At 48.4% G+C, this 41840-nt stretch carries 41 protein-coding genes and 1 pseudogene; 32 read left to right on the plus strand and 10 right to left on the minus strand.

Annotated features, from left to right (window positions below):
• Positions 1–67: 67 nt before the first annotated feature.
• Positions 68–238: a hypothetical protein gene (locus tag AC3WTP_RS22035; RefSeq protein WP_492396777.1), complete on the minus strand. Its 171-nt coding sequence runs from the start codon at positions 236–238 to the stop codon at positions 68–70.
• 770 nt (positions 239–1008) lie between these two features.
• On the opposite strand from AC3WTP_RS22035, the gene AC3WTP_RS22040 reads away from it, so the two are divergent.
• The 3 genes from AC3WTP_RS22040 to coaD all read left to right on the plus strand — a co-directional run bounded on the left by AC3WTP_RS22040 (position 1009) and on the right by coaD (position 2875).
• On the plus strand, positions 1009–1593 hold the full coding sequence (locus AC3WTP_RS22040; RefSeq protein WP_492396778.1) for an NAD(P)H-dependent oxidoreductase: 585 nt from the start codon (positions 1009–1011) through the stop codon (positions 1591–1593).
• A gap of 177 nt (positions 1594–1770) precedes the next feature.
• A complete protein-coding gene (rsmD, locus tag AC3WTP_RS22045; RefSeq protein WP_492396779.1) occupies positions 1771–2379 on the plus strand; it encodes a 16S rRNA (guanine(966)-N(2))-methyltransferase RsmD in 609 nt (202 codons plus the stop codon).
• On the plus strand, positions 2363–2875 hold the full coding sequence (gene coaD / locus AC3WTP_RS22050) for a pantetheine-phosphate adenylyltransferase (protein ID WP_492396780.1): 513 nt from the start codon (positions 2363–2365) through the stop codon (positions 2873–2875). Before rsmD ends, coaD begins: the two co-directional genes overlap by 17 nt.
• A 33-nt stretch (positions 2876–2908) precedes the next feature.
• Here the strand turns inward: coaD and AC3WTP_RS22055 are convergent, their stop codons facing one another.
• Positions 2909–4207 carry a nucleoside recognition domain-containing protein gene (locus tag AC3WTP_RS22055; protein ID WP_492396781.1) on the minus strand — a complete coding sequence of 433 codons (1299 nt, stop codon included), beginning with the start codon at positions 4205–4207 and terminating at the stop codon, positions 2909–2911.
• A gap of 124 nt (positions 4208–4331) precedes the next feature.
• Here AC3WTP_RS22055 and AC3WTP_RS22060 point away from each other — a divergent pair, with 124 nt between their 5' ends.
• Positions 4332–5387 (plus strand): YlbL family protein, encoded by a 1056-nt coding sequence (locus AC3WTP_RS22060; protein WP_492396782.1) that lies wholly within the window; start codon positions 4332–4334, stop codon positions 5385–5387.
• A gap of 49 nt (positions 5388–5436) precedes the next feature.
• Here AC3WTP_RS22060 and AC3WTP_RS22065 read toward each other — a convergent pair whose 3' ends face one another.
• On the minus strand, positions 5437–6696 hold the full coding sequence (locus AC3WTP_RS22065; protein ID WP_492396783.1) for a nucleotidyltransferase: 1260 nt from the start codon (positions 6694–6696) through the stop codon (positions 5437–5439).
• Positions 6697–6887: 191 nt separating this feature from the next.
• Here AC3WTP_RS22065 and AC3WTP_RS22070 point away from each other — a divergent pair, with 191 nt between their 5' ends.
• The 15 genes from AC3WTP_RS22070 (at position 6888) to AC3WTP_RS22140 (ending at position 24777) form a co-directional block, all read left to right on the plus strand.
• Positions 6888–7397 carry a YceD family protein gene (locus AC3WTP_RS22070; protein ID WP_492396784.1) on the plus strand — a complete coding sequence of 170 codons (510 nt, stop codon included), beginning with the start codon at positions 6888–6890 and terminating at the stop codon, positions 7395–7397.
• 59 nt (positions 7398–7456) lie between these two features.
• Positions 7457–7630, plus strand: coding sequence for a 50S ribosomal protein L32 (rpmF, locus tag AC3WTP_RS22075; RefSeq protein WP_492396785.1), 174 nt, complete (start codon positions 7457–7459; stop codon positions 7628–7630).
• Between the two features lie 1836 nt (positions 7631–9466).
• Positions 9467–10051: a transcription factor FapR gene (gene fapR, locus AC3WTP_RS22080; RefSeq protein ID WP_492396786.1), complete on the plus strand. Its 585-nt coding sequence runs from the start codon at positions 9467–9469 to the stop codon at positions 10049–10051.
• A 52-nt stretch (positions 10052–10103) separates the two neighbouring features.
• A complete protein-coding gene (gene plsX / locus AC3WTP_RS22085; protein ID WP_492396787.1) occupies positions 10104–11099 on the plus strand; it encodes a phosphate acyltransferase PlsX in 996 nt (331 codons plus the stop codon).
• A 33-nt stretch (positions 11100–11132) separates the two neighbouring features.
• The gene (locus AC3WTP_RS22090) at positions 11133–12119 is read left to right on the plus strand and encodes a beta-ketoacyl-ACP synthase III (RefSeq protein WP_492396788.1); all 987 of its coding nucleotides are present in this window, start codon (positions 11133–11135) and stop codon (positions 12117–12119) included.
• 124 nt (positions 12120–12243) lie between these two features.
• Positions 12244–13170, plus strand: a complete 927-nt coding sequence (fabD, locus tag AC3WTP_RS22095; RefSeq protein ID WP_492396789.1) for an ACP S-malonyltransferase — start codon at positions 12244–12246, stop codon at positions 13168–13170.
• Between the two features lie 133 nt (positions 13171–13303).
• Entirely contained in the window at positions 13304–14050 is a 747-nt protein-coding gene (fabG, locus tag AC3WTP_RS22100) for a 3-oxoacyl-[acyl-carrier-protein] reductase (RefSeq protein ID WP_492396790.1), read from the plus strand.
• 106 nt (positions 14051–14156) lie between these two features.
• The gene (gene acpP / locus AC3WTP_RS22105; protein WP_458568302.1) at positions 14157–14393 is read left to right on the plus strand and encodes an acyl carrier protein; all 237 of its coding nucleotides are present in this window, start codon (positions 14157–14159) and stop codon (positions 14391–14393) included.
• Between the two features lie 146 nt (positions 14394–14539).
• A complete protein-coding gene (gene fabF, locus AC3WTP_RS22110) occupies positions 14540–15778 on the plus strand; it encodes a beta-ketoacyl-ACP synthase II (RefSeq protein ID WP_492396791.1) in 1239 nt (412 codons plus the stop codon).
• A 12-nt stretch (positions 15779–15790) separates the two neighbouring features.
• Positions 15791–16489, plus strand: a complete 699-nt coding sequence (rnc, locus tag AC3WTP_RS22115) for a ribonuclease III (RefSeq protein WP_492396792.1) — start codon at positions 15791–15793, stop codon at positions 16487–16489.
• 186 nt (positions 16490–16675) lie between these two features.
• Positions 16676–20248 (plus strand): chromosome segregation protein SMC, encoded by a 3573-nt coding sequence (smc, locus tag AC3WTP_RS22120; protein WP_492396793.1) that lies wholly within the window; start codon positions 16676–16678, stop codon positions 20246–20248.
• A gap of 15 nt (positions 20249–20263) precedes the next feature.
• Positions 20264–21265 (plus strand): signal recognition particle-docking protein FtsY, encoded by a 1002-nt coding sequence (gene ftsY / locus AC3WTP_RS22125; RefSeq protein WP_492396794.1) that lies wholly within the window; start codon positions 20264–20266, stop codon positions 21263–21265.
• 193 nt (positions 21266–21458) lie between these two features.
• Positions 21459–22757 (plus strand): serpin family protein, encoded by a 1299-nt coding sequence (locus AC3WTP_RS22130; RefSeq protein WP_492396795.1) that lies wholly within the window; start codon positions 21459–21461, stop codon positions 22755–22757.
• A 249-nt stretch (positions 22758–23006) separates the two neighbouring features.
• Positions 23007–23927 (plus strand): ABC transporter ATP-binding protein, encoded by a 921-nt coding sequence (locus AC3WTP_RS22135; RefSeq protein ID WP_492396796.1) that lies wholly within the window; start codon positions 23007–23009, stop codon positions 23925–23927.
• A complete protein-coding gene (locus AC3WTP_RS22140) occupies positions 23920–24777 on the plus strand; it encodes an ABC transporter permease (RefSeq protein ID WP_492396797.1) in 858 nt (285 codons plus the stop codon). The genes AC3WTP_RS22135 and AC3WTP_RS22140 overlap by 8 nt, the downstream gene beginning before the upstream one ends.
• 118 nt (positions 24778–24895) lie before the next feature.
• On the opposite strand, the gene AC3WTP_RS22145 is transcribed toward AC3WTP_RS22140, so the two are convergent.
• Positions 24896–26131: an MFS transporter gene (locus AC3WTP_RS22145; protein WP_492396798.1), complete on the minus strand. Its 1236-nt coding sequence runs from the start codon at positions 26129–26131 to the stop codon at positions 24896–24898.
• A gap of 33 nt (positions 26132–26164) precedes the next feature.
• A complete protein-coding gene (locus AC3WTP_RS22150) occupies positions 26165–26860 on the minus strand; it encodes a FadR/GntR family transcriptional regulator (RefSeq protein ID WP_492396799.1) in 696 nt (231 codons plus the stop codon).
• Positions 26861–27040: 180 nt separating this feature from the next.
• Here AC3WTP_RS22150 and AC3WTP_RS22155 point away from each other — a divergent pair, with 180 nt between their 5' ends.
• The 10 genes from AC3WTP_RS22155 to AC3WTP_RS22200 all read left to right on the plus strand — a co-directional run bounded on the left by AC3WTP_RS22155 (position 27041) and on the right by AC3WTP_RS22200 (position 34781).
• A complete protein-coding gene (locus AC3WTP_RS22155; RefSeq protein ID WP_492396800.1) occupies positions 27041–28456 on the plus strand; it encodes an FAD-binding oxidoreductase in 1416 nt (471 codons plus the stop codon).
• The gene (locus tag AC3WTP_RS22160) at positions 28453–29850 is read left to right on the plus strand and encodes a (Fe-S)-binding protein (protein WP_492396801.1); all 1398 of its coding nucleotides are present in this window, start codon (positions 28453–28455) and stop codon (positions 29848–29850) included. The genes AC3WTP_RS22155 and AC3WTP_RS22160 overlap by 4 nt, the downstream gene beginning before the upstream one ends.
• A gap of 113 nt (positions 29851–29963) precedes the next feature.
• A complete protein-coding gene (trhA, locus tag AC3WTP_RS22165; protein WP_492396802.1) occupies positions 29964–30605 on the plus strand; it encodes a PAQR family membrane homeostasis protein TrhA in 642 nt (213 codons plus the stop codon).
• A 225-nt stretch (positions 30606–30830) separates the two neighbouring features.
• Positions 30831–31187, plus strand: coding sequence for a putative DNA-binding protein (locus AC3WTP_RS22170; protein ID WP_492396803.1), 357 nt, complete (start codon positions 30831–30833; stop codon positions 31185–31187).
• Between the two features lie 22 nt (positions 31188–31209).
• Positions 31210–32580: a signal recognition particle protein gene (ffh, locus tag AC3WTP_RS22175; protein ID WP_492396804.1), complete on the plus strand. Its 1371-nt coding sequence runs from the start codon at positions 31210–31212 to the stop codon at positions 32578–32580.
• A gap of 40 nt (positions 32581–32620) precedes the next feature.
• Positions 32621–32893 carry a 30S ribosomal protein S16 gene (gene rpsP, locus AC3WTP_RS22180; RefSeq protein ID WP_458568287.1) on the plus strand — a complete coding sequence of 91 codons (273 nt, stop codon included), beginning with the start codon at positions 32621–32623 and terminating at the stop codon, positions 32891–32893.
• Between the two features lie 23 nt (positions 32894–32916).
• Positions 32917–33147, plus strand: coding sequence for a KH domain-containing protein (locus AC3WTP_RS22185; RefSeq protein WP_458568286.1), 231 nt, complete (start codon positions 32917–32919; stop codon positions 33145–33147).
• An 82-nt stretch (positions 33148–33229) separates the two neighbouring features.
• On the plus strand, positions 33230–33748 hold the full coding sequence (gene rimM / locus AC3WTP_RS22190) for a ribosome maturation factor RimM (protein ID WP_492396805.1): 519 nt from the start codon (positions 33230–33232) through the stop codon (positions 33746–33748).
• Positions 33748–34503, plus strand: coding sequence for a tRNA (guanosine(37)-N1)-methyltransferase TrmD (gene trmD / locus AC3WTP_RS22195; protein WP_492396806.1), 756 nt, complete (start codon positions 33748–33750; stop codon positions 34501–34503). The genes rimM and trmD overlap by 1 nt, the downstream gene beginning before the upstream one ends.
• 77 nt (positions 34504–34580) lie before the next feature.
• Entirely contained in the window at positions 34581–34781 is a 201-nt protein-coding gene (locus AC3WTP_RS22200; protein ID WP_492396807.1) for a hypothetical protein, read from the plus strand.
• A gap of 473 nt (positions 34782–35254) precedes the next feature.
• Here AC3WTP_RS22200 and AC3WTP_RS22205 read toward each other — a convergent pair whose 3' ends face one another.
• The 5 genes and pseudogenes from AC3WTP_RS22205 to AC3WTP_RS22225 all read right to left on the minus strand — a co-directional run bounded on the left by AC3WTP_RS22205 (position 35255) and on the right by AC3WTP_RS22225 (position 39416).
• Positions 35255–35620, minus strand: coding sequence for a transposase (locus tag AC3WTP_RS22205; protein ID WP_492396808.1), 366 nt, complete (start codon positions 35618–35620; stop codon positions 35255–35257).
• Positions 35621–35938 carry a hypothetical protein gene (locus AC3WTP_RS22210; protein WP_492396814.1) on the minus strand — a complete coding sequence of 106 codons (318 nt, stop codon included), beginning with the start codon at positions 35936–35938 and terminating at the stop codon, positions 35621–35623.
• Positions 35939–35974: 36 nt separating this feature from the next.
• Positions 35975–36157 (minus strand): annotated as a pseudogene (locus AC3WTP_RS22215) (transposase family protein); the annotation flags it as partial.
• A 518-nt stretch (positions 36158–36675) separates the two neighbouring features.
• Complete coding sequence (locus AC3WTP_RS22220; protein WP_492396809.1) at positions 36676–37953, minus strand: alpha-L-fucosidase; 1278 nt, start codon at positions 37951–37953, stop codon at positions 36676–36678.
• A 164-nt stretch (positions 37954–38117) separates the two neighbouring features.
• Complete coding sequence (locus tag AC3WTP_RS22225; RefSeq protein ID WP_492396810.1) at positions 38118–39416, minus strand: alpha-glucosidase/alpha-galactosidase; 1299 nt, start codon at positions 39414–39416, stop codon at positions 38118–38120.
• Positions 39417–39710: 294 nt separating this feature from the next.
• On the opposite strand from AC3WTP_RS22225, the gene rplS reads away from it, so the two are divergent.
• From rplS to ylqF, 3 genes are all read left to right on the plus strand, one after another.
• Positions 39711–40052 (plus strand): 50S ribosomal protein L19, encoded by a 342-nt coding sequence (rplS, locus tag AC3WTP_RS22230; RefSeq protein WP_492396811.1) that lies wholly within the window; start codon positions 39711–39713, stop codon positions 40050–40052.
• Between the two features lie 127 nt (positions 40053–40179).
• The gene (gene lepB, locus AC3WTP_RS22235; protein WP_492396813.1) at positions 40180–40809 is read left to right on the plus strand and encodes a signal peptidase I; all 630 of its coding nucleotides are present in this window, start codon (positions 40180–40182) and stop codon (positions 40807–40809) included.
• Between the two features lie 40 nt (positions 40810–40849).
• Entirely contained in the window at positions 40850–41731 is an 882-nt protein-coding gene (gene ylqF, locus AC3WTP_RS22240) for a ribosome biogenesis GTPase YlqF (RefSeq protein WP_492396812.1), read from the plus strand.
• Positions 41732–41840 lie beyond the last annotated feature (109 nt).

Below are 41840 nucleotides of genomic sequence, written 5' to 3' on the forward strand. Positions count from 1 at the left end.
CCATGAACCGCCGTATACCGAACGGTACGTACGGTGGTGTAAGAGGACGGGGGCTAGTCGCCCCCTCCTACTCGATTTTGTCTTGGCTCTTCTTAGATGCTATATAGAACGCGAGAATAATTAACGGGATTGCAATAATCATTGGAATATGGATCGTTCCGCCAATTAAAAAGGCCAGAAACATAAGTACAACGATTCCGATGATGATGTATAGACACCCTCTGCCGAATGTTTCCACACGTATCACTCCCTCATAGGTAATGTATTATATATCCATATACATATGACGAGAGTCGCGCAATAAAGTTACGATGAGTGAATTTGATAAGGGGATAGATGACATATTTGTAATTTGATAATAATGGAAGGCTGATTTATGATTTGTCTGAAATATCGATAAATATGATGACCCAGGGGTGATCAACATCAGTTTAGAGCTAGCGTCTGCTAAATATGTCTTTTAACATTCATTTGAGTATTATCCCAATTGCTCAGTTATCAATAGCATTTTGCAAAATCTTCAATTAATAGTCTGTCTTTTCGTCAATATTGAATTTGATAGTCTAGATATGACAGGTGCTCAGTTCTTGGATTACGCGGAAATGAAGTGGAAATTGTTACTCGCTTGTGGAATTGAATAGGGGGTATTTGGCGAACGACTAAAACCTTGATAAACAAGGCTTTTTCAAACATAAATTGAGCGCCATATCGCTATGGCGCTCTCATGGGAGAGGAGAAACCGGACGAAGAGCTTATGGGGAAACGTAAGTCTTCTCCGCGGTTGTCTACGACATTTCTTAATGCCGATAATTTAAGGATTGCCCGATTGATGCAAAATATACTTAGGTGCTCGAAAAATGTTTATTTTGTCAAAGCTCAACTCATGTAGTGTACCTTTACCAAGGTATTGTCAGTTTACGGCCCGTGCATTCTAAGATCAGGTGTGTCCCAAGCGAGCATGCCGGAATGAATAAAGCTTAGATCACGCGCGCGAGGAGCTGACTATTTATGAAAATAGCTGTTATTAATACTCATCCGAACCCGGACAGTTTTACGTATGCCGTGCGAGAAGCAGTGGAATCCACTTTGCAGGAGCATGGTCACGATATCCAGCTTCGGGATTTGTACACATTAATGTTTAATCCGGTGCTGACTGTTGAAGATTTTGCGGCGTCAAAGTCTGGAAATGTTCCGGAGGATGTTAGGGTGGAACAAGAATATGTCAAATGGGCGGACTGCTTGATTATCATTTATCCACTGTGGTGGGGAACATTGCCGGCACTGTTGAAGGGATATATTGATCGCGTATTTTCGTATGGCTTCGCTTACAGCATGGATGGAGAAGGAATCAAGAAGCTGCTGAGCGGCAAGAAAGCGATTCTGTTTACCATGATGGGCAATTCGGAGGAGCATTACCGCGAGGTCAAGATGTTTGAGGCTATGAAAAAGACGGTGGATGAGGGGATATTTGAATTTGTGGGAATTGATGTGTTGGAGCATAAGTATTTCCCCTCTGTAACGACTGTGGATGATGAAACGCGCAAGAAGATGCTGGAAGAAGCGAAGGCAATTGTAGCCAAGCTTGGCTCATAAACAGCATTATGCATCTAGAGGGCTGAATCACGGGGTTCAGTCCTTTTTCTGTATCTGAAACGGCATGGAGTTACGTCTCAACAATCGCGTGAAAATGTGTTACGATAAACGACGAAGCTAGGGGCAAATGAATGCCAACAGAGTGATAAGACAGTTAAATAGAAATGTGGTGTGTAAGTGAGAGTTATATCTGGAACAGCTAGGGGGCGCTCGTTGAAGCCTGTACCTGGAATGGGGACAAGACCTACAACGGATAAAGTAAAAGAAGCGCTGTTTAGCATGATTGGACCATTTTTTGAGGGCGGTAATGTTCTGGACTTATTTGCAGGTACTGGAGGACTAGGTATCGAAGCGTTAAGCCGCGGGATGGATCGAGCCGTGTTCATCGATATGGATCCGAAAGCAATTGAAGTCATCAAACATAACGTGCAGGTGACCCAGTTTGTGAAACAAGCTGAAATATATCGCAATGATGCGAAGCGTGCCATTAAGGCGCTGGCTAAGCGAGGGACGAGCTTCGCGTTGATCTTCTTGGACCCGCCTTATCGATTTACGGACGCGGATGAGCTTATCTTGGATATGCATGAGAAAGGACTTGTGCATAAGAATGCAACCATTGTGATTGAGCATGATGCAGGGCATTCCTATCCGGAACAGATCGGCGCATATAAGATGTGGAAGCGATCGGAATATGGAGAAACAGTACTGACTATTTATCAAATGGATGATTCAACAGACGCTCAACATGAATTGAAGGAGGACACTGATTATGCAAACCACTCCTAACAAAGGCCCGCGCATTGCCGTTTACCCGGGGAGCTTCGACCCTGTTACACGCGGGCATCTGGATATTATTGAGCGCGCATCGAAGCAATTTGACATTGTCATTGTTGCAATCCTAAACAACATAAGCAAAAATCCTCTGTTCACGGTTGAGGAGCGCAAGCAGTTGGTTGCGGAAGTGACACGAGATCTGGGCAATGTGCAAGTGGACAGCTTCCGAGATCTGACCGTCAATTACATGGATCAGAAGGAGGCGCACGTCATTGTGAGAGGGGTGCGCTCTGTTACGGATTTCGAATATGAGCTGCAGCTTGCGAGCACGAACCAGAAGCTGAATCCTCGAGTCGAGACGATCTTTATGATGACGAATCCGAAGTATTCGTTCTTGAGCTCGAGCATGGTAAAGGAAATCGCGCGTTTCGGCGGACCTGTGAGCGAATTTGTCTCCCCTGAGGTGGAAGAGGCGCTGCGCAAAAAATACAACGCATATACAGATTAATTCGATAAACAGCATCCGAACGGTTCGCTCTCGTTATCGAGATCGGATGAGGTGTGTCCATATCGCTATTAATGCGCTCGAGATGCAGAGTACGAAGAGCATTAGGGTCGCGACGATCAGCAAAGGCATGAACTGGTACCAGCCTGTAGGTATAGTTGAGATCCAGTCAAATATACTGTGCCATATGGAAGCGGGCGGCATCGTTTGTTCTATAGGCTGCAGGAGCACTGGCTGCGCGGTTTGTTTGCCTGAAAACCAATTGTGAAACGGCTCCCAGCATACATAGGTCAGCAGGAATGCAGAGATGGCATGCACCATACGGGATAACAGAAAATGCGAGAAACGCAGATCGCTGTTCTTCATAAGGCTGTGAACCTGCAGATGCGCGCTGATGCCGCTCCAGCCAAGCACCGCACTAACGAGCGCAGCTTGAAACACAGGTGAAGCGAACACTGCCGTTCCTATCGTAAAGGCGCCTAGATTAACTTCCAGCAGGCCGTTCAACAGATAAGAGCCGAACTGATGAGGTATGGCAAGTCTCGATACTTGAATGATGACAGAGAAGATCATGATGTACCCGCCGATCATCATAAGGGTTTGAACGGCGGATGAGACTGATTCGCCGAGCAGCTTGCCCAGCGGGCGCCCGTCGGCGCGATGCGCGTGTTCCATCGCATCGACAATTCTGCGCGCAAGCGAGGTCGATTTGCCGGGCTGCTCTGAGTCGTTAACTGAACGTCTGCCGCTGACTGCATCCGCATGAATCGCATCAGCCTCGTTCGGCTGTGCGGTCCATCGCAGGATGAAGGCAGTCAGAAGCGCAGACAACCAGTGAACGATAGCGATTAACAGCCCGGTATCTGCTTGCTGCATGAAGCCGACGCCGATGACGGCGATCATGAATACGGGGCTGCTGGCATGTGTTAATCCGAGCAGCCGATTTCCCTCGCTGAGGCTAAGCTGACGCTGCTGACGGAGCTTAACGACCGCTTCGGCACCCGCTGGATAACCGGCGGTCCAGCCGACGGCCCAAGCCCAACCGCTTACGCCGGGGAGACGAAACAGCAAGCGCATGACAGGGTTGAGCAGAACGCCAAGACCATGTACCCAGCCATACGCAAGCAACAGCTCAGACAGCACAAGGAAAGGAAGAAGCGCAGGGAAAATGATGTTCCACCATACTTTTAATCCCTGTAAGGAAGCGCGAAATGCGGCATCTGGATAGGACACAATACATATGATAAGCAGCACAGCAAGGCTGCCCGCAGCAATCGTATACAGCTTCGATGCGGCAGGAGCGCTGCGCTGATCATGGTGCAGCATAGGGGGCATAGGTTCACCTCGTGTTTCGGATTAAACGGCTATAAGCAGCCTGCACGTCCATATTTATACATGTTTACGTGCAGCGGACGGGCTTTATACCAACAGAACCTATTATTGGAGGAGGCGGTCAGTAATGGCAGATATACATTCAGGACAGCGATCTTCCAATCGCAGTCCATGGTATGCGTGGAGATGGTTGGCGGCAGGGATGATAGCGGTATACCTGCTCGTTTTTATGCCGATGCCATTTGTCATATATACCGCAGGCAGTGCGGAAGCAGTTAAACCGATGGTGGATGTACCTGGCGGCGATCAGCAGGAGGATGGCGTATTCATGATGACGACTGTCAGAAGAATGAATGCGAATCTATTCATGCTCGGTTGGAATATGTTTAATGACGATGCGGAGTATTCAAGGAAAGAAGATGCGCTGCAGGGTCGTACGGAGGAAGAATATCAGACAGAGCAAGTATTCAACATGATGGGATCGCAGAGCAATGCGATGCTTGCGGCTTATAACAAACTGAATATCCCATACCAGATCGTAACAGAAGGCATTTATGTGATTCGTAACATTCCGGAAGTTGCTAAAAATGAATTTCAGACCAATGATCGTGTCGTTTCTGTCGAAGGACATCCAATCAAGAAGATCACGGATCTGACAGATCTAATTAAAACCTACAAGGCTGGAGACACGTTGAAGGCGGTAGTTGAGCGTAACGGGGAAATGGTCGATGTGAGCGCAACGCTCGTCACCTTTACTTCATCAGCTGATCCGACTAAGAAGCAAACAGGCTTCGGTACGGTTTATGGCGAGAAGAAGGAAGTTGTGCCTGATGATGCTTCCAAGAAGATTACTTTCAAGGAAAGCGATGTCGGAGGGCCGTCGGCAGGGCTCATGTTTACCCTAGAGCTTATTAACCAGCTGACACCGGGAGATCTGACCCGGGGGCAGCGGATCGCGGGTACGGGCGTTATAAGCCCGGATGGCACGGTTGGGGTTATTGGCGGCGTCCAACACAAGGTAGTCGCCGCTGATCGCGAAGGCGCGGTGATGTTCCTCGTGCCAGAGGGCAACTATGCTGAAGCGAAAGAGAAGGTAGACAAGATGGATACCGAGATGAAGCTCGTGCCTGTAGCAACGCTCGACGACGCCTTGAAGGCGCTCGAGACGTTGGATAAGAAGTAGCAGCGCAAAGCCCCCTGTCCATATTCAAGCGGACAGGGGGCTTTGTGCATCACGTGCGCGGCCGTCGCGGCGGCTCGTAGAAGTCGCGGAATGCGGCGCGACCGTCGCGCTTCGCGAAGGCTGTCGCGTACACCGCGGTTGCGCGCGCATCCGCGGCGAGTCCATTCGCGCCGCCAAGGCCTGCATTCTCCCGAGTCATCCGTTGGATGATCGGGAGTGATGCAGCCTTCCTCATGCGCTTAAGCAGCGTCTGACCGCGTTCGGAGAAGCCGAGCACGCGTATGTATGACGGCCCTGCGGCAAGCGCGTCAGGCCCGAAGTCTGTCTTGCGATGCCCGAGCAGGATGTGCGTCAGCATTCGCTGAAGCTTAGTGCGCGTATAGCGCTTCGTCTTCAGCGCTTCTAGCAGCAGCTCTGGCTCGAAACGAGCGAGCTCCGGCAGCGTCTTCAGCACCCGGTACTCCAGCCCCTCGGTAACTTCCAGCATCTGCTCCAACTCTCTGGGATTCAGCACAGACAGCTGGTAGAACAGCTGCGACGTGTAATCACGCCAGCTCACTGGGGGTCTGCCACAAGCGGCAAGCTGCTGCAGAATCTGCAGGGAGCTGTCTGGCAGATAAGCAGCCGCGTGCGCGACGCCATCGCTGAACACGAGTCGGCGAATGGCTGTAGCGCTTGCGATGCTGCTGTCGTTCACACTCTCGTCGTGATAGCCTGCCTTTACGCGCGTAATCGTGTGCGGCTCGATTCGGCTGCCGAGGCGGCTTAGCGCCATCATGTAGTGGAGGCCGAGCGAATTGTTCGGCTCGGCAATCCACTGTTGCGCCCCAGGCTCGGCGCCAAGCGCTTCAGCGGCCTGCGCATATGCCTTCGGGTAGCTGTTGCCTGCCTTAAGGCTTGCCTGCAGCAGCGAGGCGAAGGCATCAGGCTCGTCCGTCAAGCGAGCGGCGGCCTCCCGCAGCGGCGCGATGCTGCCCAGCTCGCTGCCGAAGCAGAGCGCGTCGACCACGCCGGTAGCCTCAAGCGTCGCCACTCCGCCGAATCCAAACCATTCGGCAGGCTGCACGGCATAAGCGACTGGCAGCTCCAGCACGAGGTCGACGCCCAGCGCCAGCGCCATGTCTGCGCGCGACCATTTATCGCAGACGGCAGGCTCGCCGCGCTGCAGAAAATGACCGCTCATGACGGCGACCACGGCTTCTGCCCCCGTCACTCGCTTCGACTCCTGCACATGGTACACATGGCCGTTGTGCATGGGATTGTATTCGACAATGACGCCGACAGTTTGCATGAATTTCATCCTTTCCATTGACCATATGGACAATTATTAGGGTATACTAATTGCAGGTGCTTGTTTTTATATGCTATTCATCATATCATGAAGAGCATGTCGCCAAAAGTGGCTTTATAATGCCCGTTTTCCGAAACTGTCAAACAAAATTGGTTGACAAAGCATAAGCCTAATAGCTATAATTAATTTTGTTTGTTTGGGGTGATCACATGAAGGTTATTATTAGAGACGTCACTAAAGGACAAGATATGCGAATTCAAGAATCGTTCCGCGCCGATGAGATCGTGCGTGGCCAAAACGACATTCGCGAGATCGGACCCATTGAAGTCGACTTAACAGCTACAGCAGAAAGCGAAGATCAGATTGGTGTTCGCGGGAAGCTTAGAACAGTGATTAGCGCAGTTTGCTCACGCTGTTTGACGCCTCATTCCGAAACTCTTGTTATTCCGTTTGATGAACATTATCGACTGACGGAATCATCTGGACTTCCTGCAGATGATGTGGACGATGTCACATACGTGACAGACGAAAACGTCGATCTGAAGCCATATGTGGAGGAAGCGGTCATCGTTCATTTGCCTTATGCGCCACTCTGTAAAGAGGATTGCAAAGGACTCTGCCCAACCTGCGGTGTGAACCGCAATGAGACAGAGTGCGGTTGCTCGAATGAACGGATTGATCCGAGACTGGCAGGATTGATGGACTTTTTTAAGAAGTAACTTGAGAACCAGCCATCGTTAGATTTAGCAGTACGTAATTTATGTAAGGAGGTGGGAACATGGCAGTACCTCAAAGAAGAACGTCCAAAACACGTCGCGATAAGCGCCGTACTCACTTTAAATTAGAGGTTCCAGGCATGATCAAGTGCGAGCAATGCGGAGAGTTGAAGCTTTCGCATCATGTATGCAAGGTTTGTGGAACATACAAAGCTAGAGAGATCATCAAGCAATAATCGTATACTTATGGATGCGTTCATTCCACATGATTCGGCGTCCAATACGGAGAAGTAGTACCTCATCCTCGGATGGGGTACTATTTTTTTGCTGCTTGGTGAAAATGAAGATCATGATCTGACGCACAAGAGTCTCTCTTAGTCGTTATCTATCCATTATCCCTAAGCCTCAGGGTAAAGGGTACAGCTGTCGTTTGCCTATTATCCCCAAGTCTCAGGATTAGCGGTTCTGAGTGGATGGGATAATGGTGAAACACTGTGAGAGAGGTATAGTTGGACTGCGACTTTATGGATCAGCGAAATTGGAACATTGAGATTCTAACGGAAGTGCAGACGCGGCATTTCTAAACAAATGTGTACTATGCTACGTTCAAGCGACAATTTCCTCTAATAGCTGTCTTTTGCCTATTATCCCTTAGCCTCAGGATCAGAGGGGGAACTGAGTACAAGGGATAATAGTGTAACGCCTGACGCTAACTTGCTTCTGTCCGATAGGATCAGGGTAACTGAGTGCTGGGGATAATGGCGGAATGTATCTCAATAGGTGCATATGGCAACAAGTCGCTGTTCATGTATGTTACGGGTAATTTGCATGGAGCAATAGCCAAGCTCAGTAAAACGATATAGTTTTCATCGTTTGGTGGTTGATTTGGACTATCTGACCGGATGAAACGGACACAGAAGCCTCTATTTTGTGATTATGAGGCATTTTTTGAGTTTTGTGGACACAGAAGCCGTTATTTGTGAGAAAATTAGCGTTTACTAGCTGATTTTGATAAAATAGCGGCTCTACGGTCCACCAACATGGCGAAATAGAGGTTCTGGCTGCAAATAAAGGCTCGTGTGTCCGCTACTGAATCAAGCAAGGTATTGCCAAGGTTGAAGTGTGTAATTGGAGGTAATGTGTTTCTATGACGGCTGTTGAGCTTGGAATGAAGCATGATTTGCTACAAACTACTACTACCACTAATAGCTGTCATTTGCCTATTATCCCTAAGTCTCAGGATTAGAGGGGAACTGAGTACAAGGGATAATAGTGTAACGCCTGACGCTAATTTGCTTCTGCCCTATAGGGCTTATAGGATCAGGGTAACTGAGTGCTGGGGATAATGGCGGAATGTATCTCAATAGGTGCATATAGCAACAACTTACTATTCTTGTATGTTACGGGTAATGTGCATGGAGCAAATTGCCAAGCTCAGTAAAACGATATTGCTTTCACCGTTTGGTGGTTGATTTGGATTATCTAACCGGATGAAACGGACACAGAAGCCTCTATTTTGTGATAATGAGGCTTTTTTTGAATTATATGGACACAGAAGCCGTTATTTGTGACAAAATTAGCGTTTACTAGCTGATTTTGATCAAATAGCGGCTCTACGGTCCGCGAACATGGCGAAATAGAGGTTATGGCTGCAAATAGCGGCTTGTGTGTCCGCAGCTGATTCAGCGAAATCATTTCATTGCCAAGGTATAGCGTGTGTAATAGGCGGTAAAGTGTTTCTAGTTCGATTGATTAGTTTCTGTTGCAGGAAATGTGGGAGTGTACCTTGATTGGTCAGGCTTTTCAGATAATAAAGCATATAGGATCCAGCCGAAATAGCTACCGAAAACCAGGGTGAATTCGCATGTGGAGCAGATGTGTGAAACTGGTGCTTTTCTTTATTGGCATTTTTCTATATACTAGTTTAGTACCAGGTTCTAAAAAGAGAATAAAGCTGGACGGGTCTCGACGCGAGCACCTAGCCGATCAGCTTGTATATATTGCTTGTGGGGATTGCTGGGCTTGATGGATTGCTGGCAGGTACCTGCGGCACGCAGTAAGGGGTGTGGGACATGGAACGGCTACCGAAACGGCAACGTCAGCAGCAGTTGATGAAGGTTATTGAAGATAATCCATTTATAACGGACCAGGAATTGACTCGAATGCTTCGTGTCAGCATTCAGACGATACGCTTGGATCGGATGGAACTCGGTATTCCAGAACTCAGAGAGCGGTTGAAACTGATGGCAGAACGCTCATACGATCAAGTGCGCTCGCTGCCGCTGCATGAGGTTATTGGTGATGTTATTGATTTGCAATTAGATAAGAGCGGAATATCGATATTCGAAATTGGGGAAGAGCATGTGTTCTCCAGAACGCAGATTGCGCGGGGACACCATCTGTTTGCGCAGGCAAACTCGCTGGCAGTGGCTGTCATCAATGATGAAATTGCTTTGACCGCCTCCGCTGATATTCGCTTTATCCGCTCAGTTCATAAAGGTGAGAAATGTATTGCCAAAGCTTATGTGCGCTCTATATCGGGCGAACGAAGCAAGGCTAAGGTAGAAGTATTCAGTTATGTTGGTGAGGAACTTGTGTTTCAAGGGCATTTTATCATATTTCGCTCGACTACAGATGGAACGGGCAGCGATCGCTGAATCATGAAGCTTCAGCATAGAGCGGATGGTTCCAACAGAGGAGGAAGTAAGCATGAAGATCGTCATTGATGCAATGGGCGGAGACCACGCTCCTAAGTGCAATGTGGAAGGCGCAATCGAAGCGGCAAATAATTGGAAAGACATTGAGCTGATTCTTGTGGGCGATGAAGCGCAGATTCAACCTTTGATGCAGGGAGCTCCAAGCAATATTCGAATCGTTCATACGGAAGAACGAATCGAAGCGGATGATGAGCCTGTCAAGGCGGTACGCCGCAAGAAGGGTGCCTCGATGGTTATGGCGGGTCGTATGGTACGAGAGCAGGAAGCGGACTGCATGATATCTGCCGGAAATACAGGTGCGCTTATGACAACGGGACTGCTCGTTGTGGGACGTATGGAAGGTGTTGAGCGGCCTGCGCTTGCGCCTATCATTCCTTCGATTGACGGCAAGGGCGTGCTTGCGCTGGATCTAGGCGCTAACATGGACGCTAAGCCAGAGCATCTGTTGCAGTATGCGATGATGGGCAGCATATATCGGGAGAAGGTTCACGGTATTACAAAACCGAGAGTAGGTCTCCTGAATGTCGGCTCCGAGGCGATGAAGGGCAATGAGTTGACGAAAGGTGCATTTCCATTGCTGGAAAAAGCTCCGATCAATTTCGTTGGCAACGTAGAATCTCGAGATATTCTGGAAAGTCCTTGTGACGTGCTCGTCTGCGATGGATTCTCCGGCAACGTGATGCTGAAGACGCTCGAAGGAACGGCTGGTTCATTGTTCGGTATATTGAAGAAGGAGTTTACAAGTTCATTTATCAATAAACTCGCTGCTGCAATCTTGAAGCCGAGCTTGAAACGATTGAAGAACATGATGGATTATAAGGAAGTTGGCGGGGCTCCGCTGCTTGGATTGAACGGTCTTGTGATTAAGGCTCATGGATCGTCTGACAAGCGAGCTATATTCAACGCTGTCCGCCAAGCGCGAACAGCGCTGCAGAATGATCTGACCAATACAATCTCAGCTGAGATTCAGGCACATAAACAAGCATAATACGTTATATTACAGTGAAAAGAGTGATACGTAATGAGTTTTCGTCCAGTAGGAATAATCGGTACAGGGAAGTACGTGCCTGAACGTATATTGACGAATGCCGAATTGTCAGAAATGGTTGACACAAGCGATGAATGGATTGTAACCATGACAGGCATGAAGGAACGGCGTATCGCTGGCGAGCATGAGGCGACATCCGATCTAGCCTATGAGGCTGCGGTCAAGGCGTTGGAATCGGCAGGAATTACAGCGGAGCAGCTTGATTTGATCGTTGTCTGCACAGTGACACCGGATACGATGTTTCCTTCCACCGCTTGCATCGTTCAAGAGCGTCTTGGAGCAAGCCGAGCGGCAGCATTTGACCTGTCAGCGGCTTGCGCAGGATTCATATATGGTTTAGCGACAGCTTCGAATTTTATTAAGACTGGCATCTACCAGCATGCCCTTGTTATTGGCGCTGAGTGCTTGTCACGCATCACAGATTATACGGACCGCAACACATGCATTCTGTTCGGTGACGGAGCAGGCGCAGCTGTGCTTGGCCCAGTGGAAGAAGGCAGAGGCTTTATGTCGTTCGAGCTGGGCGCTGACGGCACTGGCAAAGATCTGCTTAAGCTCGAAGCGGGTGGTTCTCGTAAACCAGCATCGGTTGAGACGGTTGAAAATAAGCTGCACAGTATCTATATGAATGGCCGTGAAGTATTTAAATTCGCCGTTCGCATCATGGGGAATGCCGCTGAGGAGGCGCTGTCGAAGGCAGGTAAGACGAAGGAAGACATCGACCTGTTTATTCCTCATCAGGCGAATGCTCGAATTATTAAGTCGGCGATTGATCGTTTGAATCTCCCTGAGGAAAAATGCATTATTAATCTGCCGAAGTACGCGAATACTTCAGCAGCGTCGATTCCGATCGCGCTGGCTGAGGCGGCAGAAGAAGGACGCCTCAACCAAGGCGACACCGTTGTGCTTGTCGGCTTCGGCGGCGGCTTGACATGGGGAGCGTGCGTCTTCGGCTGGTAGGCCGGAGACGAGCGGTTACATAGAAGAATGGGATCTGAAAGTGTCATTTCCTTATAACTGGACGATACTAATAAGCAAGGATGCAATCGTAAAAGATGGTAGATAGATCGAAGGAGTGGATACGATGGGCAAGGTAGCCTTTGTCTTTCCTGGCCAAGGTGCACAGGCTGTCGGCATGGGACGAGATGTGTATGAATCGGTTCCTGCAGCGCGTGAAGTGTTTGAGCAAGCGAATCGGATGCTTGACTTCGCACTGACGGATCTGATCTTTAATGGGCCGGATGACATGCTGAAGCAGACGGCAAACACGCAGCCAGCGCTACTGACAACCAGCTATGCTCTGTATAAGGCATTTGCGGAGAAAGGCGTTACGCCGGATTATGTGGCTGGACATAGCTTAGGCGAGTACAGCGCGCTCGTCGTCGCGGGAGTGATGACATTCAAAGACGCGGTCGCGATTGTACGCAAGCGCGGTGAATTTATGGAGCAAGCGGTGCCGAATGGCGAAGGCGCGATGGCGGCAGTGCTTGGCGCGGATCGCGATCAGCTGGGCGCGCTATGCGACGACATAACAGCCTATACAGCGCCTGTCGAGATGGCGAATGTCAACGCTCCCGGCCAGATTGTCGTGAGCGGTTCAGCAGCTGGTGTGCAGGCTGTCGTAGAACGCGGCAAGGAAGCTGGAGCGAAGCGCGTCATTCCGCTCGAGGTCAGTGGTCCATTCCACTCAACGCTTATGAAGCCCGCAGCAGAGCGTTTGAACATCGCGTTAAGCGAAACGGATGTGGAAGATGCTGCGATACCAGTGGTCGCGAATGTGTCGGCTCGTGCCGAGCAATCGGGTGAGCGCCTGCGCGAGATGCTGGTGGAGCAAGTGTTTTCACCCGTGCTGTGGGAGGACAGTGTTCGTTACATGATCGAGCAAGGTGTCGATACGTTTATTGAGATTGGATCCGGCACCGTATTAGCCGGCTTGATCAAGAAGATTGATCGTTCGGTTAAGGTTGTATCCATCAATAGCTTAGAGGCTGTTCAGTCTTACGAAGCTTAATGCTTCGCAATAGATAATTGCAGTAAATAAGCACGGGCATACCCCGTTGCGGCGTATGCCCGTATGTGAAGTAAACGGAGTCAAGGATTGCTATGCATGGATCTATTGATTCCACTGGAAGGAGGAAATAGGATTGTCTAAAGTCGAAGGCAAGGTAGCGCTTGTAACTGGCGCTTCCCGTGGAATTGGCCGCGCTATTGCTCTCTCTCTAGCTGAAGCGGGCGCTGATGTCATCGTCAATTATGCCGGCAGTGCTGGTGCTGCGGCAGAAACCGTCGCTGCCATTCAAGCGATGGGACGTCAAGCGGTCGCTGTTCAAGCGAATGTGGGCAAGGCGGATGAAGCGGAGCAGCTTGTTAAAGCGGCGCTGGAACAATTTGGCAAGATTGATATTCTGGTGAATAATGCTGGTATTACAAGAGATAATTTAATTATGCGCATGAAAGAAGAAGAGTTTGATCAGGTTATCGAGACGAACTTGAAAGGCGTGTTCAATTGCCTGAAAGCTGTCACGCGACCTATGATGAAGCAGCGTTCTGGCCGCATAATCAACATTTCCTCTGTAGTAGGCGCGCTTGGCAACCCTGGACAGGCTAATTACGTTGCTGCTAAGGCAGGCGTTATCGGCTTGACGAAGGCTGCTGCTCGTGAGTTGGCATCACGGGGTATTACTGTCAATGCAGTTGCCCCAGGATTTATCGAGACAGACATGACAGACGTACTGTCTGACAGTACGAAGGAGCAGTTGCTGGCAGGCATTCCGCTCGCCCGGCTCGGACGTCCGGAAGATATCGCCAAAGCTGTGCTCTTCTTGGCATCGGACGATGCTTCCTACATGACCGGACAGACGATCCACGTCGATGGCGGCATGTATATGTAAAGCTACTACTCCTATGAATCCATAGGTGTTGAGCATTTTTTGTTAGCCGTTTCATATGGCAATTTAGTATGTTTTCTCGTATAATACCAAAGAGGAGGTGAACCGGATGTCTGCTGAAGTATTTGAACGCGTAAAGCGTATCGTCATAGAGCGCCTTGGCGTTGATGAAGCTGAAGTTACTCTCGAAGCATCTTTCAAGGATGATCTAGGCGCTGATTCCCTCGATGTGGTGGAATTGGTGATGGAACTAGAAGATGAGTTTGATATGGAAATCTCTGATGAAGATGCAGAGAAGATTACATCTGTTGGAGAAGTAGTCAACTACATACAATCTCATAAGTAAGATTGTTAAGTCCCGTTCTAAGTTAACGGGACTTCTCCTCATTAATCGATGTTATCAACATATGACCTATTGAGATGATACACATGCCATGCATGTGTTGGACTATAGAGTATTGGAACAGAAATAGTTTAAAGAGGTGATGTTGTTTGAAGAATAGGGTTGTAGTGACCGGAATGGGCGTTGTAACAGCTCTCGGTTCAGACCTGAATACGTTCTGGAACCATCTGATGGAAGGCAAATCAGGGGTTTCTCGTATCGAATCTTTCGATACGACGGACTATACAACGCAGATTGCGGCTTCGATCAAGGACTTCAATCCCGAAGCCTATATGGATAAGAAGGAAACCCGCCGCATGGACCGCTTCGTTCAATTCGCGGTTGCTGCTTCTAAGTTGGCAGTTGCAGATGCGAAGCTGAACATTCAAGAAGAGGAAGATCCAGAACGTGTCGGTGTTATTATCGGCTCCGGTATCGGTGGGTTGGGCACTTGGGAAGAACAGCATACTACGCTCCTGCAGAAGGGCGCTAAACGAGTAAGCCCGTTCTTTATCCCTATGATGATTGCTAATATGGGTTCTGGACAAGTCTCGATGACTCTTGGCGCAAAGGGGCCTAATACTTCGCCAGTGTCAGCTTGTGCGACGGGAACGCATTCGATCGGCGACGCCTTTAAAGTCATTCAACGCGGCGATGCGGACGTTATGATATGCGGCGGCTCTGAAGCAACGATCCAGCCGTTAGGAATGGCTGGATTCTGCTCTATGCGCGCGATGTCGACGCGCAATGATGAGCCGGAACGTGCAAGCCGTCCGTTCGACGTTGACCGCGATGGCTTCGTTATGGGTGAAGGCGCTGGCGTATTGGTGTTGGAATCGCTAGAGCACGCGCTTAATCGCGGCGCGCATATATACGCTGAGGTCGCAGGCTACGGCATGAGCGCGGATGCGCATCATATTACAGAGCCGGATCCAACTGGAGCGGCGTCCTGCATGAAGCGTGCTATCAAAGATGCTGGCATGAACCCAGAGGAAGTGCAGTACATCAATGCACACGGAACTTCGACGCCTGTTGGCGATAAGTCGGAGACCAAAGCTATTAAGATGGCACTTGGCGATCACGCTTATAAAGTTGCCGTTAGTTCTACTAAGTCAATGACAGGACATTTGCTTGGCGCTGCAGGCGGCGTAGAGGCAGTTATCTGCGGACTTACACTTCAAAATGGAGTGATTCCGCCGACGATCAATGTGGATCAGCAGGATCCAGAATGTGATCTGGATGTTGTGCCGAACGTAGCCCGCAAAGCGGATGTTAATGTCGTCATGTCTAATTCATTCGGATTTGGCGGTCATAACGCCACAATCATTATGAAGAAATTCGAAGCATAAGGGGTCAAACAGTTGAGTGCAGATATGAAGCAGTTACAACAGAAACTGAACATTTCCTTTAAGAATCGTCAGTTGTTGAAACAGGCATTCACGCACGCTTCGTATGTGAACGAACATCGTTTCGGGCATCACCAAGATAACGAAAGATTAGAGTTTCTTGGTGATGCCGTGTTGGAGCTGACAGTCTCGGAATTTCTATTCGAGCGCTGCCCAACACGGCCGGAAGGTGAACTGACTAAGATGCGTGCATCGATCGTCTGTGAGCCTTCTCTCGTCAATTTTGCGAATCATCTTCAATTTGGACAGTACGTATTGCTGGGAAAAGGCGAAGAATTAACAGGTGGCCGAACTCGGCCAGCCTTGCTAGCGGATGTGTTTGAATCATTCATCGGCGCGCTGTATCTGGATCAGGGCTTGGATATAGTCCGTGAATTCCTGCAGCGGTTCGTCTTTCCATATATCTCGTTGGATGGCAAGCTGCAGACGAATGATTACAAAACTCAGCTGCAGGAGCTGACTCAACATCATAATTTAGGCGTACTGGAATATCGCATTGTCGAGGAGCGTGGACCAGCGCACGAGCGCGAGTTCGTTTCTGAAGTGTTTATGGGTGATGTATGTCTAGGTCGTGGATTAGGCCGATCTAAGAAAGAAGCGGAGCAGCAAGCAGCGGCAATAGCTCTTGAACAAGTAGTCATACCGAAATTATAAAGTACTGAGGCCGGCGCGCGAGCTGTCGGCCGGTTTCGCAGAAAGAGCAAAGAGCAGCGCGTGCGAGACGAGCGGCTGATTTTTGCTCTTTCTTTGTCCGAATGGCATCCAGCCAGAATAGTTGCAGCACATCGTCTGCCACGGATGGCGATGAGTCGTACTAGAACATGAGGTGAATGGGAGAAAATGTTCTTAAAGCGGTTGGAATTGGCAGGCTTCAAATCGTTCGCCGATCGGACAGAATTGGAGTTTGTACAAGGTATTACAGGTGTCGTTGGTCCGAACGGCAGTGGTAAGAGTAACATTTCAGACTCCATCCGCTGGGTACTGGGCGAGCAAAGCGCCAAGTCGTTACGAGGCGGCAAGATGGAGGATATTATATTTGCAGGCAGTGACTCGCGCAAGGCGGTCAATTATGGCGAGGTTTCCTTAACGCTCGATAATAGTGACCAAGCGCTGCCTCTTGATTATAACGAAGTAACCGTGACGCGACGTGTTCATCGGAGCGGAGACAGTGAATATTTTATTAATAAGCAGTCATGCCGTCTTCGTGATATTACAGAGCTGTTCATGGATACGGGAATCGGCAAAGAGGCCTATTCGATAATTGGACAAGGCCGAATCGAGGAAATCTTGAGTACGCGGTCTGAAGATCGCCGTGGCATATTTGAAGAAGCGTCTGGTATCGTCAAATACAAGTCCAGAAAGCGCGAGGCTTCGAAGAAGCTTGAAGATACCGAGCATAATCTGCTGCGCATCCATGATCTTGTCACAGAATTGGAAGACCAGATTAGCCCGCTTCGAGAGCAATCCGAGAAGGCTCGTCATTATAAGCAGCTGCGTGAATGGCTGAAGACAAAGGAAATCGCGGTATATGTTCATCAGATCGAACAGCTGCATGAGCAGTGGCAGCAGGCCAATGATAAGCTTGCTAAACTGAAAGAGCGTGAACTAAGCTTGTCTGCTGTTGTTAGCGAGCATGACGCGAAGCTGGAGGTTCATCGTGTTGAGCTCCGCAAGCTCGAGGAAGAGCTTGAGAAATACCAAGCGACACTGCTTCATTACAGTGAAGAGTATGAGAAATGCGAGGGACAGGGCGAAGTGCTGCGTGAACGCAAGCGGAACCTGACTGCGAATGAGCAGCAGCTTCAGCAAGCGATCGAGACTACGTCCGAACGCATGAAGTCGAAGCAGCTTGAAGTGCAAGGCGTACGCGATAAGCGTCTTGCTGTTGAAGTAGAGCTGAACGAAGTTAACCGTCTTATTCAGGCGGAGCAGGAGCGGTTAGTCGGCGTTGCTGGCGGAGCAAGCTCTGACGCTGAGGAATCGCTTAAGGGTCAGATGCTGGAGATCTTAAACCAGATGGCGCAGCAGCGCAACGACATCCGTTACTATGAACAGCAGAAAGAGACGTTAACGAAGCGCTTAGATAAGATGAACGCGGCGCGAGCGAAGCGTGAAGCAGAGCGCTCCGACGTGCGCAAGAAGATTGAGGATATGAAGCGCCGCATCGATACGATGGCGGATGACCTTGTATATATCCGTAAGCGTTATATGCAAGAAGGCGAGCAGCTGAAGCAGGATGAGAAGCTGCTTGAAGAAGGGCAAGTCGCGCTGCGTAAATGGCAGCAGAAGCATGACTCGATCACTTCCCGCCGCGACACAATGCAGGAGCTGCAGGATGATCTTGACGGCTTCATGCTCGGCGTCCGTGAAGTGCTGAAGGCGTCGCGCCGTCCGAACGGCTTGACTGGCGTGCACGGTGCAGTGGCAGAGCTGATTCAGGTGCCGGAGCATCTGGAGACAGCAGTCGAGACAGCGCTTGGCGCCGCGCTTCAGCACGTCGTCATGGAGAATGAAGCCGTCTCCCGGCAGGCGATTGCTTTCCTGAAGCAGCGTCAGCTCGGACGGGCTACGTTCCTGCCGTTGGATGTTATCCGCGCCCGCACGATTCAAGATGCGGACCGCCGGATTATTGAAGGCATGGAAGGCCATGTCGGCATAGCAGCTGATCTGGTTGGTACCGAGAAAACGTATAAGCAGATCATCGGCAGCCTCCTTGGCAACGTCGTGCTGGCGGAAACGCTGGAGCATGCCAATAAGATTGCGGCCAAGCTGAATTATCGCTATCGCGTCGTCACGCTGGAAGGCGACGTTGTGAACGCCGGCGGTTCGATGACCGGCGGAAGCATGAATAAGAAAGGCGCGAACCTGCTGGGGCGCAAGCGCCAGCTCGAAGAGCTCGCGCAGGAGATTAAAGAGACGGAAGCGCAGCTGAAGAAGCTTACAGATTCCGTCACAGAGCTGAAGCAGCGCACGACAACTGGCGTGAAGCGTCTCGACGACCTTCGCGAACAGGGAGAAGCGAAGCGCATCAGCGAACAGCAGCTAGCCAATGAGCTCGCAGCGCTGGAGAAGGAAGATCGTCAGCTCGAATCGCTGATCGGGGCTGAAGAGCAGGAGCAGCTGCTCGCGCAAGAAGAGATGAAGACGCTGGAAGCAGGGCAGCGTACGGCTGAGCAGCGGCTTGCGGAGCTGAAGGTCGAGGAGGACCGCCAACAGGTGGCGATCCAGACAGCGGAGTCAGCGCGCCGCGCGAACGAGTCTGCGAAGGAAGAACTGCAATCGCAGCTGACAGATATGAAGGTTCGCCAAGGCAAGCTGGATCAAGAGCTGTTCTCCTTGAGCGAACAGTTGAAGCGGGCGGAGCAGGATGCTGCCGCGTATGAACGTGAATACGCGCAGCAGACGCAGACACTCATTCAAGTTCAGATCGATCTGGAAACCGTCGTTCATGAAATGACGAAGCAGATGGAGGATCTGAACCACTTTGGCGTCAAGAAGCAGGAAGCGGCGAAGCAGATCGACTTCAAGCGTGCGGAGCGCGCAGAGTCGATGCGCAAGCTGGAGCTTGCGGAAAGCGATACGAAGGAGCAGCGCACGGAGCTTAAACAGGTTGAGGATGCCATGCGCCAGACCGAGATTCAAGCGAATCGTCTTGACGTTGAGCTGGACAATCTGCTGCGCAAGCTGAGCGAGGAATATGAGATCAGCTACGAGGCGGCGAAGAATCGTTATCCGATGCCGGAGGATATTCAAGCGGCACAGCAGGAAGTGCGCGATCTGAAACGCCAGATCACAGCGCTTGGTGAAGTCAACCTCGGTGCGATTGATGAGTATGACCGAGTGAATGAACGCTACGAATACTTGAGCGAGCAGAAGAACGATTTGATTGAGGCGAAGACGACGCTGTACCAAGTCATCAAGGAAATGGACGATGAGATGTCCAAGCGCTTCAAGACGACATTCGATGCGATTCGCAAGCAGTTCGTTGTCGTATTCGCGAAGCTGTTTGGCGGAGGACGCGCAGATCTAGTGCTTCTGGAACCGGATCGTGTGCTTGAGACCGGTATTGATATCGTAGCGCAGCCGCCAGGCAAGAAGCTGCAGAATCTCCAACTGCTCTCAGGTGGAGAACGAGCATTGACCGCGATGGCACTCCTATTTGCGATTCTGCACATTAAGCCTGTGCCATTCTGCGTGCTTGATGAAGTTGAGGCAGCGCTTGATGAAGCGAATGTAACGAGATTTGCTCAATATTTGCGTGAGTTCTCAGAACAGACGCAATTTATCGTTGTCACGCATCGTAAGGGTACGATGGAAGAAGCTGATGTTCTGTATGGCGTGACAATGGAAGAGGGCGGCGTATCGAAGCTGGTATCCGTGAAGCTGGAAGATGATGAAGCGATCATTGCATAGATCGGAGGAACACAAATGAGCTTTTTTAAGAAACTAAAAGAAAGTATCGCATCGAAGACTGAAGCTGTAACGTCCGTGTTCAAGGAAGGTCTTGAGAAGACGAGAAAAGGCTTTGTCGAGAAAGTGGCAGACCTCATCACTCGCCGCAAGAAAATTGACGAGGAGTTCTACGAGGAACTGGAAGAAATTCTAATCGGAGCGGATGTTGGAGTTAACACCGTTATGAATCTGATCGAGGATCTGCGCAGCGAGGTGAAGAAGCGCAAGATCGAGGAAGCAGCTGATCTTCAACCGATTCTATCTGAGAAGCTGATCGAGCTGCTGCGCGGTGACGAAGCGAATGATCTTCGTATGAATCCGAATGGATTGACGATCATCTTATTCGTAGGTGTCAACGGTGTCGGCAAGACGACAACGATCGGAAAGCTGGCGCACCGCTTCAAGCAGGAAGGCAAGAGTGTATTGATGGCAGCTGGAGACACATTCCGCGCGGGTGCGATTGAGCAGCTTGAAGTGTGGGGTCAGCGTGTCGGGGTAGATGTGGTCAAGCATCAATCAGGCTCTGATCCGGCAGCGGTTATGTTTGACGCTGTGCAGGCTGCTAAGCAGCGCGGCGTTGACGTGCTTCTATGCGATACTGCGGGGCGCTTGCAGAACAAGACGAATCTGATGGATGAGCTGAACAAGATCTTCCGCGTCATTCAGCGCGAAGTACCTGATGCACCGCATGAGGTGCTGATGGTGCTGGATGCAACGACTGGGCAAAATGCATTGTCGCAGGCGAAGCTGTTCGGAGCAAAGAGCGGTGTAACAGGCTTAGTGCTGACGAAGCTCGATGGAACAGCCAAGGGCGGTATCGTCGTTGCGATTCGACAAGAGCTGAATTTGCCTGTTAAACTGGTTGGGCTGGGCGAGAAGATGGGCGATCTGCAAAAGTTCGATTCAGAGCAGTTTGTACACGCGCTGTTCGCAGGCTTGATTCAGGAAGAAGAGAAGAAGGAACAAGCGGCAGATTAAAGAGCTTGGTTTGACGCAATATGCAACTAGACTAACGGCAGAAGAAGGCGCGTCCTTCTTCTGCCGTTTTTTCGTGCCAATGATCTGTGAGATCTTACACTCGAGCTGAAACATTTAACTTGCTGTGCACGTCTAAATGGAAAATAAAGTGGATAAGTTTCGTCATTTTCAAATTATCCTGGAGGGGAACACGATGTGCGGCTTACGTAAATCCAAATCAGTCTGGTTCATATGGGGAGGCTTAGTCGTTGCGATCACAGCGGCAGTGATCTGGTTGGGCCTATTCCCTCGCCAAGAGAAGAGTTCAGAGCACCATGTACAAGCAGCTAATCTGATGGATCATGTAAATGCGAAGCCATCAAGCTCTGTAAAGCTGGATCAAGCCTTTATACAAGCTACGGCAGACTTTTCTATAGATCTGTTTAGGCATTCAGCGGAGCTGGACAAGAACTCTCTGATCTCACCAGCATCTGTCTATTTGGCGTTAGGCATGACTGCTAATGGAGCTGCAAACCATACCCTTGCGGAAATGGAAGCATTGTTAGGCGGAGGCTCGCTCAAGATTGAAGATTTGAACCGATACTACAGCACACTTGCAAGCGGACTTCGAGAAGCGAAGTCTGGTACTTTTCATATTGCGAATTCCATTTGGTATAAGGATGCTCCCGACCTTCAAGTTATGCCGGCCTTCCTGGAGACGAATGCGACTTATTATGAAGCTGCGGCGTATCTAGCCGACTTCAACAGTGCGCGAACTGTTGATGATATCAACAACTGGGTGAACCATAATACAGATGGGTTGATCGATTCAATTATTGATAAGATTGATACGGATACGGTCATGTACCTATTTAATACGGTGCTGTTCGAACAGGAATGGGCGAATGTATACAACAAGAATGATGTAGGAAAAGGTCCATTTAAGTTAGATGATAAGCGGTCTATCGATGTGGAGTACATGTATTCAGAAGAAAGGGCTTATGTACAAGATGATCGCGCGCAAGGCTTTATCAAGCCTTACAAGGATAACAGATTCAGTTTCGTTGCCATCCTACCAAACGAGGGAATATCACTGGATGAATATGCGGCATCGCTAACTGGCGAGTCATGGCTTCATCTAATCGGAAGTAAGTCCGATGAAATGGTAATAGCCGAGCTGCCGAAGTTCAAATATGAGTACCAAGTAAATCTCGTCGATCCGCTAAAAGAGTTAGGGTTAACCGATGGATTTGATAAGCATCTGGCTGATTTCAGTCGAATGGCTGTATCTTTGAACGGCAATGTGTATATCGGCGATGTGCTGCATAAAACGTACATTCAAGTAGACGAATTGGGGACGAAAGCAGGCGCTGTTACGAAAGTGGAGATGAAGAATGAAAGCGCGGTCGTCGCTAAGTCCATTATGCTGAATCGACCTTTCCTATACACCATTATGGACAATGAGACAGGACTGCCGCTGTTTATGGGCACTGTTGTCAACCCACAGTCATAGTTTGATGCAACGATCCACCGTATAACTTATTTGCTGCTTATACCAATAACCGCTTCGCTGTTCATTCAAATGACGGCAAAGCGGTTATTTTTGTTTGGAGGCAAGCATGTGAAATAATGCTCATTTTTTTGTAGACAGATTATGTAAAGCTAGTTAAGATTTATATGTGTTATTGTTTCCAGTGTTTTGGTGTGACTAGAGATCATGACGAGACTAAATTGGAATTCTGAGTTAGAAAGGTGATGAAGCTTGAACAAGATCATTGAAGTAACTAATTTGAAGAAATCGTATGGTCAAGTAGAAGCGGTAAAGGGGATAGACTTCTACGTGGAGCGAGGCTCGTTATTCGCTTTTCTAGGTCCGAATGGAGCGGGTAAATCAACCACTATTGATATTATTTGTACGCTACTAGAACCTGACAGCGGCTCTGTTGTAATAGATGGACATAAGCTGGGACACGACGACAATCAGATCCGTTCCAAGATCGGAGTTGTATTCCAAGACAGCCTTCTCGACCCGCTGCTGACTGTTACTGAAAATTTACAAGTTAGAGGCGGTTTCTACGGCATATCCAAATTGGATCTTAATACAGCGATACAGCTTGCGCTTGAAGCTGCGGGAGCGACGGAGTTCAAGAACCGTCCTTATGGGAAGCTGTCTGGTGGACAGCGTCGACGTGCCGATATCGCACGAGCGCTTATTAATACGCCGAAGATTCTCTTTCTCGATGAGCCTACTACCGGATTAGATCCGCAAACTCGCAAGAGTGTGTGGGAAACGATTCAGAAGCTTCAGAAGGAAAAGGGAATGACCGTGTTCCTGACCACTCATTACATGGAAGAAGCAGCTAACGCGGACTATGTCACGATCATTGACCACGGCAAGATCTCTGCCCAAGGCACCCCGTATGAATTAAAGGAGCAGTTCAGTGCTGACTATTTGAAAATGATACCCCTAGACAGATATCAGTTGCTTGAAGTACTTCAATCCAATGGCATAAGTTATGGATGTTCAGGTGAGATCGTCTCCATCAAGCTGACGAATACGATGGAAGCCATCGCGATTCTGAATCAATGCGAGCCGTACATATCAAGCTTTGAAGTCACACAAGGCACAATGGATGATGTATTCATCCACATTACGGGAGGGGAGATCAGAGAGCATGCTTAATATCGCGAAGCGTAATTTGAAATTATTTTTCCGAGACAAAACGGCTGTATTCTTCTCCCTACTCGCTGTTTTCATCATCATAGGCTTATACGTACTATTCCTTGGGGATGCGATTGCATCCGGCATGACTGAATTAGGTGAGCATGCTCGCTTTCTCATCGACAGCTGGATTATGGCAGGGCTGCTTGCCGTAACTTCGATAACGACAACGATGGGCGCCTTCGGAGTCATGGTGGAGGATCGCTCCAAGAAGATATTGAAGGATTTTTCGGCTTCGCCTATCAAACGTTCTTCGCTCGCCGGGGGATATATTCTTAGTTCCTATATCGTTGGGGTCATCATCAGTCTCATCGCTCTTGTGCTTGCTGAAGGATACATCAAGATCTATGGCGGCGAATTGCTATCGTTTGCAGCCTTGCTAAAAGTGCTGGGCATCATCCTATTGTCAGTTCTCTCTGGAAGCGCGATGGTTTACTTTCTCGTCTCTTTCTTTAAAAGTCAGAATGCATTCGCGACTGCGAGCTCAGTTGTCGGAACATTAATTGGCTTCATAACCGGTATATATATTCCCATCGGAAATCTGCCTGAGGCTGTACAGTTTATCGTTAAGATCTTCCCTGTGTCTCATGCTGGTTCGCTCTTTAGACAGGTCATGATGGAAGAGCCCATGGCAGCGGCATTTGCCAATGCTCCATCGGACGCTGTTGAACAATTCAATGAGATGATGGGAGTCACCTATTCGTTTGGTGATTATACGACGGGAATGGGCACAAGCATCATCGTGCTGCTCGTTACGACAGTATTGTTCTACGGTCTAGCGATCTATAATCTTTCACGCAAGAGCAAGTGATCATATACTTTGTTCTCCATAGCCTTCTAACGTCTCGGTCGAGAAACTCGAGAAATTCGTGATACGTTAGAGGGTTTTTTATTTTAGGGTTTAAGTAGTGCGTGCAGGCCAAAAGCATTTACACGGAATTGGTTGTATGCTGCTGTTCCTGCTGCAACGAGGTGTGAGAACGACGCAATATAAAGCCTGCTGCCGATGATAGCAGATACAGAGTGCCAGCGACAATATAAACAGCGCGTGCTCCCCATAGATCAGCCACGGTTCCAGCAAATAACACAGAAATACCGAATAAGACGTATGAGATTGTATTCTGCGCGGCAAATACATGGGGCTGATCATCCTGAGGCGTATGCAGCTGAACATAAGTTCGTTGAGCGATGTCGCGGAGCTGATAGAATGGTCCCATCAGCATAACGAGCGCTAACGCTACGAAGGCTTGGACATTTATCGCATACCCGAACACGAGTACACTGACGCCAAAAGAGCCGATGATAATCGTGGTTACGAGGTGAAGATTAATCCATGCCGCAAGCTTGAGCGTGATGATGCCGCCGATGATCGTACCCGCGTAATAAGCTGCATTAATGTATCCCCACCAAGCTTCATTTTGCTGCAGTACCTCCTGCACGAATACGAGTGTAATACCACCGATCCATATGCCACCTGCTACACCTTCTATAAGATCCATCCACGTGATGACGCGAAGTTGGGGATGCTTGAACAAAAAGCCCCATCCAGCCAGCAGGGAACGTGAAGCTTTTTGCTGAACCGAATCTGTCTGAGGCTCTGACAGCTTAAAGATGATTAGGAGTCCAAGCAACAGCAGACCTGTTGCAAGCTGCAGGACAAGTGAATAGCCGAGCTTAGCAACTAGGATGCCGCCAAATGTCCATCCAAGTAGGGACAGCATCTGCATGCTCGTTGACACGAGGCTGTTGGCCTGCACACGCTTATCGACATGGACTAAGCGTGGATAGAGCGCATTAGCGCTAGTAGAGGCGCAGCCTTCCGTATAGCCAATCAACACGATGCCGATGAACGCATAGCCGACATATAGATTCGTCGGCAGGACATAGGATAGCGGAGTAAGAGAGAAGGCAACAGCTGCAGCAACACTACATTGAAGCAGTAGAAATAGACGCGTAATTGCAGTGAGAGGCAGCTTCTTGTACCAGAATGGCAGCGTCAAGCTACTTGCCAGCACGGCGATCGAACGCACGAAGGAGACAGCGCCTGCAAAGGCGGCAGAGCCAGTCATTTGGTAGACTGTTGCGATTAACGTCATCATGTATAAGGAGCCAGCAATGCTAGTAAAGGATTGGCTTGACCACAAAGTATAGAAAGATCGGTTCATTCGTCAGTCTCCTAGCAGATTATTGAAAGATAATTACCTGTTTTGCTCCAATAAGATTTCTACTTTAGTTAGATGCTCAAGCATTGTTCTAGATGCGAGCGATTCATCCTGCTGCAAGATCGCTTCGTAGATCGAGCGATGCTCCTCCAGAAGCAGCAGGGTGGAAGAACGTTCGCCAAACAGCCACATGCGGCGCGTGCTGCCCATGTAGCGCGCACATTCCGTATGAAATGCTTGAAGCATCGGAATTAAGATCTCATTATGGCTTGCGCGTGCCAGATGAATATGAAACATCAGGTCGTCCTGCTGGCTTGCCTGTTCATCATCGAGATGGGCTTCCATTCGACTGAGGCATTCCTCCATATATGCCAAGTCTGCCGCAGTCCGCCTGCGTGCGGCTAAGCTGGCTGAGCCTACCTCGATCATCTTCCGCACCTCAATTAATGAGGTTAGCGAATGCTTATCGGCCAGCCAGCCCTGCAAGACCGATGCAGGTTCATTCGACTGCTCGCGAACGAATGTCCCGCCGCCGTGGCGAATGTCGAGCCAACCCATCGCTTTGAGCGCGCTGAGCGCTTCTCGAATCGTGGAGCGGCCCACTTGATACTGCTTAGCGAGCGCTTCTACAGATGGAAGCCTCTGACCAGGCTTGTACAGACCTTCCTTCATTTGCTCTAGTAAATGATCGGAGACGAGCTCTGCCCCCTTCTTAATCACAATTTTGTTCATGTGACAGCCCCTCTTACTGCAGTTTTTCTTCTTAAATTTGAGGTATACACCTAACTTTATCATAAGGTATAATATGGTAAAAGTCATCAGATGACCTGCTAAATTATTATCGGATCGATCATTAGCGAAATCATTCAGACTGCAATTTGCACGATGAAGAGCAATTGGGGGGAAGGGAACATGTTAGTTCAAGAAGTAAGAAATCAATTATTGGAGCTGTTGGGGCCTGAACGGTATCGAGATGACAAGGAGGCGCTCATCACGCATTCCTATGATGCAACGCCGATGCTTCAATCTTTGCCGGATGCGGTTGTGTATCCGGAAACGACAGCCGAAGTGCAGTACATTCTGCGTGCGGCGAACGAGCATCGGATTCCGATCGTGCCTCGCGGCGCCGCAAGTAATCTGTGCGGAGGCACCGTGCCTGTGGAGGGGGGCATCGTGGTGGCAATGACACGTATGAATAAGCTCCTTGAGCTGGATACGGACAATTTAACCGCAACCTTTCAGCCAGGGTTGAATACGAAGCAGTTCCACCGCGAGGTAGAGAAGCGGGGGTTATTCTATCCTCCTGATCCGAGCAGTATGGTCATCTCGACACTCGGCGGCAACATTATGGAAGGTGCAGGCGGATTGCGAGGCCTGAAATATGGTACTACAAAGGATTATGTACTCGGCTTGGAAGCCGTGCTGCCTTCCGGCGAAGTAATTCGTACTGGCGGCAAGCTGTACAAGGATGTCGCGGGCTATGATCTGACCAAGCTGCTTGTCGGCTCGGAAGGAACGCTTGCGTTAATTACGGAGGCGACGGTGAAGCTACTGCCCGCGCCGCAAGTCAGGCAGACGATGCTGGTCGCCTATTCGGATATATACGCAGCCGCGCGTTCGGTATCTCGTATCGTCGGGGCACGCATCATTCCAGCAACGCTAGAATTCATGGATCAGCCGACGATACGCGTGGTAGAAGAATACAACCATATCGGACTCCCTATCGATATGGAGGCTGTATTGTTGATCGAGCAGGACGGTCAAGAGCTTGACAGTGTCCGCAAGGATATGGAAGCAATCGCCGCGATATGCGCTGAAGAAGGAGCATCCCGCATCCAGACCGCGAAGGATGAAGCTGAAGCAGAACAGCTGATGAAGGCACGGAGAAGCGCATTATCAACGCTCGCGAGAATTAGCCCTACTACGATATTGGAGGATGCGACAGTTCCGCGATCTCGAATAGCGGATATGGTGCTGGCGATCAATCGGATTGCAGAAGAGCACGGCGTTAAGATATGCACGTTCGGACATGCTGGCGATGGCAATCTGCATCCGACATGCCCGACGGATGCTCGTAACACGGATGAAATACACCGTGTGGAAGAAGCATTCGCCGCAATATTTGAGGAAGCAATCCGCCTCGGCGGCACGATAACAGGGGAGCACGGTGTAGGCACAGTCAAGGCACCGTACCTGGAATGGAAGGTTGGAGCGTCTGGAATCGATCTGATGAAAGGGATTAAGCAGGCATTTGATCCGAACGGAATCATGAATCCAAGCAAGATCTTCGCTAAGTCCACCCGCAAAAGGCTGGTGATATCAAGATGAATGAACGGCAGACAGTATCGAAGCCAGATCCTCAGAGCTTATTAACGCTTCAGCAGAAGCTAGTCAAAGCGCTTGATTATGAAGAGCTAATGAATTGCATGCGCTGTGGATTCTGTCAGCCTTCCTGTCCGACCTATCAGCGGACGGGACTAGAGGCGGCTTCACCAAGGGGGCGCATTGCGTTAATGAAGGCTGTGGCGGACGGCATAATGGAGCCGGACGACTCGTTCAAACGGCAGATGAACTTATGTCTTGGATGCCGAGCATGCGAGCCTGTTTGTCCCTCAGATGTGAAGTATGGACAGCTGCTGGAACAGACAAAGGAAGTGCTGTTCGAAGATGAAGCAGCAGCCAGCGATAAAGTCATAACGATGAAGCGGGTGCATCGTATCATGAAGCCGATCTTTAAGCGGCATGAACGTTTGCTCATGATGAGCAAGCTGCTGGAGAGCTATCAGCGCTCAGGACTGCAGCGCTTTGCGGGCAAGCGCAATCTGCTGCGCTGGCTTCCGCCGCAGCTTCAGACGATGGAGCGGATTATGCCGCAGGCGGATAGTCGCGGTGTCGTGAAGAGAGCGGGAGGTCAGCATTTTGCCGCTAAGGGAAAGCGAATCGGCACGGTTGGATTGTTCCGAGGCTGCATCATGGATGTCGTATTTACGGAGACAAATGTAAATACGATGCGTCTGCTGACCGAGGCAGGGTATGATGTTGTCATCCCCGAAGCACAAGCCTGCTGCGGTGCGCTATTCTCGCATGGCGGCGATCAAGAGACCGCCAGAGAATTCGCGATACAGAATCTGATTGCGTTCCGTGATGCGAAGGTCGACTATATTGCTTCGAATGCTGGCGGTTGCGGAGCGATGCTGATCGAATACGATCATTTGTTAGCAGATGATTCGAAATGGGCTGAGATCGCTCAAACATTTGTCGCACAGGTTAAGGACATTAGCGAATTATTGCTTCGTTCCAATCGTTGGAACGAACTGAAGCAAGAAGCAGCAGTATCTTCCGAGGCCGCGCCTGCAGATGAACATCCTTCTGAAACAGTAACCTATCAGGACTCCTGCCATCTTCGCAATGTGATGAAGGCTGGGGCAGGTCCGCGCCAACTGCTGCGCTTGCTGCCTAAGATTCATTATGTTGAGTTGGAGGGTGCGGAAGTATGCTGCGGTTCAGCGGGATCCTATAACTTGCAGCAGCCGCAGATGGCAAATTCGATATTGGATCGTAAGATGGAAGCTGTGAATGAGACGGGAGCGGCTATAATCCTAACGAGCAATCCAGGATGCCTGCTGCAGATGAAGGCTGGAGTGGAGCGGGAGAACGCGCATGATCGGCTGCGCGTCATGCACGTTGTGGATTATTTTGCGGAGAAGGTATTGCAGTCATAAGCACTTCAATAGAATAATCTTATTCACCCCCTTGCTTTCGATTGCATATGATGTAGTCCGTTATATAGGCATGAGCCCATGGATGGAGTCATCACAGCAAGGGGGGAGACACATTGACGGTTAAAGAACAGCTCGCTCGCAATGAAGAACAGATGAATGTCATTACACATGGCTTTGGGGTGCTGCTTAGTCTGGCTGGATTTGCCGCGTTGATTCATGCGGCCTGGAAGCAAGGTGAGGCTTGGTATCTAGCAGGTGCGGTAATTTACGGCTTAACGCTAATTATGATGTTTTCCGTCTCTACAATAATGCACAGCCTCCCTGAAGGTAATCGAAAGATCAAGTTTGTTATTTATGATCACATGTCTATATATATTTTTATCGCAGGCTCCTATACGCCATTTCTGTTGATTGCAGTTGGTGAACGGCACGGTTTGTACTTTCTTGGGTTGATCTGGGGATTCGCAGCGGCAGGGATAATTTATAAAAAATTTTACACAGGGCGGTATATGTGGCTATCTACCTTCGGCTACTTGGTGATGGGTTGGTTTGTAGCCGTTCTCTGGAATGATTTGTCTTCCTCATTAGGGGCTACGGGTTTATATATGCTGCTGGCAGGTGGGGTATGCTATACGGCAGGGATTGTCTTTTTTGTTTGGGAACGATTGCCCTATCATCACGCTATATGGCATCTATTCGTGTTGGCAGGTGCCGCGCTGCACTATGGCTGTGTGTATTTGATCATGACAAATTAGGATAGTTAGTCTAACTAGGTAGAATTAGAAGAGGGGCTATCACCATTCATGGGGTAGCCCCTCAGTAGTTATAACTGAATTGATAAATATTACATAACGGAAGAGAGTAAAATAGATTTAAGAACTTGTTAAGGTAAAACGCTTGACATTGGGAGCTGATTTCGATATGATAAGGTACGTTGATGGGCTGTAAAGTGTTTTTCCTTGACGAAAGGAGTGGCCCTGATGAACGATGATCAAGTGTTAGCGAAGACCAACCGAATCAATTTGCTTTTTGATTTCTATGAACCGTTGCTCACGGAAAAACAGCAGACATTTCTGAAATGTTATTTTCACGATGATTTCTCCTTAGGAGAGATTGCCGCAGAGTTCGGAATCAGCCGACAAGCGGTATATGAGCATATTAAGCGGGCGGAGCAAACATTGGAGTCTTATGAGAATAAACTCGAGCTGCTCGTTAAGTTTGAAGCAAGGACGAAGCTGCTAGAGCAACTGCAGCAGGTTTTCGCGAATACGAGCATACCCGACCCGCAGCGAGCGGAACTGCAGAAGATTGTCCGTGAATTGCAGGCGTTAGATTAAGGGAACGGGGTGAGATGATACTATGGCATTTGAAGGATTAACGAATAGATTACAGAATGTATTCGGCAAATTGCGCGGTAAGGGCAAGGTGTCGGATGAAGATATAAATGAAGCAATGCGCGAGGTGCGCCTCGCACTGCTCGAAGCTGATGTTAACTTTAAAGTCGTCAAAGACTTTATCGCCAAAGTAAAAGAGAAGGCTATCGGCCAGGAAGTGATGAAGAGCTTCACACCAGGCATGGTCATTATCGATATCGTCAACAAGGAACTGACAGAATTGATGGGTGGAACGGCAGCTAAGCTTGAGAAAGCGAACAAGCCGCCTACCGTAATCATGATGGCAGGTCTCCAAGGTGCAGGTAAGACAACTACTTCAGCTAAGCTTGCGAAGCTTCTGCAGAAGCAGAACCATAAACCATTGCTCGTTGCCGCGGACATCTATCGTCCAGCTGCGATCAAGCAGTTGCAAGTTCTGGGAACCCAGATCAATGTTCCGGTTTTCACCCTCGGTGATCAGGCGAATCCAGTTGATATAGCGCAACAAGCAGTTGAGCATGCGCGAGAACAGCATCTCGATTATGTGATTATCGATACTGCCGGCCGTCTTCATATTGATGAGACGCTGATGGAGGAACTGAAGCAGATCCATGCTACAGTTAAGCCAAATGAAGTGCTTCTCGTCGTTGATGCTATGACAGGTCAAGATGCAGTAAACGTAGCAGATAGCTTTAACCAGCAGCTTACATTGACTGGTGTAGTATTGACGAAGCTAGACGGCGATACACGCGGCGGTGCCGCATTGTCCGTCAAAGCTGTCACTGGCTGCCCGATCAAGTTCGCCGCACTCGGCGAGAAGATTGATGCTCTTGAGGCGTTCCATCCAGAACGGATGGCTTCACGAATTCTCGGGATGGGGGACATGCTCTCGCTAATAGAGAAAGCACAGTCCAACATCGATGCGGAGAAGGCTAAGGAAATGGAAATGAAGATGCGCAACGCATCCTTCACATTTGATGATTTCCTAGAGCAGATGCAGCAAGTCAAGCAGATGGGACCAATCGATCAGATCCTAGATATGATCCCAGGTATGAGTAAGGTGAAGCAGACGCAGAACTTGAAGGTCGACGAGCGTCAGATGGGTCGGATTGAAGCAATTGTCCGTTCCATGACGAACGAAGAGCGTCAAGATCCCGATCTGATTAATCATAATCGGCGCAAGCGGATTGCGGCAGGCAGCGGTACTCAGCTGGCTGACGTCAACCGATTGATTAAGCAATTTGACGAGATGCGCCGCGTCATGAAGCAATTTTCTGACATGATGGGTCCAAAAGGACCTAAAATGATGAAGAATATGAAGAGCAAAGCGAAGGGAATGCGTTTCCCGTTTCGTTAATGCTTTACCATTATGATATTTCGTTAAGGAGGTGAATGTCGTGGCAGTACGTATCCGTCTGAAACGTATGGGTGCTCATAAAGCGCCTTTCTATCGTGTAGTTGTAAGTGATTCCCGTTCCCCGCGTGACGGTCGTTTCATCGAGGAAATCGGTTTTTACAATCCGGTAGCTCAGCCTGCACAAGTCAATATCGACGAAGAAAAAGCGTTGAAATGGCTTCAAACAGGTGCACAAGCTTCCGACACGGTTCGCAACTTGCTTAGCCAAGCTGGCGTTATGAAGAAGTTCCATGAATCGAAACTTCAGAAATAAATCACTCGTTCGGAGGGTCGGAGATGGAAGAGTTAGTGTCAGTTATTGCACGGGCTTTGGTCGATCATCCGGAAGAGGTCCGTGTAGAAGTTGTCGAGAAAGAGCAAGTTATTGTCTATGAGCTCTACGTTCACCCCGACGATGTCGGTAAAGTGATTGGAAAGCAAGGTAGAATTGCTAAGGCGCTTCGCACGGTTGTCACATCGGCAGCCGTCAAGATTCCGAAACGGATTGTCGTAGACATTGTTTCTTAATAAGTCGAACTGGGGTTAGGATCATATCCTAGCCCTTTTTCATATACTAATGCTTGTGATCATGAACAAATTGGAGGCAGTTATGACGGAGAAGTTATATACCGTTGGCATGGTAGCCAACACGCATGGTATTCGCGGTGAGCTCAAGGTTGTTTCGCACACTGATTTTCCTGAAGAGAGATTTTCGCCGAAGTGCAGCCTATTTATGCAGCATCCGAACAACGGACAGACCATCTCAGTAACAGTGGAACGTTCTCGATTACATAAGAATGTATACATGGTGAAGTTTGTTGGTTTGGACAACATTAATGATGTTGAGAAATATAAAGGCTGGTTCCTTAAAGTTTCAGAAAATGACCGTGATCAGTTGGAAGAGGATGAGTATTACTACAGTGACATCATTGGATGCCAAGTAGTGACAGATGATGGAGAAGAGCTTGGCGTTATCAAAGAAATTTTAGCGCCTGGAGCTAACCATGTATGGGTCGTGAAACGTCCTAAAGGACAAGATGTCTTGCTGCCGGTCATAGATGAAGTTATCTTGAAAGTGGACGTAGCAAGCAAGCTGGTAACGGTTCATCTGATGGAGGGTCTGATCTAATGCGGATTGATGTGCTTACGCTGTTCCCTGAGATGTGTGAAGGTGTATTCAATACGAGCATAATGGGACGCGCAAGGGAAAAAGGTTTGGTGGATCTTGAAGCAACGAATTTCCGCCAGTTCTCTACTAACAAGCACAATACGGTTGATGACTATCCGTATGGCGGTGGTGGAGGTATGGTACTTAAGCCAGAGCCGATCTTCACGGCAGTTGAGCATCTGCATGCGAAGTCAGAATCTGCCCGTTCACCGCGAGTAATTTTAATGTGTCCGCAAGGTGAGACTTTCACGCAGTCGAAGGCAGAGGAGCTCGCAGGGGAAGAGCATCTAATCTTTGTATGCGGACATTATGAAGGCTACGATGAACGCATTCGTGAGCATCTTGTAACAGACGAGCTATCCATAGGCGATTATGTCCTGACGGGCGGCGAGCTTCCTGCACTGGTTATTGCTGATGCGGTCGTACGGCTGCTGCCTGGTGTGCTGGGCAATGAATCTTCCGCTGTTACAGATTCATTCAGTACGGGGCTGCTGGAGTATCCGCATTATACTCGTCCAGCAGAATTTCGCGGATGGAGTGTTCCGGATGTGCTTATATCTGGGCACCATGCTAATGTTGATCGCTGGCGGCGTGAACAATCCTTACGCCGTACGTTCACGCGTCGACCAGATCTGCTGGAGAAGATAGAGCTTACGAAGGAAGATCTTAAGATGCTGGATCGATTGCGCAAGGAACTTGAGCAGGAGCAGCAGTAGACGAACGTGTCACTTGCGGCTGCAAGCTGACACGAGAGTGATTGCTTATTTCGCTGCAAGCAATGGAGGGGAAAACCATGCAAGAGCAGATGTCATACCGAGCTCAAGTGGAGCAAGCGCTTCAATCTTCGAATGCCGCAACTGGAGCGCTGCTTACTGAGCTCCTCGAGGAAGTAGAGCGACTGAGTCTGGAAAATAATCGACTGCGGCAATCAGTAGTTAAATATTCGCGTAAGTCTTCTATGTCGAGTAAGCTGAAGGATGCGCTGTATGAATAAAGGGATGGTCTTATAAGTCATAGTTATTGTTATATGACGAAGGGGCACTCCCTTTTTTTATTGTTTCTGCTTGCTGCAGATACGCATGACGTATACGACATGTGGGTCCGCGAGAGCGTTCGGCCATTATCCCAATGACTCAGGAAAGGACAAGCTGGATGTAGTACTGCTCAGAGGGGGATTGGGTGGTTGTTCGGTATGGGACAGGATGAATAATATAAGATTTTTGCGAATGAGAAGTATATGTTAGAAAGAGTATTTGACCATTATCCCCGTAGCTCAGGTACTGGAAATGGGTTGTTTCCGATGAACTAACAATCAAAACTGATTGTATTAAAGAATATAAAGTAATGATCATGCACAGAACCGTGAATGGCATTTCAAGAAACGCAGCCATCCAAGATAAGCGAACTTAATGCATCTACTATGCAAGTTAAGGACGATACCTCATGACCTTACATATGAACATGAAATTATGCAGCTGGATTCGAATAGAATTGTGGGTGGTTTCTAACATGTGAAGTGTAATTCGCAAACATACACATGCTCACTAAGCGTTCATAGGTGGAAACAGGATAATTGCGTGCATTGTAGCGAAAACAGAACTCATCCAAGTAGCGCTGTAAGTATTTCTGTCCTATCCCATGAAATGTATTAATCATCCATCTGCGGGCTTGTTGAAATACATCTTTCAGGTGTCGAAATCGCAGTGTTCGGTATGGGTGTGGGATTATCTCAATGTAAGAAGGATCTGAGCTGGTGTGAAGATCAATGAACTGGTTGCTAGCTATAGGGCGCAATGTTCGATCGCGAAGATGCTGTCGATTAACACGTTTCATCTAAAGGGCGACGATTTGTTCATCCATTGTAATGGATGCAGCCACGATTAGTGGATGTTCATAAGGAAGAAGCTCCAACGTTGAACGGAAAGTAGGCTTGCAATGGTATTCAACAATACCCTGTACGTTACCTTCCAAAGGAGAATCCAGATCGACTGCACTAATGACAGATCGGATCTTGTGAAGAATAGACCAAGCGGTCTTGTAAGTAACTTGAATAATGGAGCTGAGTTGGACTGCGTTAATGGACAGATCGTGTCGAGTGATTAACCATATTGCCAAAATCCATTTGTATAATGAAGTGCGGCTATTTTCCATGATTGTGTCTGTTGTAAGAGAGGTTTGGTGATGACAGGAACCGCATTCATATAGTGGAAGCCGACGAGTACGGATTACATAATGGTGAGAATTATGGCAGCGGGGACACTTAAAACCGTGCGGCCATTTCATATTATACAAATAATTAATACAAACTTGTTCGTCTGCAAAATATTGAGATAATTCCTCGAGTGAACTCCAATCATTTCGAAATTCCATAAACAACTATCCCCTTTGATACAAAATAGCGAATGTATGTTCTTGTTTATGGTGTAATTATAACAAACATATGTTCTAATTTCAACTATTTTATGTTAATTTATCAATTGTTTATTACTATGTAGGACAATAAGCAACACATGAGATGCAATAACCTGAGCAGTGGGGAGAATGGTTAAATGTGATGTAAAGGCATAGGACTGGTGAATGTCATGAGCTAGATAAAAAATCTGGGAAGTGATAGCAACCTGAGTGGTTGGGATAATGGTGAAATGTGATGTAAAAGGTATATGATAGGTGATTGTCGCGAACTTGGTGAAGATATAGGAAAGTGAATTTTGCCTGAGTTAAGTGGAGGATGGCAGGACATTTATAGAAGGAGTATGGTTAGGTTGAGTCTTGAATAAGTAATGGGTGGTATCGAGGATAAAATGAAATCGAAATCTGAGACTGGGGTGAGAGGCTAGCACCAAACGCTTAGAATATGTGTAAGGGGCTAACCTCTTAATCTCTAATCTCTAATCCTGTATACGATCGAATTCAACAACTGTATCAATATCGCACGGAAGCTGAGGTGATGGGATATTGATGAACAAGTAGCCCTTGAAGGCCTCGCCATTCCAAGGGGTCTGGATGTTTACTTCGGAACCGTCTGCTAATAAGCGCGCATTCCGTACTCGTCCATCTAATGCTTCTAAGGCAATAGGTCCAATGCCGCGATCTAAGATATGTGCATACAGCTTGTTACCGTTCTGTGTATAACGGCCCCATTCCGGCTTCGGTAAATCCGCAGCGCCACAGCCATATATACTATCGTTATTGCGGCGCATCCACTTGCCGACTTCGTCAAGGATCTCGAGCGATCGAAGCGGAATTTCACCCTTAGCATCTGGACCTACATTTAGCAGCAGGTTACCATTTTTACTTACACATTCTACAAGTCCACGAATGACTGTTTTCGAGTTCTTATATTGTTGATCGTAGGCATGGTATCCCCAATGTTGATTTAATGTTATACATGCTTCCCAAGGAATCGGTTCGCCTGCTTCGTTCACTATGCCTTTTGGAGGAAGAATTTGTTCAGGTGAGGCGAAGTCTCCTGCGTAAATCTCAGGCTCAGCGGCATATATGTTGCCGCCTAGACGGTTGTCGATGATGATGTTTGGCTGCAGATCTCGAATCATTTGAATAAGCTGTGTAGCCTTCCATTTTTCACCCGTCATGTCGTTGTAAGAGAAGTCGAACCACAAGATGTCAATTGTACCGTAGTTCGTAAGCAGCTCCTTTACTTGTCCGTGCATATATTCCAGGTAGCGATTGAAGTCCATCTCTTTATTTTTGAACGCTTCATTGGAACGCATAGGATGCTGTCGATCGCCGTATGCTGGATAGTCAGGATGATGCCAATCGATAATAGAGTAATAGAAACCAACCTTTAGACCTTCCCCACGGAAGGCGTCTACATATTCACGAATAAGATCACGACCTGCCGGGGTGTTTGTTGCCTTGTAATCAGTTAGAGCACTGTCAAATAAACAGAAGCCATCGTGGTGCTTGGTTGTCATAACCGCATACTTCATGCCTGCTGCTTTAGCGGCTTTGGCCCATGCTCTTGGGTTGTAGCGATCAGGGTTGAAGGAATTGAAATAAGGCTCGTAATCTTCTACAGTCAATCTCTCTGTGCTGCGAACCCATTCGCCGCGTGCAGGGATAGCATATAGCCCCCAATGGATAAACATGCCGAAGCGATCCTCTGTAAACCATTGCATGCGTTCTTGTTTGGACTTGATCAACATAGATACCTCCTCAGATGAAATAGAATAGTTTGCTGTGATAGTAATGAGCATATGGTTGAATCTCAGCTGCTATACATAAATCTCATGAAGTTGGAGCTTACCTTCATAGTAAAAGCCCTCAACGAAATGTTCGCTGAGGGCAAGGAATGAGTAGATTCAATTCATCAGCTAAACTTAGGAAGCCAATCACCATGTGCTTCGATAAGATCGTCACACAGGCTTACGATATCGTCCAAGCTAAGCTCTGCCGATGTATGTGGATCAAGCATTGCGGCATGATAAATATGTTCACGCTTTTGCGTCATCGCAGCTTCAATCGTCAGCAGTTGTGTATTGATGTTGGTGCGGTTAAGCGCCGCCAATTGAGGCGGGAGATTTCCAACATGGGTAGCGTGGACGCCGCTCCGATTAGCAAAGCAGGATACCTCTACGCATGCCTCTTGTGGCAAGTTCGTAATCAAGCCAGTATTCATCACATTGCCGCCGAACTGGTACGGTTCGTCTGTTTCGATCGCATGGAAGATGCGCGAAGCGTACTCGCCTGAGCGCTCGTGAGACAGTTCCACATCGTTGACGAGTGATTCACGCAGTTCTTTCCAATGTTGAATCTGATAGATGCATCGTCTAGGATATTCATCCAATGGAATGTTAAGCTGATCGATCAGCTCAGGATATCGCTGTTTAATGAAGTAAGGGTGGTATTCAGCATTATGTTCAGATGATTCCGTTACATAGTAGCCGAACTTGAACATCAGCTCATAACGAACCATGTCATGATGTTTAGTTTGCTGCTTCTCAAGGGCACGACGCTTGATCTCAGGATAGAGATCCACACCGTCTTTTGTGACTTCCAACAGCCACGCCATATGATTAATTCCAGCAATCTTAGCTTTCACACCTGTTGAATCCATTCCTAAATGATAGAATAAATTAGGGACACAGGCTTGAACACTATGGCAAAGACCTACTGTCTCGACTCCTCCATATGTATTCATCACATTGGTGAGCACAGCCATCGGATTCGTGTAATTCAGGAACAGCGCGTTCGGACATACCTCTCGAATGTCTTTCGCAAAATCCAGCATAGCTGGTATCGTCCGCAAGTTGCGGAAAATGCCTCCGATGCCGACTGTGTCGGCGATGGTCTGACGAAGTCCGTATTTCTTCGGAATCTCAAAATCGGTAATTGTGCATGGATCATATCCACCAACCTGAATGGAGTTGACAACATATTTTGCGCCTCGCAGCGCTTCTTTTCGATCTGTATAGCTCTTTACTTTGCATGTGCTGCCAACGGTTTTGCAAATGTTACTAATAATGGTTTCAGAATCCTTAAGACGGACAGGGTCGATATCATACAAAGCAAGCTCGAATCCTTGCAAGGATGGGGTTAACATGCAGTCACCTAGAATGTTCCTAGCGAATACGGTGCTGCCTGCTCCTAAAATCGTTATTTTACTCAACTGCTTTCACCTCTTCAGCGGATATGGTTACACTTTCAATGTAAATCATTCACAGTCAACTAGATATGCGAAAAATAATGAAGAATATGTATTTTTGTAGTTTGGGTTAAAGATAGATACGAAGTGTTGAAAAGGAATCGGGTTTCATTATTAAATACGAGTTGTGTTCTGGTTTATTATATGATAGAATAACTTCTGTTGTGTTGAATACGGCGGTCCTCTACATACTGTGACGAGCAAGCCAAGATGCTGCTCTGAGATGTAAGAACGTCTGTGAGGAAGGAGGAGTCATAGATGAATATCGTACAAGCGATCACGCAAGAGCAACTCCGCAAGGATCTGCCGAGCTTCCGTCCTGGTGATACTTTGAAAGTACACGTAAAAGTTATCGAGGGTACACGCGAGCGCGTTCAGTTGTTTGAAGGTGTTGTTATTAAGCGTCGTGGCGGCGGTATCAGTGAAACGTTTACTGTTCGCAAAATTTCCTACGGTGTAGGTGTTGAGCGTACATTCCCAATTCACTCGCCGAAAATCGAGAAAATCGAAGTGGCTCGCCGTGGTAAAGTGCGTCGTGCGAAGCTTTATTATCTTCGCAACCTACGCGGTAAAGCAGCGAGAATCAAAGAAATCCGCTAACGGAACATCGAGGGGGCTTGCATATCGCGCAAGCTCTCTTTTTGCTATATAGCCGAAAATGCGTTACGCTAATAGCATGAAATCGATATCCGATTCGCATCCTATGAAGAAGGCGGGGCACGGTATGATGGAGCAAGAGAATCAAGTAAAACAACCGAGTGCAGCTGAACCAACCGGTACTGTACCGCGTAAAACAAATGAGTTACTCGAATGGGTCAAAGCTATTGCAGTTGCAGTTGTACTGGTCGTCCTCGTGCGCTGGCTGCTATTTGCACCATTTATCGTAGACGGCCCATCAATGGAGCCTAATTTTTGGACGGATGAACGTCTGATCGTCAACAAAATCATATATGATTTCCGTGATCCCGAGCCCGGTGAGGTAGTTGTATTCCACGTTCCGGAGCAAGACCGCGATCTAATTAAGCGGGTAATTGCGGTGCCTGGCGATACCGTTGAGTACAAAGGTGATGACCTTTACGTTAATGGAAGCAAGGTGGAGGAGCCCTACATACAAGAAGCGATAGATGAGGCTCATAAGAACGGAACCTTGTACAACGACCAGGATGGTCGTGATTTTCCAAACGAAATAATTACAGAAAACAAAGTACCAGAAGGTCACATTTTCGTGATGGGCGATCATCGTAACAACAGTACGGACAGCCGACTGCTCGGATTTATTCCTCTTGAAGACGTGATTGGTCGAGCGGATGTAATCTTCTGGCCGCTTCAAAATATACAATTCGTTAATCATGAATAGATAAAGAAGCGTCGCACAGCATAGAAGGAGGTGGATCGCGATGTCGATTCAATGGTTCCCGGGACACATGACAAGGGCACGCAGACAGATCCAGGAAAAGTTGAAGCTTATCGATGTAGCGATCGAGCTCTTGGATGCTCGACTGCCGATGTCAAGCCGGAACCCTATGATCTCTGAGATATTAGGGGATAAGCCGAGATTGATCATTATGAATAAAGCAGATCTAGCAGACCCAGAGATGACGAATCGCTGGATGCAAATATTCCGCGCAGAAGGACATGCTGTACTGCCTGTTGATGCCTCTACAGGCACGAATGTACAGCAGATTCCAGGAGAAGCTCGCAAGCTGCTAGAGGAGAAGATCGCTCGCCAGATCGCAAAAGGTATGAAGCCACGAGCTATTCGAGCATTGATCGTTGGCATTCCGAATGTCGGAAAATCAACGTTAATCAATAAGCTTGCAGGTCGTCAAGTTGCTGCAACCGGCGATAAGCCAGGCGTTACCAAAGGCCAGCAATGGATCCGTGTTGGACAGGAGATGGAGCTTCTGGACACACCTGGAATCTTGTGGCCTAAATTTGAGGATCAAATGGTAGGATACCGACTCGCGACAACCGGCGCGATTAAGGATCAATTGTTGAACGTCGAAGACATCGCATTTTATGCGATTAAGTATATGACGAAGCACTATAGCGAGCGAATGAAGGAACGCTTCGAGCTTGAAGAGCTTCCGCAAGTGGACAGCGAGGATCCGAATGAAGTAGTCGCCGTGATGGAAGAGATCGGGCGTAAGCGCGGATGTCTTGTCAGCGGAGGACGCGTGGATCTGGAGAAAGCATCAGGTATTATCCTACGTGAGCTCCGTGCCGGCAAAATGGGTAGAATTACGCTGGAAACACCGGAAGAATGCGGAGTGTCTTAACAGAATCACAATAATCATATAGCCGTTTCACTCTGATATGCTCCCATCATAGTAGACAGTAGATAAAACAAAAACTTCTACTGCTACAATGATGGGAGTTTTTCTGATG

The organism is Paenibacillus sp. EB106-04-04-XG159, from assembly GCF_058791835.1.

Bases quoted from the DNA above. Each gene is read 5' to 3' on its own strand.
- AC3WTP_RS22155 (WP_492396800.1), top strand. From the start codon at position 27,041: ATGTTAGTTCAAGAAGTAAGAAATCAATTATTGGAGCTGTTGGGGCCT.
- rpmF (WP_492396785.1), top strand. From the start codon at position 7,457: ATGGCAGTACCTCAAAGAAGAACGTCCAAAACACGTCGCGATAAGCGC.
- rimM (WP_492396805.1), top strand. From the start codon at position 33,230: ATGACGGAGAAGTTATATACCGTTGGCATGGTAGCCAACACGCATGGT.
- AC3WTP_RS22040 (WP_492396778.1), top strand. From the start codon at position 1,009: ATGAAAATAGCTGTTATTAATACTCATCCGAACCCGGACAGTTTTACG.
- AC3WTP_RS22140 (WP_492396797.1), top strand. From the start codon at position 23,920: ATGCTTAATATCGCGAAGCGTAATTTGAAATTATTTTTCCGAGACAAA.
- AC3WTP_RS22065 (WP_492396783.1), bottom strand. From the start codon at position 6,696: ATGGAAAGGATGAAATTCATGCAAACTGTCGGCGTCATTGTCGAATAC.
- AC3WTP_RS22205 (WP_492396808.1), bottom strand. From the start codon at position 35,620: ATGAAACGTGTTAATCGACAGCATCTTCGCGATCGAACATTGCGCCCT.
- ylqF (WP_492396812.1), top strand. From the start codon at position 40,850: ATGTCGATTCAATGGTTCCCGGGACACATGACAAGGGCACGCAGACAG.
- AC3WTP_RS22210 (WP_492396814.1), bottom strand. From the start codon at position 35,938: ATGGAAAATAGCCGCACTTCATTATACAAATGGATTTTGGCAATATGG.
- fapR (WP_492396786.1), top strand. From the start codon at position 9,467: ATGGAACGGCTACCGAAACGGCAACGTCAGCAGCAGTTGATGAAGGTT.
- plsX (WP_492396787.1), top strand. From the start codon at position 10,104: ATGAAGATCGTCATTGATGCAATGGGCGGAGACCACGCTCCTAAGTGC.
- AC3WTP_RS22130 (WP_492396795.1), top strand. From the start codon at position 21,459: ATGTGCGGCTTACGTAAATCCAAATCAGTCTGGTTCATATGGGGAGGC.
- coaD (WP_492396780.1), top strand. From the start codon at position 2,363: ATGCAAACCACTCCTAACAAAGGCCCGCGCATTGCCGTTTACCCGGGG.
- acpP (WP_458568302.1), top strand. From the start codon at position 14,157: ATGTCTGCTGAAGTATTTGAACGCGTAAAGCGTATCGTCATAGAGCGC.
- AC3WTP_RS22220 (WP_492396809.1), bottom strand. From the start codon at position 37,953: ATGTTGATCAAGTCCAAACAAGAACGCATGCAATGGTTTACAGAGGAT.
- ftsY (WP_492396794.1), top strand. From the start codon at position 20,264: ATGAGCTTTTTTAAGAAACTAAAAGAAAGTATCGCATCGAAGACTGAA.
- AC3WTP_RS22055 (WP_492396781.1), bottom strand. From the start codon at position 4,207: ATGCCCCCTATGCTGCACCATGATCAGCGCAGCGCTCCTGCCGCATCG.
- lepB (WP_492396813.1), top strand. From the start codon at position 40,180: ATGGAGCAAGAGAATCAAGTAAAACAACCGAGTGCAGCTGAACCAACC.
- AC3WTP_RS22070 (WP_492396784.1), top strand. From the start codon at position 6,888: ATGAAGGTTATTATTAGAGACGTCACTAAAGGACAAGATATGCGAATT.
- AC3WTP_RS22170 (WP_492396803.1), top strand. From the start codon at position 30,831: ATGAACGATGATCAAGTGTTAGCGAAGACCAACCGAATCAATTTGCTT.
- trmD (WP_492396806.1), top strand. From the start codon at position 33,748: ATGCGGATTGATGTGCTTACGCTGTTCCCTGAGATGTGTGAAGGTGTA.
- smc (WP_492396793.1), top strand. From the start codon at position 16,676: ATGTTCTTAAAGCGGTTGGAATTGGCAGGCTTCAAATCGTTCGCCGAT.
- AC3WTP_RS22160 (WP_492396801.1), top strand. From the start codon at position 28,453: ATGAATGAACGGCAGACAGTATCGAAGCCAGATCCTCAGAGCTTATTA.
- AC3WTP_RS22145 (WP_492396798.1), bottom strand. From the start codon at position 26,131: ATGAACCGATCTTTCTATACTTTGTGGTCAAGCCAATCCTTTACTAGC.
- rplS (WP_492396811.1), top strand. From the start codon at position 39,711: ATGAATATCGTACAAGCGATCACGCAAGAGCAACTCCGCAAGGATCTG.
- AC3WTP_RS22090 (WP_492396788.1), top strand. From the start codon at position 11,133: ATGAGTTTTCGTCCAGTAGGAATAATCGGTACAGGGAAGTACGTGCCT.
- AC3WTP_RS22200 (WP_492396807.1), top strand. From the start codon at position 34,581: ATGCAAGAGCAGATGTCATACCGAGCTCAAGTGGAGCAAGCGCTTCAA.
- fabD (WP_492396789.1), top strand. From the start codon at position 12,244: ATGGGCAAGGTAGCCTTTGTCTTTCCTGGCCAAGGTGCACAGGCTGTC.
- AC3WTP_RS22060 (WP_492396782.1), top strand. From the start codon at position 4,332: ATGGCAGATATACATTCAGGACAGCGATCTTCCAATCGCAGTCCATGG.
- AC3WTP_RS22150 (WP_492396799.1), bottom strand. From the start codon at position 26,860: ATGAACAAAATTGTGATTAAGAAGGGGGCAGAGCTCGTCTCCGATCAT.
- ffh (WP_492396804.1), top strand. From the start codon at position 31,210: ATGGCATTTGAAGGATTAACGAATAGATTACAGAATGTATTCGGCAAA.
- AC3WTP_RS22185 (WP_458568286.1), top strand. From the start codon at position 32,917: ATGGAAGAGTTAGTGTCAGTTATTGCACGGGCTTTGGTCGATCATCCG.